The organism is Micromonospora sp. NPDC049203 (assembly GCF_043197215.1).
Taxonomy (GTDB): domain Bacteria; phylum Actinomycetota; class Actinomycetes; order Mycobacteriales; family Micromonosporaceae; genus Micromonospora.
In genome coordinates this window covers 226,421-282,278 of sequence record NZ_JBICSV010000001.1, presented here as the reverse complement: position 1 = coordinate 282,278, position 55,858 = coordinate 226,421, and the positions used below count along the sequence as shown (strand labels likewise).

Here is a 55,858-nt window from a genome sequence, read left to right as displayed (position 1 = left end):
CCCGAGTACGACACGCTCTCCGGCTTGGTGATGCGGGAGCTGGGCCGGGTGCCCGAGGTCGGTGACCTGCTGGAGATCCCGGTCGCCACGGACGGCGACGAGCCGGCCGGCGGCCCCCGGGTGCTGGTCGAGGTGCTGGCGGTGGACCGGCACGTGGCCGACTCGGTGCGGCTGCGGCCCACCGCCGACGTGTCCGGGGAGGGTTCCGCATGAGCCCCGGGTTCGCGTTGTTCTTCTCCGTGGTGCTGCTGGCGCTGAACGGATTCTTCGTGGCCGCCGAGTTCGCGCTCATCGCGTCCAAGCGGTACCGCCTGGAGCAGGCCGCCGCCGGTGGCGGCCGGGCGGCCCGCGCGGCGCTGGACGGCGTCCGCGAGCTGAGCCTGATGCTGGCCGGCGCACAGCTCGGCATCACGCTGTGCACGCTGGGTCTTGGTGCGCTGGCCGAGCCGGCCATCGAGCACCTGCTCAGCCCGTTGCTGCACGCGGTCGGCCTGCCCACCGCGGCCAGCCACGTGGTCGCGCTGGTGTTCGCGTTGTCGCTGGTGACGTTCCTGCACCTGGTGGTCGGCGAGATGGCCCCGAAGTCGTGGGCGATCACCGACGCCGAGCGTTCGGCGATGCTGCTGGCGCTGCCGTTCCGGGCGTTCGCCCGGATCGCCCGGCCGGTGCTGTCGGTGCTCAACGGGCTCGCGAACGCGATGCTGCGGCTGGTCGGCGTGCAGCAGCAGGACCAGCTGGCCCAGGTGCACGGCCCGGACGAGCTGCGCATCCTGCTGGAGCAGTCCCGGGAGCACGGGCTGCTCGGCGCCGAGCAGCACCAGCTGCTGACCAGCATGCTGGAGCTCCAGGGCACCACAGTGGCCCAGGTGATGGAGCCGTTCGACCAGATCGTCACTGTGGGCCGGGGCGAGACCGCCGAGCGGATCGAACACGTCTCGCGCGACAGCGGCCGGTCCCGGCTGGCAGTTGTCGACGCCGGTGGCGAGGTGTGCGGCCTGGTGCACGTACGCGAGGCGGTGCGCGCCGTCACCACCGGCCGTCCGGCGACCGCGGAGGAGCTGATGACCAGCGCCTTCACGCTGCCGGCCGAGGCGTCGGTGACCGAGGCGGTGACCTCCATGCGGGCGCAGCAGGCGCAGCTCGCGCTGGTGAGCAACGGCGGTGGGCCGACCCGGCCCATCGGGTTCGTCGCGCTGGAGGACCTGCTGGAGGAGGTCATCGGCGAGTTCGACGACGAGACCGACCCGGTGCCGCGAGGCCGCCGGATGCGCTGAGCGTCGTGATCCGGGCCGGCGTCCGTTCCGGCCTGGCATGGCCGGGCGGGCAGCGGGAAAGCCCCGGTATGCGGTTGACCGGCGTGTCGCGGGACTCCGCCTGGACCGGGCTGTCGGTGAGCACCACGCTGCCCAACCCGAGCACCCGGCCGGGCCTGCGCCTGCCCGGCCGGGTGACGCTGAGCGCGGGCGGCTCGGACGTGCCGGTGCGGCACATCCGGCTCGGGCTGGTGACCCAGGTCGAACCGGAGGACCCGGAGGCGCCGCGCCGCCTGGTGCAGTTCCGGACGTGGACGATCGCGGGGCGGTTCGTGGTGCCGGCCGGGCGGCGGCGCGCTGTCGACTTCGCCGTGCCGCTGCCGTGGGAGTCGCCGGTGACCACGTACGGCGGGGTGCCGCTGTTGAGCCTGCGTACCGGCCTGCGCACCGAGGTGTCTGTGGATCCGGAGGTGGATCAGGGCGCGATGGTGCCGGTGCTGATCCATCCGCTGCCCGCCCAGGAGCACGTGCTCGCCGCGCTGGACACGCTCGGCTTCGCGATCCGGCAGGCGGGCCTGCGGGAGGGGCGGCTGCCGGGGGTGGAGCAGACGCTGCCGTTCCAGCAGTGGTACGGGTTCTGGGCCGCCCCGCTCTATGCCGGCCCGATGACCGAACTCGAAATGATCATGCTGACCGACTCGGCCGGCATGGAAGTGCTGCTCTGGTTGGACCGGCGGCTCTCCCTGGCCGGGATCACCCACCAGAGCATCAGCCGGTTCCGGGTCTGGCACGCCGGCGCCGACAAACGGGACTGGGTGGCCACAGTGGACGGCTGGCTGCGGCATGCCATCGACAGGCACGCGGCGGCCGCCTCGCACGCCGACTGGTCGGCCACGATTCGCGAGTCGGCGCACGTCAGCCGCCGCCCCGACCGCCCGGTCGCGCCGGGTTACGGGCTCGGGGGTACGGCCGGCGGCGCGGGCATCGGCGGTGGTGGCGGAGGCGGCGACGGCACGTGAGCGTGTGCGCGTGCCTTGTTAAGAAGGGGCCCTTCCTCTACCGGAGGTGTTAATAGGGGCCCCTTCCTTACACCTCAGCCGGCGGCGAGCTTGAGGCTGAAGCCGAGGAACAGCACGGCGACAGCTGTGGTGCCGCTCGCGGCGAGCCGGCGGCGCTGCCGGAACTGGGCCGCCAGGTACGTGCCGGTGAAGATCAGCACGGTCAGGTAGAGCGCGCTGGCGACCTGGGCGATCAGCCCGAGCAGCAGGAACGACAGCGCCGGCCAGGCGTACCCGGGGTCGACGAACTGGATGAAGAACGACACGAAGAACAGGATCGCCTTCGGGTTGAGCAGGCTGATCACCAGCGCCTTCCGGAACGGCTCCCGCTGCCCGGCCGGCTCCACCTCGTCGATCAGGCGCGGCGTGGCCGGGTCGTTGCGGTCGCGCCAGCGCCGCCACGCGCCGCGCAGCATGGCCAGCCCCAGATAACCGAGGTACGCCGCGCCGGCGTACTTGATCACCAGGTAGAGCGGGGGATACGCCTGGAGCAGCGAGGCCACCCCGGCGGCGGAGAGGATCATCAGCACCGCGTCGCCGACGAACACTCCGGCGGCGGCCCGGTAACCGGTGGCCACGCCGCGACGGGCGGCGGTGGCCAGCACGAAGAGCGAGTTCGGGCCGGGCAGCAGCACGATCGCCACGGTGCCCAGCACGTACGTCCAGATGTCGGTGATCCCCAGCACGCCGGACATCATGACGCCGCGCCCGCCGTCGGGCGAAGCCTTTCCCGCAGGCTGACCTGTGCCGTCGGCCACTCCCGCGCGAGCATCGAGTACTGCACGGTGTCCCGCCAGGAGCCGTCGGCGCGCTGCTTGTGCTGCCGCAGCACGCCCTCCCGGCTCGCGCCGAGCCGTTCGATGGCCCGCTGGGAGCGTTCGTTGCGGATGTCGGTGTGCCAGACCACCCGGACCGCGTCCAGCTCGTCGAAGGCCCGGCCGAGCAGCAGCAGCTTCGCCTCGGTGTTCACGCCGGTACGCCACCACGGGCGGCCCAGCCAGGTGTAGCCGATCGCCAGCGAGCGGCGTACCGGGTCGATCTCGTAGTAGGAGGTCGTGCCGACCACCGCGCCGGTGGTGGCGCAGCGCTGCGCCCAGCACACCTGCTCGCCGCGTTCCTGCGCGTCCAGGTAGTCGGTGACGACCCGGCGCATCTCGGCGGCGTCGGCCGGCTGCGTGCCGCCCAGGTGCCGCCACACCTGCGGGTCGGCGGTGGCTGCGTACAGCTCGTCGGCGTGGGCGAGGTCGAGCGGCTCCAGCACCACGTGCTCGCCGCGCAGCGCCGCCGGCTCGTGCCACGGCGACCGGGCCGCCCGCAGGTACGCCGGCACCGGCGCGCTCACCCCCGGCGCCGGTTCGGGGCGGCCCGGCGTGAGCCGCAGCGGCACCACACCGGCCCAGTACGGCAGCGCCTCGTCGGCCGGCTCGTCGTTGACGCCGCCGGTGCGCATCCGTACCGACACCTCGCGCAGCGGCAGCGCCAGCACCGCCGTCTCGGCCAGCTCGCGCCGGTTCGGCGGGCGGCTGTCGGCGGACCGGCCGGCGGCCACCTTCTCCACCAGCGCGGTCATCACCCGCGCCTTCTCGCCGGCGTCCTCGACCAGCCGGGCGGTGCCGTGCGCCACCACCGACCGGTAGTTGGCGCTGTGGTGGAACTGGGAGCGGGCGTAGATCAGCCCGTCGAGGTGGGTGACGGCGACGCAGACCGGGAGACCGGCCTCGCCCCGGGCGGCCAGCAGCGGCCGGCTGCCGGTGGACCCGTGCAGGTAGAGCGTGTCGCCGACGCGCACGTGCAGGGTCGGCAGGATGCGCGGCTCACCGTCAACAGTGAACGACAGCGCGCAGTGGTACGCCTCGTCCAGCAGCGCGTGCGCGGTGGCGCGGTCGTAGTGCATCCGGTCGCGGGTGCGGGTGGCGGTGGTGCGGGCGGTCGGGGGGTACACGTGACATCCCACCTTTGTTCTAGTACAATCACTAAACTGTGGCAGCACATTATCAGATCGTCGGGTCCACCTCCGCCGCGATTTCGGCAAGCGTCGAATCCGGCATCCGCACCGGCGACCTGGCCCCCGGCGACCCCCTGCCCGCCGTCCGCGCGCTCGCCGCCGAGCTGGACGTCAGCCCGGCCACCGTCGCGAAGGCGTACCAGGAACTGCGGCAACGCGGCCTGGTCGCGACCGCCGGCCGGCACGGCACCCGGGTCCGCCCCCGCCCGCCGGTCGCCGCCCGCCGCGCCGCCCTGCTGCCCCCACCGCTGCCCGGCGGCCGTGACCTCTCCGCCGGCCAGCCCGACCCCCGGCTGCTGCCGCCGCTCGGCCCGCACCTCGCCGCGCTCGCCGCCGAGATCGGACCCCCCGGCGGGTACGCGACCGACGCCGTGCTGCCCGACCTGGCCGCCCTGGCCCGGGAGCGGCTCGCCGCCGATCGCGTGCCGGCCGGCGAGCTGACAGTCACCGGCGGGGCGCTCGACGGCATCGAACGGCTGCTCGCCGCCCACCTGCGCCCCGGCGACGCGGTGGCGGTGGAGGACCCGGGCTGGGCCAACCTGCTCGACCTGATCGCGGCGCTCGGCCTGCGTACCGTCGGGGTGCCGGTGGACGACGAGGGCCCCACAGTGGGCGGCGTCCGGGCGGCGCTCGCCGCCGGGGTCCGGGCGCTCGTGGTGACCAGCCGGGCGCAGAACCCGACCGGCGCCGCGGTCTCCGCCGCCCGTGCCGACGCGCTGCGCACGCTGCTCGCCGGCCGGGCCGACCTGCTGCTGATCGAGGACGACCACGCCGCCGAGCTGGCCCGCGTACCCCTGCACCCGCTCGCCGGGGCGACCCCGGCGTGGGCCTTCGTCCGGTCGGTGAGCAAGCCCTACGGGCCCGACCTGCGGCTCGCGGTGCTGACCGGCGACGAGGCCACTGTGGCCCGGGTGGCCGGGCGCGCGCGGGTCGGCGCCGGCTGGGTGTCCACAGTGCTGCAACGCCTGGTCGTGTCGCTCTGGCGCGACCCGGCCACCGCCGGTCTGGTGCGGCGCGCGGCGGACAGCTACGACAGGCGGCGCGACGGGCTGGTCGAGGCGCTGGCCGAGCGCGGGGTGACCGCGTACGGGCGCACCGGGATCAACGTCTGGGTGCCGGTGCCCGACGAGACGGTGGCGGTCACGACCCTGCGCGACGCCGGGTGGGCGCTCGCCCCCGGCGGCCTGTACCGGATCGCCGCCGACCCCGCCGTGCGCGTCTCGGTGAGCGCGCTGGACGAGGCCGACATCCCCGCGCTGGCCGACGCGCTCACCGCCGGAAGGAAGGGCCCCCTCTTAACGCATTCGGTATAGGAAGGGCCCCTTTTTAACACCTCCGGACAGCGCGGCGGGCCGCTCGCGTGCGCGCCGCCGAACGGGGTAGAACGATCGGCATGGCCGAGACCGAGAGCGCACCCGGCGCACAGGAGTTCATCCCGCCGTCGGCTGACACCATCGACGAGCTGCGCGCCGCGGCGGGCGACTGCCGGGGCTGCGAGCTGTACCGGGACGCCACCCAGACCGTCTTCGGCCGCGGCGACGAGCACGCCCGCCTGGTCTTCGTCGGCGAGCAGCCGGGCGACATCGAGGACCAGAAGGGGCTGCCGTTCGTCGGCCCGGCCGGGCGGCTGTTGCGCAAGGCCGTCGACGACGCGGCGCTCGACCCCGCCCAGATCTACCTGACCAACGCCGTCAAGCACTTCCGCTTCGAGCTGCGCGGCCGGCGGCGCATCCACCAGACCCCGGACCGCGTGCACGTCACCGCCTGCCGGCCGTGGCTGGTCGCCGAGTTCGCCCGGCTGCGCCCGGAGATCGTGGTGGTGCTCGGCGCCACCGCCGCCAAGGCGCTGCTCGGCCCGAGCTTCCGGGTGACGAAGCAGCGAGGTGAGCTGCTGCCCTGGCCCGCCGCCGCCCAGCATCCGGAGGACTTCGAGCGCGTGCCGGTCGACCGGACGGGCGCTGTCGCCGACGCCCCGGCGGCCCGGCTGCTCGCCACCATCCACCCGTCGGCGGTGCTGCGCGCCGACAACCAGGACGTGGCCTACGAGGGCCTGGTCGCCGACCTGAAGGTGGCCGCGAAGGCGCTGCGCTGAGTCAGGAGCGCTGCTGCCAGGTGCAGAGGCAGACCCGGTTGCCGTCCGGGTCGGCGAGTACCCAGAAGCTCGGCGCCTCCGCGTCGCTGACCAGCGTGCCGCCGGCCGCCAGCGCGGCGGCGATGCGCGCGTCCACCTCGGCCGGGTCGACCCACACGTCCGGGTGCCACCGCTGCCGGGGCTCGTCCCGGCCGGAGCGCTGGAACCAGACAGTCGGCAGCACGCCGTCCGGGTCGCGTACCTCGTCGTCGTCCGGGCCTCGGCCGCCCGGTGCCTGCCAGGTCAGGACCGCCCGCCAGAACGGCAGCACCGCCGCGTGCGCCGGGGTGTCCAGCGCGAGTTCCAGGCGGGCCAGCCCGGCCGCCGACAGGGTGAGCCCGGCGTCCGCGGCCAGCCCCGAGATGAACCGGGCCAGCCGCAGGTCACGCTGGGTCACGCCGCCCGCGTCGTGCGACCAGAGCCGCACGTCCACGTGGGTGTAGCGCAGGTCCAGATCGGGATGGTGATCGACCCGCTCGGCCTCCGCGCCGACCGCGGCCACCAGCGCCATCCCGGCCGCGAAATCGGGGGTACGGATGCGCGTCTGCAACGCCCCCAGCAGGTACGTCCACCCGTCCAGCCCGGCCTCGGCGACCTGTTTCCCCGTGAGTGTGCTCATCCGGCCATCCTGGCGTGCCGCACGTCCGCCCGCCACCGTCCACAGGGGATTACCGGACGGCGCGCGAGGGTACGGCTCCGGCATGGCGGAACCCCGACCTCGCGTGGCGTTTCTCCGGTTCGGCGCTCCCGGCCCCTACGTGATCTCCATGGCGTTCGCCGGAGTCGCCTGGCTGGCCATCCGGCTCTGGGATCGGGACGAGTCCGTACAGGTAGCGGTGCTCGACGCCGGTCTGCACGGGGTGATCTACGGGCTCATGTTCTTCATGCTGAACTGGTTTCAGAAACCAGGCGCCGCCGAGGCGGAGCGGGCCGCCGCCTGGGCGGTCACCGAGACCGGGCTGCGCCGGGGCGAGCCGCCCGTCGACGAGGCGGGACGCGCGGCGGTGGCGGACAACCTTCCGGTGGTACGCCGGGGAGCGCTGTTCGGGGCCGCCGGTGGCGTCCTGCTGCTCGGCCCGCTGATCGTGCTCGCGATCCGCACCGGGTGGGAATCCGCCGCCGTCGGGTTCGGGATCGTCCTGGTCGCGATCCTGGCCGAGGCCGTCCGCACCGGCCTCCGGGAGCGCCGGCTACGAGCGGCGCTCGCCCCTGTCCGGGGCGGCTGAGCGGTGTCAGACTTGCCGCCATGGAGCAGCATCTCTACGAGCCCGTCCACGACGAGTTCCGCGACCTGTGCCGTCGGTTCCTCGCCCGGGAGGCGGTGCCGCACCACGAGCAGTGGGAGGCCGACGGGATCGTCGACCGGCAGGTGTGGCGGGCCGCCGGCGCGGCCGGGCTGCTCGGCCCGGACGTCGACCCGGAGTACGGCGGCGGCGGGCAGCGCGACTTCCGGTTCAACGCGGTGCTGGACGAGGAGATCGTCGCCGCCGGGTGCACCGGTCTGGGGTTCGGGCTGCACAACGACGTGGTCGCCCCGTACCTGACCGAGCTGACCACCGGCGACCAGCGCAAGCGGTGGTTGCCGGGCTTCTGCTCCGGCGACCTGGTCACCGCCATCGCGATGAGCGAGCCGGGCGCGGGCAGCGACCTGGCGGGCATCCGCACCACCGCGGTCCGCGACGGCGACAGCCTGGTCCTCAACGGGCAGAAGACGTTCATCACGAACGGTGAGATGGCCGACCTGGTGGTCGTGGTGGCCAAGACCGCGCCGGACCAGGGCGCGCACGGGGTGAGCCTGGTCGTGGTGGAGAGCGGCACGCCCGGCTTCAGCCGGGGCCGCCGCCTGGCGAAGGTGGGCCTGAAGGCCAACGACACCGCCGAGCTGTTCTTCGACGACTGCCGGGTGCCGGCGGAAAACCTGATCGGCACCGAGAACCACGGCTTCTACCACCTGATGGCCAACCTGCCCCGGGAGCGGCTGAGCATCGCCGTGGCAGCGGTGGCGGCGTGCGAGAAGCTGCTCGCGCTCACCATCGAGTACGCCCGTTCCCGGGAGGCGTTCGGGCGGCCGATCGGCCGGTTCCAGCACAACCGGTTCCTGCTGGCCGAGCTGGACACCGAGGTCACCATCGCGCGGACGTTCGTCAACCACTGCGTCACCGAGTTCAACGCGGGCCGCCTCTCGGTGACCGACGCGGCGAAGGCCAAGTGGTGGACCACCGAGTTGCAGACGAAGGTCGCCGACCGGTGCGTGCAGTTGCACGGCGGCTACGGCTTCATGGCGGAGTACCCGGTGGCGAAGGCGTGGCTGGACAGCCGGGTGCAGACCATCTACGGCGGCACCACCGAGATCATGAAGGAGATCATCGGCCGGGGTCTCGGCCTGTAGCCGAACCGGGTGCCGGTCGGCCGGACCGGTGCGGGAGGATGGGACACCCATCCCCACCAGGAGCGCAGCATGTCCGTCGACCTGACCGCGCCGGCCCCGCCCCGGCCGGATGTCGCCCGCGTCCAGCGGCGTACCGTCCGGCTGCTGTTCCTCACCCAGATCATCGGCGGCATCGGCGTCACCATCGGCATCTCGGTCGGCGCGCTGCTCGCCGCCCGGGTCGCCGGCACCGCGCTGGCCGGGCTGGCGCAGAGCGCCGGAGTGGTCGGCGGCGCACTGCTGGCCATCCCGGTCACCCGGCTCATGGCCGCGCGCGGCCGGCGGCCGGGGCTGGTCCTCGCGTACCTGGCCGGCGCGGTGGGCGGCGTGCTGGTGGTGGTCGCCACCGTGACCGGCGCGGTGCCGTTGCTCTTCGCCGGCATGCTGCTGTTCGGCGGCGGCACGGCGGCCAACCTCCAGGCCCGCTACACGGCCGTGGACCTGGCCGAGCCGCACCGCCGGGGGCGGCAGCTCTCGATGGTGGTCTGGGCCACCACCATCGGCGCGGTGGCCGCGCCGAACTTCGCCGCGCTCGCCGACGACACCACCCGGGGCTGGGGTCTGCCGGCGCTGTCCGGGCCGTTCGCCTTCAGCGCCGTCGCGTTCACGCTGGCCGCCGTCGTCATCCTGGTCCTGCTCCGGCCGGACCCGCTGCTCACCGCGCGCCGGCTGGCGGTGGCCGAGCCGGTGCCGGACGCCGCGCCCGCGGCCACCCGCCGCGGGGGCATGGTCGCCGCGTGGCGCACGGTACGCCGCAGGCCGGCCGCGCGCCTCGGCATCGCCGCTGTCGCGGTGGGTCACCTGGTGATGGTCGCGGTGATGTCGATGACCCCGGTGCACCTCGGCGAGTGGCACTCCGACGAGGACGTGCTGCCGGTGGTCGGCCTGGTGCTGAGCCTGCACATCGCCGGCATGTACGCGCTGTCGCCGGTGGTGGGGTGGCTCACCGACCGGTTCGGCCGGCGCCCGGTGATCCTCGGCGGGGTGGCGCTGCTGCTGGCCGCGTGCGCGGTCTCCGGCACCGCCGGGCACGACACACCGCTGCTGTCGGTGGGGCTGACGCTGCTCGGGCTGGGCTGGTCGGGCACGATGGTGGCGGGCTCGACGCTGCTGTCGGAGTCGGTGCCGACCGCCGACCGGCCCGGCGTGCAGGGCCTGTCCGACCTGCTCATGGGGCTGGCCGGGGCGGGCGCGGCGGCGGCGAGCGGGTTCGTCATGCGGGCCGTGGGGTACCCGACGCTCACCCTGCTGTCGGCGATCGCCGTGGTGCCGCTGGTGGCGCTGGCGCTGCGCCGTCCCGCCACGGCACCACTCGACGAGGAGGACTGAACACGTGCGGCTGACCGACTTCTGGACGCGGCTGGAGGAGGCGTTCGGGCCCGGCTACGCGGCCAGCATCGCCAGGGACCAGGTGCTGTCCCAGCTCGACGGGCGGACCATCGAGCAGGCCCTCGCCGCCGGTGAGCAAACGCACGTGGTGTGGCGCGCCGTGGTCGCCGCGTATCCCGACCGGGTGCCCGCCCGGCTACGCTGAGCAGCCTTTTCGTCGATCCCGCGTGTCGCTTGCCCAGTCGTACACCTGTTCGGCTATTGTCCACAGCGGGGTGCTCGTCCACAGCTCACGGCCCGTCGGCTGGTTTTCTGTCGGACCCAGCGCCTAGCGTGTCCCGCGTGACGCGAAGCTCAGGAAAGACGCCGGCGAAGGCAGGGGTGGCAACGATGGCAGCAGGGCCTGACCGGGAGAAGGCGCTCGACCTTGCTCTCGCTCAGATCGACAAGCAGTTCGGCAAGGGTTCGGTGATGCGCCTGGGGGAGCGGCCCGTCGTGCAGACGGCCGTCATCCCGACCGGCTCCATCGCGCTCGACGTGGCGCTCGGCGTGGGCGGTCTGCCCCGCGGCCGGGTGGTCGAGATCTACGGTCCGGAGTCCAGCGGTAAGACCACCGTCGCGCTGCACGCGGTCGCAAACGCCCAGCGGGCCGGCGGCATCGCCGCGTTCATCGACGCGGAGCACGCGCTCGACCCGGAGTACGCGCGGGCCCTCGGCGTCGACACCGACGCCCTGCTGGTCTCGCAGCCGGACACCGGCGAGCAGGCGCTGGAGATCGCGGACATGCTGGTCCGCTCCGGCGCTATCGACATCATCGTGATCGACTCGGTGGCGGCCCTGGTGCCGCGCGCCGAGATCGAGGGCGAGATGGGCGACAGCCACGTCGGTCTCCAGGCCCGGCTGATGAGCCAGGCGCTGCGGAAGATCACCGGTGTGCTCAACAACACCGGCACCACCGCGATCTTCATCAACCAGCTCCGCGAGAAGATCGGCGTGATGTTCGGCAGCCCGGAGACCACCACCGGTGGCCGGGCGCTGAAGTTCTACGCCTCGGTCCGGCTCGACGTGCGCCGCATCGAGAGCCTCAAGGACGGCACCGACGTGGTCGGTAACCGCACCCGGGTCAAGGTCGTGAAGAACAAGGTCGCCGCGCCGTTCAAGCAGGCCGAGTTCGACATCATGTACGGCAAGGGCATCTCCCGTGAGGGCTCGCTGATCGACGTCGGCGTGGAGCAGGCGATCATCCGCAAGTCCGGCGCCTGGTACACCTACGACGGTGACCAGCTCGGCCAGGGCAAGGAGAAGGCCCGCGAGTTCCTCCGCGAGAACCCGGACGTGGCGGCCGAGATCGAGAAGAAGATCCTGGAGAAGCTCGGCGTCGGCACCGGTGGTGCGGGCGACGCCGCCGGTGGCCCGGAACTGCCGCCGGTCGACTTCTGATCCGCTGACCCGTGGCAGGACGACGCGCCCGTACGGGCCGGGGCTGGGATGCCGGCCCACCCCGTACGGGCGACGCCACAGGCACGCCCCGGCCCCGCCGGGGGCGCCGTGATCGCGCGGCGGAGCCCGATGCTGGGGAGGCTCCGGCTCCGCCGCGCGACGAGGCCGAACTGGCCCGGGAGATCTGCCTGCGGCAGCTCGCGGTGCGTCCGCGTACCCGGGCCGAGCTGGCCGGCGCGCTGGCCCGTCGCGGCATCTCCGAGGAGGTCGCCGAGCAGGTCCTCGACCGCTACGACGAGGTGGGCATCGTCGACGACGCCGCCTTCGCCCGTGCCTGGGTGAGCAGCCGGCACGCCGGCCGTGGGCTGGCCCGCCGGGCGCTCGCCAACGAGCTGCGCCAGCGCGGCGTCGACGGCGAGGTCGCCGGCGCCGCCCTGGACGGGCTGGACGAGGAGACCGAGGCGGAGACCGCCCGTGCCCTGGTGGAGCGCAAGCTGCGCAGCGCCCGGGGCGAGCCGGACGCGGTGTTCCGCCGCCTGGTCGGGATGCTGGCGCGCAAGGGCTACCCGCCCGGGGTGGCGATCCGGGCGGTGAAGGACGCGCTGGCCGCGCAGAGCGCCGAGGCGGCCGAGTTCGCCGAGCACATCGACGCCGACGCGATGGCCGACGCCGAACACGACCTCGACTCCCGCCGGCTCGACTGACCGACTGGCCGCCCGGGTCGTGGCTTCCGTCCCGAGGAGAGGCACACCAGTGCTGAAGGCGTGTCTCAACGGCACACGACGGCGGGACGAGCACCCCGCCGTGCCGCTCACCCCGGCGGAACTGGCCGCCGACGCGGTGCGCTGCGCGGCCGCCGGGGTGGCGGCGGTGCATGTGCACCCGCGCGACGACACCGGCGCCGAGTCGCTCGGCCCGGCGGTGATCGCCGCAGCCGTCACCGCCATCCGGGCCGCCCGGCCCGGCCTGCCGGTCGGGGTGAGCACCGGCGCCTGGATCGTCCCCGACCCGGCCGAGCGGGTCGCCGCCGTCCGCGCCTGGACGGTGCTGCCCGACTTCGCCTCGGTGAACGCCCACGAACCGGGAGCGGCGGAGGTCGCCGCCGCCCTGGGTGAGCGTGGCGTGATGGTCGAGGCCGGTCTCTGGACCCCGGCGGCTGTCGACGCCTGGCGCCGCTGGTCCGCGCCCACCGGACGGATCCTCGTGGAGTGCGTGGCCGAGCAGGTCGAGACGGCGCTCGCCGACGCCGCGGCGATCCTGGCCGCGCTGCCCGGCGGGCACCCGCCGGTGCTGCTGCACGGCGAGGGCCCCGCCACCTGGCCGGTGTACGCCGAGGCGGTCCGGCGGGGCCTGCACACCCGGATCGGCCTGGAGGACACGTTGCTGCTGCCCGACGGCACCCCTGCTCCCGACAACGCCGCGCTGGTGACCACCGCCCTGACCACCACCGCCCGCTGATTCACCCGGCCAGGGCGGTGATCAAGGAGTTTGTGTCGCTCGGGGGGTCGTGGGTGGACGTCAACTCCTTGATCACCGGGGGTGGGAGGGTGGAGTGGCGGCCTGCGCAGGGGAGTGGATCATGAGCGTGGGAGGGTATGGGCAGGTCGGGAGGTCAAGTCGCGGGAGTGAGGGTGAGGTTTGTCCGGGGGTGTCCGGCATCTGGACACCACTGAGTGACGCGGCAACTTCTCTCCGTCCGGGTGGTTTGATCATGACTCCTTGACCGAACGGCACCTCGCGACCTAGCCTCGCCATACAGGCTCACTTTGCCCGACCAGCGCAGGCTAAGCGCACAACATAGATCTCGTAACAGAACAGCATCACTTTGGCCAGCTACACCGGCCCTTGACGGGCGCTCCGGACCCTTCGGAGCCTCCGACAACTGCAACCGGCCGCCAGCGGTGCCCTCACGGGGACACCGCCGACGGAAAGCTGCCCACAGCCAGCCGCTCCGGTCGGGCGTCCAGAGCCGCAGGCGCGTGTCCTTCACGCGTGCTGCGGCGCCGACGTTCAGGGGGAGGCGGCCATGGCAGGGCGGCACAGGTTCACCGGCGGACTGCCACACGGCCCCTCCGCGACGGGCGACACGCCCCGTACCGCCACCGGGCCCCGGCGGGCGGGCGTGTCCGCGTGCCGGTTCGGAGCGGCCGGATGAGCGCCTTCGACATCGTCCTCCTCGTGGTCGTGCTGCTGCTCGTCGCGGTGGTGGTCGGCGCCGTGCTGTTCGGCGTGCGTACCCTCAAGCGGCTCAGCCTGGCACCCGCGCCGGAGGACCCGGCCTTCATCGCGGAGAAGGACCGGCAGGAGCAGTCCCTCGCGGCGTTGCGGACCGCCGCCGACGAGGTGAACAGCACGATCGACGTGGCGAAGTCCGCCGCCTCCGCGGCCCGGGCCGAGGCGGCCGCCGCCAAGGCCGAGGCGAAGGCCGCCCGGGCCGAGGCGCGGCGGGTGCTCGACGACGCCCGGGCCGAGGCCGACACGGTGCTGGAGCGGGCGCACAAGCAGGCCGAGGCGGACGCCGAGCAGTTGCGTACCGCAGCGCGGCGTAGCGGCGAGCGGGAGGTGGCGGTGCTGGCCGCCACCACCCGGGAGCAGGCGGCCGAGGTGGAACGCCGCGCCGCCCGGATGGACGAGCGGGAGCGGCTGCACACCGAGGAGGTGGAACGGCTCGCCGAGCGCGAGCGGCAGCTCACCGCCGCCACCGCGGCCCTGGCCGTCCGGGAGGCCGCACTGGCCGAGCGGGAGCGGGCGCTGACCGAGGTGGAGGAGCAGCGCCGCCGGGAGCTGGAGCGGGTGGCCGGGCTGACCGCCGACGCGGCCCGCGCCGAGCTGGTCGAGTCGATCGAGGGGCAGGCGAAGCGGGAGGCCGCGCTGCTGGTCCGGGAGATCGAGGCAGACGCCCGGGGCAGCGCCGAGCAGCGCGCCCGCAACATCGTGGTGGACGCCATCCAGCGGGTCGCCAGCGAGCAGACCGCCGAGAGCGTGGTCAGCGTCCTGCACCTGCCCGGCGACGAGATGAAGGGGCGCATCATCGGCCGGGAGGGGCGCAACATCCGCGCCTTCGAGTCGGTCACCGGCGTCAACCTGATCATCGACGACACCCCCGAGGCCGTGCTGCTGTCCTGCTTCGACCCGGTACGCCGGGAGGTCGGCCGGGTCACGCTGGAGAAGCTGGTCCTCGACGGCCGGATCCACCCGCACCGGATCGAGGAGGTGTACGACCTGGCCCGGCAGGAGGTGGAGGAGCTGTGCCACCGGGCCGCCCAGGACGCGCTGGTCGAGGTGGGCATCACCGAGATCCACCCGGAGCTGGTCACCCTGCTGGGCCGGTTGCGCTACCGCACCTCGTACGGGCAGAACGTGCTCAAGCACCTGGTGGAGAGCGCGCACATCGCCGGGGTGATGGCCGCCGAGCTGCGGCTGGACGTGCCGACGATCAAGCGGTGCGCGTTCCTGCACGACATCGGCAAGGCGCTCACCCACGAGGTGGAGGGCAGCCACGCGATCATCGGCGCGGACGTGGCCCGCAAGTACGGCGAGAGCGAGGACGTGGTGCACGCCATCGAGGCGCACCACAACGAGGTGCCGCCGCAGACCATCGAGGCGGTGCTGACCCAGGCGTCGGACGCCTGCTCGGGCGGGCGGCCGGGGGCGCGGCGGGAGAGCCTTGAGGCGTACGTCAAGCGGCTGGAGCGGATCGAGGAGATCGCGGCCGGCAAGCTGGGCGTGGAGAAGGTCTTCGCCATGCAGGCGGGCCGCGAGATCCGGGTGATGGTCAAGCCGGACGACGTGGACGACATCGGCGCGGCGGTGCTGGCGCGGGACGTGGCCAAGCAGATCGAGGAGGAGCTGACCTACCCGGGGCAGATCCGGGTGACAGTGGTGCGCGAGTCGCGGGTCACCGAGATCGCCCGCTGATCCAGCGGCAGGACGGGAAACGGGCGGGTGGGGAAGAACCCCACCCGCCCGTTTCCCGTCCTGCCGCTGGATCAGACCAGCCGCGTGGCGCCGGTCCCACCGTCGGTCTGCGTCGACGCCACCGGCTTGGCGGCGCTGCGCGGCAGCCGGGTCAGCCGCTTCTGCAGCCACCAGGCCAGCACCGACAGCAGGCCGCAGATGCTGATGTAGATGGCCGCGACGATGAGGTACGTCGGCACGTACGGCAGGCCGAAGGCCAGCCGGCCGCCGATCTGCTTGCCCACGAACAGCAGCTCCGGGTACGTGATGATGAAGCCGAGCGCGGTGTCCTTGAGCAGCACGACGAGCTGGCTCACGATCGCCGGGAGCATCGACCGGAACGCCTGCGGCAGCAGGATCAGCCGCAGCACCTGGTTCTTGCGCATGCCCACCGCGTACGCGCCCTCGGACTGCCCGTACGGCACGGCGTTGATGCCGGCGCGGAAGATCTCCGCCAGCACCGAGCCGTTGTAGAGGGTCAGCCCGATGACCAGCGCCCAGAACTTGTCGATCGGCCAGCCGTACTGCAACGGCACGTAGTAGCCGAAGAAGATCAGGATCAGCAGCGGGATCGCGCGGAACAGCTCCACCACGAACGTGGCCGGAGCGCGGAACAACACCTTGTCGCTGAGCCGGGCGCTGGCGAAGAACGCGCCGAACAGCAGCGCCAGCACGGTGGCGACGGCGGCGACCTTCAGCGTCGCCCAGAGGCCGTTGAGTAGTTCCCGCTGCACGGCCGCGTACTGGAACTGCTCCCACTTGCGGGCCTCGAACTGGCCGGTCTGGTCGAACTTGTAGACCACGAAGGCGAGCAGCGCGACGATCGCGGCGATCGAGACGATGCCGAGGATACGGTTGCGCAGCCGGGCCTTCGGGCCGGGGATGTCGTAGAGGACGCTGCTGCTGCTCATCGGGCCACCGCCCACTTGCGCTCGAGGAACCGCTGGAGCACCACCAGCGGGAGGATCAGGATGAGGAAGCCGATCACGATCCAGGTGAGCACGACGAACTGCGGCTCACCCCGTTCCGACATGTACGCCGGGATGGCGCCCGCTTCCAGCACCGAGAAGCCGGCGGCGATCGTGGTGTTCTTCAGCATGGCGATGAGCACGCTCATCATCGGCGGGACCATGGCCCGCAGCGCCTGCGGCAGCACGATCAGCGTGAGCACCTGGCCGAACGTCATGCCCAGCGCCCGCGCGGCCTCGGCCTGCCCGGTGGCCACAGTGTTCACGCCGGAGCGGATCACCTCGCAGATGAACGCCGACGTGTAGGCGATCAGGGCGATGCAGGCGCTGTTGAAGTAGTCGATGTTCACGTCCAGCTTCGGCACCGCGAAGACGAGGAACGCGAACACCAGCGTCAGCGGGGTGTTGCGGACCAGGTTGACGTACGTGGCGCCGAACGCCCGCAGCGCCGGGACCGGGGACACCCGCATCGCGCCGAGCAGTGTGCCGAGGACGAGACTGCCCACGCCGGCGATCAGGAACAACTTGACTGTGTTGTAGAACCCGTCGCGGAACAGGCTCGCGTTGTCCGTCAGGACGCGGAAGAACTCGCCCATACCTCGCTCTCACTCTCTCCAGACGGGACCGGGCGGGGAGGACGACCTCCCCGCCCGGCCCGACGTCGGTGCGGACCGTCAGTACCGCTCGAGCTGCGGCGGGGTGGCCGGCGAGCCGGACTTGCCGAGCGTGCCGTCGTAGATCTTCTTCCAGGTGCCGTCGGTGAACGCGGCCTCGATCTGGTTGTTCACGTAGTCACGCAGCGCCTTGTCGTCCTTGGGCAGGCCGATGCCGTACTTCTCGGTGCTGAACGGCTGGCCGACGACCTTGAGCTCGTCCGGGTTCTGCGCGGCGTAGCCCTTGAGGATGGCGTCGTCGGTGGTCACCGCGTCGACCTTCTTGTCGAGCAGCTGCGAGACGCACTCGGAGTAGGTCTTGAACTCGACGATGTTCTCGCCCTCGGTCAGGCCCTCGTCGCGGATCTTCTGGATCGGCGTGGAGCCGGTGACCGAGCAGACCTTCTTGCCCTTGAGGGTGTCCTTGCCGGTGATCGACGACTCGTCCTTGCGGACCAGCAGGTCCTGGCCGGCGACGAAGTACGGGCCGGCGAAGGAGACGTCGTTCTTGCGCTTGTCGGTGATCGAGTACGTGCCGACGTAGTAGTCGATCTCGCCACCCTTGATGGCGGTCTCCCGGTTGGCGGAGGCGATCTCCTTGTACTCGATCTTCGCCGGGTCGACGCCGAGCGTGCTGGCGACGTACTGGGCGATCTCGATGTCGAAGCCGCAGCGCTTGCCCTGGGCGTCCTTGTAGCCGAGGTTCGGCTGGTCGAACTTGACGCCGATGACGACCTTGCCGGCCGACTTGATCTTCTCGAAGGCCGGGCTGCCGGCGACGTTGGCGTCCGCCTTGGGGGTGAAGGTCACGCCCGAGCTGCTGCAGCTGTCGCCCTGGGCGCCGCCGCTGGCGTTGCCGCCGCCGCTGGGGGCGGGGTCCCCCTCCTTGCCGCAGGCCGCCGCGGACAGGGCGAGCGAAGCCATCATGGCCACCGCCGCCACGCGCTTGAAACGCATACTCATTCTCCTTCTTCGATGGGGCCGACGTGGCGGCTCCACATACGGGCGCTCAGTGAGTGAGGATCTTGGAGAGGAAGTCCTTGGCCCGCTCGCTGCGCGGGTTCGCGAAGAACTCGGCCGGCGGCGCGTCCTCGACCAGCTTGCCGTCGGCCATGAAGATGACCCGGTTGGCCGCGTGCCGGGCGAAGCCCATCTCGTGGGTGACCACGACCATGGTCATGCCCTCGCGGGCCAGCGACGTCATCACGTCCAGCACCTCGCCGACCATCTCCGGGTCCAGGGCGCTTGTCGGCTCGTCGAACAGCATCGCCTTGGGCTGCATCGCCAGCGCGCGGGCGATCGCCGCCCGCTGCTGCTGGCCGCCGGAGAGCTGCGCGGGGTACTTGTCGGCCTGGTTCGCGATGCCGACGCGCTCCAGCAGCGCCAGCCCGCGCTCACGGGCCGCGGCCGGCTTCTCCTTGCGGACCTTGACCGGCCCCAGCGTGACGTTCTCCAGGATGGTCTTGTGCGCGAAGAGGTTGAACGACTGGAACACCATGCCGACCTCGCTGCGCAGCTTGGCCAGGGGCTTGCCCTCGGCCGGCAGCGGCTGGCCGTCGAAGGTGATGGTGCCGTTGTCGATCGGCTCCAGCCGGTTGATGGTGCGGCAGAGCGTCGACTTGCCCGAGCCGGACGGGCCGATGACCACGACCACCTCGCCCCGTTCGACGGAGAGGGACACGTCGTCGAGCACGTGCAGCGGCCCGAACCACTTGTTGACCCCGTCGAGCACGATCAGCGGGTCGCCCGTCGTCACGTCGTCCACCGTCCCTGTCGTCCATGGCGGAATTCGGGTGTCGGTCGACCCCCGGTTGGGCAACTGTAGGCGGCGTGATGTGGCAGAACGCAACTCAGATGGTCACGGAGCGGTAACACCGATCACCGGCGTACCGGCCCGTCCGAATTTCGTCACCGTCGGGTGGGCCGACTGGCGCCGTCGCCGCAGGCGGGAGATCATGAGGCGATGACCGACGCGATCCGGCTGACCGACTACGCCCGCGGTGGCGGCTGCGCCTGCAAGATCCCACCGGGCGAACTGGAGGCGATGGTCGCCGGTCTCGGCGCCACCGGCGGCTCGGCCGACCTGCTGGTCGGCCTGGAGAACGGCGACGACGCCGCGGTGGTCCGGCTGGACGAGCGGACCGGCCTGGTCAGCACCGCCGACTTCTTCACCCCGGTGGTCGACGACGCCTACGACTGGGGGCGCATCGCCGCCGCGAACGCGCTCTCCGACGTGTACGCGATGGGCGGCACCCCGCTTGTCGCGCTCAACCTGCTCTGCTGGCCGCGCGGCGTACTGCCGCCGGAGATGGCCCGCGAGGTGCTGCGCGGCGGTCTGGACGTGGCCCGGGAGGCGGACTGCCACCTGGCCGGCGGGCACAGCGTGGACGACGACGGCCCGAAGTACGGACTGGCGGTCACCGGCGTGGTCCGGCCGGACGAGCTGATCACGCTCGACGCCGGGCGGGCCGGCCTGCCGCTGTCGCTGACCAAGCCGCTCGGGGTGGGCGTGCTCAACACCCGGCACAAGCAGACCGGGCAGCGCTTCCCGGAGGCGGTCGATTCGATGGCCAGCCTCAACCGGGACGCGGCCCGCGCGGCGATCGCCGCGGGCATCCGCTGCGGCACCGACGTGACCGGCTTCGGCCTGCTCGGGCACGCCTCGAAGCTGGCCCGCGCGAGCCGTCTGACGGTGGCGATCGACGCGGCGGCGGTGCCGTACCTGCCGGGTGCGCGGGAGGCGCTGCGCGACGGGTTCGTCAGCGGCGGCACCCGGCGCAACCTGGAATGGGTCACCCCGTGGACCGACTTCGGCGGCGCCGACGAGGGGGAGCGGCTGCTGCTGGCCGACGCGCAGACCTCCGGTGGCCTGCTGGTCGCCGGTGAGGTGCCGGGCGGCACGGTGATCGGTGAGCTGCTGCCGGCCTCGGAGCACCTGATCCGGATCCGCTGAGCCGTCGATTTCGCGGCGTGGCCGGGCCACCGGTGCGGCACCGTACCCGATAAACTGTCATCTTCCAGCTACTCTGGGCAACGTCGCCCGAGGGAATTTTGCCCGGAATGGTCACAGACCGGTAACTTGCGCCCGGCTGAGGGCAAATGCCCTCCACCATCGTCAGTAAGGCCCGATCCGGAGGCCGGTGGAACGAGCGCAGCGAGGAGGCGGCATGACCGAGCTGTGGAACTGGAGAATCGACGGCGGCGAGCCGGTGGAGGTCTACCCGGCGCTGGCCGAGGCGCTCGGCCGGGTGGTGATGCCCATGGCCGTCGCCGACCCGGTCCGGCTCCCCGCGTACGCGGTGGTCTGCGACGTGTGGGAGGCGCCCGGGCTGTACGGCACCGTGGTCGACTGTTACGGCGTGCCCGAGAGCCTGGCCGAGCTGCCCGCGCTCGCGGCGCTGGCCCGGCTGATGGGCCGCAACTGCCTGATGCGTGACGACACGCTAGACGCCGGCCGGCACCTGCTTGTCGCGCCGGACGGCACGATCCGCCCGGTGCACTTCGACGTGGCCGACACCGACGACGGCGAGGTGCTCAGCCACCACCGGCTCTGCACACAGGCCGACCCGCGCTGCCGGGGCTGGTCGCAGTGCCACCGCTCCCGCTGGGCCCCCGACTCGGTCGCCCCGGCGCTCGCCGCCGCCTGAGCGCGGCCACGCCGCCGGGTGAAGGCCGGGCCCGCCGTGCCCGGCCGGCGGCGAGCGGGCGGCGGCCCGGCTCAGCCCCGGGCCGCCGGCTGCGGTCGCGCACCACGAGGCGGCGTCGCGGTGGCGGCGGCCACGGCGTCCACGTCGAACGCGGCGGTGTCGTGCCGCCGCTGGGGTGTGGAACCCGGAGATCTTCCGGACGTACCCGGCTCCGCCTCGTTCGAGCAGACCGGCACCACCCGGATACGCTGTCCGGGTCATGACTACCGCAGCCGCGGGCAGCCCGCGCACCTACCAGGTGCGTACGTACGGCTGCCAGATGAACGTGCACGACTCCGAGCGCATCTCCGGCCTCCTCGAAGACGCCGGGTACGTGCGCGCCGCCGAGGCCGACGATCAGCCCGACGTGGTGGTGTTCAACACCTGCGCGGTCCGGGAGAACGCCGACAACCGGCTCTACGGCAACCTGGGCCATCTGCGCCCCGTGAAGGCGAAGCACCCCGGGATGCAGATCGCGGTCGGCGGCTGCCTGGCACAGAAGGACCGCGGCGACATCGTCCGCAAGGCCCCCTGGGTGGACGTCGTCTTCGGCACGCACAACATCGGCTCGCTGCCGGCGCTGCTGGACCGGGCGCGGCACAACGCCGCCGCCGAGGTGGAGATCCTGGAGGCGCTGGAGGTCTTCCCCTCCACGCTGCCGACCCGGCGCGAGTCGACGTACGCCGGATGGGTCTCCATCTCCGTCGGCTGCAACAACACGTGCACGTTCTGCATCGTGCCGTCCCTGCGCGGCAAGGAGAAGGACCGCCGCCCCGGCGACATCCTCTCCGAGGTCCGCGCGCTGGTCGACTCCGGCGTGCTGGAGGTGACGCTGCTCGGGCAGAACGTCAACTCCTACGGCGTCGAGTTCGGCGACCGGTACGCGTTCGGCAAGCTGCTGCGCGCCTGCGGCGACATCGACGGTCTGGAGCGGGTGCGGTTCACCAGCCCGCACCCGAAGGACTTCACCGACGACGTGATCGCCGCGATGGCCGAGACGCCCAACGTCTGCCACTCGCTGCACATGCCGTTGCAGTCCGGCTCGGACGACGTGCTGCGGGCGATGCGCCGCTCGTACCGCTCGGAGCGTTACCTGGGGATCATCGAGAAGGTGCGGGCGGCGATGCCGGACGCGGCGATCACCACCGACATCATCGTCGGCTTCCCGGGCGAGACCGAGGCCGACTTCGTCCGCACCCTCGACGTGGTCCGGGAGGCGCGGTTCTCCTCGGCGTTCACGTTCCAGTACTCCAAGCGACCCGGCACCCCGGCCGCCACGATGGACGGGCAGCTGCCCAAGCAGGTCGTGCAGGAGCGTTACGAGCGGCTGATCGCCTGCGTCGAGGAGATCACCTGGGCGGAGAACAAGAAGCTGGTCGGGGAGACCGTCGAGGTCCTGGTGGCGGTCGGCGAGGGCCGCAAGGACGAGCGCACCGGCCGGATGTCCGGCCGGGCCCGCGACGGCCGGCTCGTGCACTTCGCCACAGGTGAGCTGGCCGGCCGGATCCGCCCCGGCGACGTCGTGCACACCACTGTCACGTACGCCGCCCCGCACCACCTCAACGCCGACGGAGCCCCGCTGGCGCACCGGCGTACCCCGGCCGGGGACGCGGCCGAGGCGGGACAGGTCCCGCGTACGCCCGGGGTGCTGCTCGGACTGCCGACGATCGGCGCGCCGGCCCCGTCACCGGCCCCCACCGGCGGCTGCGCCGCCCACTGACCGCCCCCGCGTAAGGAAGGGCCCCCTCTTAACACTCAGTGTTAAAAGGGGGCCCTTCCTCTACCACAGGCGTTAATAAGGGGCCCTTCCTTGCACGGTCAGCAAGCGGTGCCGTTGAGCCTGACCGTGGCGGGGGCGGCGGCGGTGCCGTTGGCGGTGAAGCCGACGGTGACCGACGCGCCCGGCGCCAGCGACGACGCCCAGGCCGGCGCGGCGGCGGTCACAGTGGTGCCGGACTGCGTGACAGTGGCGTTCCAGCCACTGGCGAGCGTCACCCCGGACGGCCAGGTCCAGGTGGCCGACCACGGGTTCACCGCGGCGGTGCCGGTGTTCTTCACCGTCAGTTCGCCCTGGAAGCCACCCGCCCAGGAGTTGATCTGCTTGTAGGTGGCGGTGCAGCCGCCGGTCACCGGAGGCGGCGGGGTGGTGGGCGCCGGCGAGGTGTTCGGGGTGCCGGTGGGGGACGGGCTGGTGGTGCCGCCACCGCCGGTCGGCGGGATCAGGTACGGCGTGAGGATGTCCTGCTTCGGCTGGTTGACAGTGGTCCAGTCGTCGTTGGCGATGCCGCCGGTGTCACCTGAGTTCGGGTTCCACGACCAGTACGTGAACGACATGCCGTTGACGCCGGTGCCGGTGTACGCCATCAGGTTCTGGAGCCAGATCTTGTCCTTGGGGTCCTGGAGCGTGGTGCCGAACTCGCCCATCATGATCGGCGCGATGTTCTGCTTGTAGAGGTAGCCCCAGTACTTGTCCCAGATGGCCGGCATGTTCGCCGGGTACGACGGGTCGTCGAACCACGCCTGGCGGTAGACCGAGGTGGCGTACTCGTGCGGCGAGTAGACCAGCCGGTTGGTCACGTTCAGCCGGACCGGGAACTGCCCGGCCTTGGACAGGTTGCCGCCCCACCAGCCGCAGTCCTCGTCGTTGCTGGGGTCGTTGTCCCAGACGTTCGACAGGCCGCCGCTCGGGCAGCTCACTCCCTCCACGAAGATCAGCCAGTTCGGCTGCACGCCGAGGATCGCGTTGCCGGCCCGCTCGGCGGCCAGCCGCCAGTCCCGGGCGGTGTCGCCGCAGCCCCAGCAGGCGCCGGTGGCGGCCGGGTTGGTGCCCTCGGCGTGCGGCTCGTTGTGCAGGTCCGCGCCGATCACAGTGGTGTTGCCGGCGTACCGCTGGGCCAGCGTCTTCCAGTCGTTGATCCAGGTCGCCTCGGAGACCGTCGAGGTGTACCAGAGCGGCGACTGCCCGGCCGACGTCGGCCGGTGCCGGTCCAGGATGACCCGCATCCCCTTGCTGCCCGCGTAGTCGATGACCTTGTCGAGGATCTGCAGCGGGGAGAGCCCGATCAGGTCCGGGTTGACGAAGTCGTTGATGCCGGTCGCTGTCGCGCCGGGCTTGAGCGCGTCGTTCGAGTACGGGATGCGCAGCGTGTTGTAGCCCAGCCGGGCCATGGTGTCGAGCTGGGAACGCCACGGGTTGCTCGACCACAGGCCGTGGAACGTCTTGTTGTCGGTCTCCATCCCGAACCAGTTGATGCCGGTCAGCCGGACTGTCGTGCCCGTACTGTCGACGATCTTGTTGCCGCTGGTGTGCAGGTAACCGGTGCCGGTGCCACCGGCCGCCGCGGCGGCCGGTGCGGTGGAGACGGCGGCGGCGACGAGAACGCCTGCTGCCGCGGTGGCGAGCGCCGTCAGGGCGCCGCCGAGGGCGGTGCGTCGGTGCATGGAAGCTCCACTTCGGATGCCCGCGCCGCGCAGGCGCCGCGGGCGGCAGGACCAGGAGGATCGGCCCGCTCCTCATCGAGTACGCGCGACAGCGCGCGCCGGGCCGGTCACGTGGACGGCCACTCGCGGAAATGCGCACCGGCGATCGTCGACGGCGTCTGTCAGCCGTCGATGCCCTCGTGCCGGTGCCGGAACCTGGCTCCGCCGCTCATTCTGATCAGCGCGCCTCGATGCGTCAACCCGGCGGCGGAAAGCCGGAGAGCCCCCGGCCGACCAGGCCGAGGGCTCCCCTGAGATGTGTGTCCGCCGGCCCGCGGGCCGGGGCGCTCGTGTCAGCCGGCCTGCTCGGCGAGCTGGAGGAACTGACGCTTCGAGGCGAGCGCCTGCTCGGCCTCCTTGATCCGCCGGGCGTCACCGGCGGCCTGGGCCCGGGCCAGCCGGTCCTCCGCCTCGGCGACCTGGGCGCGCATCTGCGCCAGCAGCGGGTTGTCCTCCTTGGAGGTGCGCCGCCACGCCGAGTCCATCACCTCGCGGACCTTGTCGTCCACGGCCCGCAGCCGGCGCTCCAGCCCGGCGGCGGCCTCGCGGGGCACCCGGCCGGCCTCGTGCCACTGCGCCTGGATCTCCCGCAGCTTCGCCTGGGCGCCCTTCGGGTCGCCGTCCACGTCCAGCGCCTCGGCCTCGGCCAGCAGGGCCTGCTTGCGCTCCAGGTTGGCGCGCTGCTCGTTGTCGCGCGCCGAGAAGACCTCGCTGCGGCGGCTGAAGAACTCGTCCTGCGCGGCGCGGAACCGTTCCCAGAGCTTCTGCTCGGCCTCCTTGGCGGCGCGCGGCGCGGCCTTCCACTGGGCCATCAGGTCCTTGAGCTGACCGGCGGTGACACCCCAGTCGGTGGACTCCTTGAGCTTCTCCGCCTCGGCGACCAGCTCCTCCTTGACCGTCTGCGCCTGCTTGCGCTGCTGGTCGAGGGAGGCGAAGTGGGCGCCCCGGCGGCGGGTGAAGGCGTCCCGCGCGGCGGCGAACCGCTTCCACAGCTCACCGTCGGTCTTCTTGTCGACGCCGCGGATGGTCTTCCACTCGTCGAGGATCTCCTTGAGCCGGTCACCGGCGGTCTTCCAGCCGGTCGACTCGGCGGCCAGCTTCTCGGCCTCCTCGACCAGGGTGGTCTTGCGCGCCAGCGCCTCACCCCGGGCGGCCTCGCGGGCGGCCTTGGCCTCGCCGGCCTTCTCCTCGGCGACGGCGGCCAGCTTGTCCAGGCGGGCGGCGAGGGCGTCGATGTCACCGACCACGTGCGCCTCGGCCAGTGACCCACGGATCCGGCGGATCGTGGTCAGGGAGTGGCCGGCGTCAGCCGCGCCCGAGTTGAGCCGGGCCTCGGTCAGATCGACCTCGGTCACCAGGTCGGCGTAGCGCCGGGCGAAGTGGGCGAGCCCTTCCTCCGGTGCCCCTGCCTGCCAGGATCCGACCACCCGCTCGCCCTCGGCGGTCTTGACGTAGACGGTGCCGTCCTCGTCGACCCGTCCGAAGGCAGTCCAGTCGCTCATGTGCCCATCCTCGTTCTCCCGGCGTCGAGGGGAAAGCCCTCGGCCGCCGCCACGGCGCAGCAAACTTTCTCCCGGCATTGTCACAGGTCCGCCCCCGTCCGTGTCGAGCGCCTGTCGCCGACCGTGACCATACGGTGTTGTACGCCCTCGATGACCGGATCGGCGCGGGGACGCACCGGGGGACCCCGATAGGTTGGGGGCGTGCCACTGGTCGCCGCCGCCGTCTGCCCCCACCCGCCGCTCATCGTGCCCGAGCTGGCCGGCGCCGCCGCGCCCGAGCTGGACGACCTGCGCGCCGCTGCCGACGCGGCGGTCGCCCGGCTGCTCGCCGCCGGCCCCGAGGCGATTCTGCTGGTCGGCGGCGGACCCGAGACCGTCCGCTTCACCACCGCCGAGCACGGTTCGCTGCGCCCGTTCGGGCTGGACCGGTACGTGCGGCTCTGGAAGGTCAACTGCGCTGGTGGGACCCGCCTTCCGCTGAGCCTGACCGTCGGCGCCTGGCTGCTGAACCGCTCCGGCACGGAACTGCCCCGGCTGGCCCGGTCGGTGGCGCACGACGCCACACCGGCGGAGTGCGCGGCGTTCGGCGCGAGCCTGGTCGACGACGACGATCCGCGGGTCGCGCTGCTCGTGCTCGGTGACGGGTCCGCCTGCCGGGGCGTCAAGGCGCCGGGGTACGACGACCCGCGCGCCGAGGCGTACGACGAGGGGGTCGCCTCGGCGCTGGCCGGCGCGGACGCCGACGCCCTGCTCGGCCTGGACCCGGGGCTGTCGGCGGAGCTGCGGGTCGCCGGGCGGGCGGCGTGGCAGGTGCTGGCCGGCGCGGTCGGGGCGGCGGGCGGCGACTGGCGCGGCGAGCTGAGCCACCACAGCGCGCCCTACGGCGTCGCCTACTTCGTGGCGAACTGGGAGCGGGCATGACAGTCGTCGCTGTGGTCGGGCCGACGGCAGCCGGGAAGTCGGCGCTGAGCATCGCGCTGGCGCACGCGCTCGATGGCGAGGTGGTGAACGCCGACTCGATGCAGCTCTACCGGGGCATGGACATCGGCACCGCGAAGCTGACACCGGCCGAGCGCGAGGGCGTGCCGCACCACCTGCTGGACATCTGGCCGGTGACCGAGCCGGCCAGCGTCGCCGAATACCAGACGCTGGCCCGCGCGGCGGTCGACGACATCCTGGCCCGGGGCCGGGTGCCGCTGCTGGTGGGCGGCTCCGGGCTGTACGTGCGGGCGGTGCTGGAGCGCTTCGAGTTCCCCGGCACCGACCCGGCGCTGCGGGAGCGGCTGGAGGCGGAACTCGCGGCTGTCGGCTCGCTGCCGCTGCACGCGCGGCTGGCCGAGGCGGACCCGGGCGCGGCGGCGAGCATCCTGCCCACCAACGGGCGGCGGATCGTCAGGGCGCTGGAGGTGATCGAGCTGACCGGCGCCCCGTTCACCGCGTCACTGCCGTCGCCCACGCCGTACTACCCGTCGGTGCAACTCGGCGTGGACCTGGACACCGCGCTGCTGGACGAGCGGATCGCGCTGCGGGTGGACCGGATGTGGGCCGACGGGCTGGTCGACGAGGTGCGGGCGCTGGTCGGCGAGGGGCTGCCCGACGGGCGGACGGCCAGCCGGGCGCTCGGCTACCAGCAGGTGCTGCGGTTCCTGGCCGGCGAGCTGACCGAGACCGAAGCGCACGAGGAGACGATCCGCGCCACCCGCCGGTTCGTCCGGCGGCAGCGCTCCTGGTTCCGGCGTGACCCGCGCGTGCACTGGCTGGACTCGGCCTCACCCGGGTTTCTCGACACTGCCCTGCGGGCGGTCGCCGAGCATCGGCGATGATGGGGGCGTGGAGTTCACAAAGGGTCACGGCACCGGCAACGACTTCGTCATCCTGCCCGACCCGGACGGCACCCTCGACCTGACACCCGGCCTGGTCGCCGCGCTCTGCGACAGGCGGCGCGGGCTGGGCGGCGACGGCGTGCTGCGCGTCCTACGGGCCGCCAAACACCCCGAGGGCGTCGCGCTCGCGGGCGAGGCCGAGTGGTTCATGGACTACTGGAACTCCGACGGCTCGTTCGCCGAGATGTGCGGCAACGGGGCCCGCGTGTTCGTCCGCTACCTGCTGGACCGTTCGCTGGCCGTCGCCCCGCCGGGCGGGACGCTGCCCATCGCCACCCGCGCCGGCCTGGTGCGGGCCCGCGTCGAGGGCGCCGACGTCGCGGTCGAGATGCGCCGCCCCCGGCTGTACGACACGGCCACCGCCACGCTCGACGGGCTGACGGTGCCCGGCACCGCCGTGGACGTCGGCAACCCGCACCTGGTGTGCCCGCTGCCCGCCGCGCTGGAGCTGGCCGCGCTCGACCTCACCCGCGCGCCCGAGGTGGACGCCTCGACGTTCCCGTCAGGGGTGAACGTCGAGTTCACCACGCCGGGCGAGCCGGTCGCCGGCACCGACGGGCACGTGCTGATGCGGGTCTACGAACGCGGCTCGGCCGAGACGCTCTCCTGCGGCACCGGCGCGTGCGCGGTCGGCGCGGTGGCGTTGCGCGACGCCGGCCTGGACACCGGCACGGTGGCGGTGGACGTACCCGGCGGACGCCTCACTGTCACCGTCACGGCCGACTCCTGCTGGCTCTCCGGCCCCGCCGTCCTGGTGGCCACAGGCACCCTGACTCCCGCAGCCCTCCACCCGTAGCCCACCCCCGCCCTCCCGCCCCCGCCCCTCCCCGCCCCCTCCCCGGTGATCAAGGAGTTTGCGGCGGATTCCGGCACTCCGGATGACACAAACTCCTTGATCAACACGGTGACGGGTGGGGCTGGCCGCACGCCGGGTGGCCGAGCCGCTGATGCTGGAGATCTTGGACGATTCGGGCCCCTATGAGGGCCGTTTCCTTCCAAGATCTCGGGCGAATCCGCGTGCGTGGCCGGGAGACGTGGTCGCGTGTGTAGGCGGAGGGTGTGCGCGTGCGCTGGGAGGTCGGAGCGGGTGCCGGGTGGTGTCAGGGGGTGGCGCTGGCGTTGGCGGCGATCTCGGGCAGGTCGGCGGGGCCCGGGTCGGCCGCCGGGGCGGGGGTCGCGGCCGGGTTCTGGGCGGCGGCCCGTACCGCCGCGGCCACGGCCGGGGCGACCCGGGAGTCGAAGACGCTCGGCACGATCACCGTCGGGTTGATCTTGTCTTCGCCGACGACGTCCGCGATGGCCCGCGCGGCGGCGATCGCCATCTCCTCGGTGAACTCCTCGGCGTGCGCGTCGAGCATGCCGCGGAACACGCCGGGGAAGGCGAGCACGTTGTTGATCTGGTTCGGCTGGTCCGAACGGCCGGTGGCGACCACCGCGGCGTACTTGCGGGCCTCCCGCGGGTCCACCTCCGGGTCGGGGTTGGCGAGCGCGAAGACGATCGAGTCCTTCGCCATCGCGGCGACGTCGTCGCCGGTGAGCAGGTTCGGCGCGCTCACGCCGATGAACACGTCCGCGCCGCGTACCGCCCCGGCCAGGTCACCGGAGTAGTTCTCCTTGTTGGTGTTCTCGGCCAGCCACTGCCACGCCGGGTTGAGGTCCGGCAGGTCGCGGTGCAGGGCGCCCCTGCGGTCGTACGCGATGATGTCGCCCACGCCCTGACGCAGCAGCAGCTTCATGATCGCGGTGCCGGCGGCGCCGGCGCCGGAGACCACGACCCGGACGTCCGCGAGCTGCTTGCCCACGACGCGCAGCGCGTTCGTCAGCGCGGCCAGCACGCAGATCGCGGTGCCGTGCTGGTCGTCGTGGAAGACCGGGATGTCCAGGGCCTCGCGCAGCCGGGCCTCGATCTCGAAGCAGCGCGGCGCGGCGATGTCCTCCAGGTTGATCCCGCCGTACGCGGGCGCGATCGCCTTGACGATCGCCACGATCTCGTCGGTGTCCTGGGTGTCGAGCACCACCGGCCAGGCGTCCACCCCGCCGAAGCGCTTGAACAGGGCCGCCTTGCCCTCCATCACCGGCAGCGACGCGGCCGGTCCGAGGTTGCCGAGGCCGAGCACCGCGGTGCCGTCGCTGACCACGGCGACCGTGTTGCGCTTGATGGTGAGCCGGCGGGCGTCGGCCGGGTTCTCCGCGATCGCCATGCAGACCCGGGCCACCCCCGGGGTGTACGCGCGGGACAGCTCGTCACGGGTGCGCAGCGCGACCTTCGGGGTGACCTCGATCTTGCCGCCGAGGTGCAGCAGGAACGTCCGGTCGGAGACCTTGCGCACGTCCACCCCGTCGAGCGCGGTGAGCGCGTCGACCACCTGGTCCGCGTGGCCGGCGTCGGCGGTGTCGCAGGTGAGGTCGACGATCACGTTCGTGGGGTCGGAGTCGACCACGTCCAGCGCGGTGACGATGGCCCCGGCCTCGCCGGCGGCGGTGGTGAGCCGGCCGATGGAGGAGGCGTCGGCGGGTACCGCGATCCGGATGGTGATGGAGAATCCGGCACTCGGCAGTCGTGTGTTTGCCACGAGAAACTCCTCCGTCGGCGCTGAGCGGCTCGACTCGCATTTCTACTCGCCCGCCCTGGTGGACCGGCATCCGCCCCCGCTACCCGTCGGTAGCGTCACGGGCATAACACAGGTGCGCCCGGCGTTGACACATGTCAGGATTGCTGTCACGCGCCGAAAATTCTCGGCGTGGCACATAACGGACAGGAGACGCGGTTTGCGCGAGCAGGAGACCTTCCATCCCTACGAGGACGACGAGCTCGACGCCACCACAGGCGAGTACGAGCTGTCGGAGCGGCAGGCGCTGCGGCGGGTCCCCGGCCTCTCCACCGAACTCACCGACGTCACCGAGGTCGAGTACCGCCAGCTCCGGCTGGAGCGGGTCGTCCTGGTGGGCGTCTGGACCGAGGGCACCCAGACCGACGCCGACAACAGCCTCACCGAGCTGGCGGCGCTGGCCGAGACGGCCGGCTCGCAGGTGCTCGAAGGGCTGATCCAGCGCCGGAACCGGCCCGACCCGGCCACGTACATCGGCCGCGGCAAGGTCGACGACCTGGGCGCGGTGGTGCTGTCCACCGGCGCCGACACGATCATCTGCGACGGTGAGCTGTCGCCGTCCCAGCTGCGCAACCTGGAGCAGCGCACCAAGGTCAAGGTGGTCGACCGGACCGCCCTGATCCTGGACATCTTCGCCCAGCACGCCAAGAGCAAGGAGGGCAAGGCGCAGGTCGAGCTGGCCCAGCTCGAATACCTGCTGCCGCGCCTGCGCGGTTGGGGCGAGACGCTGTCCCGGCAGACCGGTGGTAGCGGCCGCGGCGGTGGCGCCGGCGGCGGCGTGGGCCTGCGCGGTCCCGGTGAGACCAAGCTGGAGACCGACCGGCGGCGCATCCGCCACCGCATCGCGCGGCTGCGCCGCGAGATCAAGAGCATGGCGACGGTACGCCAGACCAAGCGCGCCCGGCGCACCCGTAACGCGGTGCCCGCGGTGGCCATCGCCGGCTACACGAACGCCGGCAAGTCCAGCCTGCTCAACCGCCTGACCGGGGCGGGCGTGCTGGTGGAGAACGCGTTGTTCGCCACGCTGGACCCGACCACCCGCCGGGCCACCACCTCCGACGGGCGGCTCTACACGCTGTCCGACACGGTCGGGTTCGTCCGGCACCTGCCGCACCAGATCGTCGAGGCGTTCCGCTCGACGCTGGAGGAGGTCGCCGACGCCGACCTGGTGGTGCACGTGGTCGACGGCACCCACCCGGACCCGGAGGAGCAGGTCCGGGCGGTCCGCGAGGTGCTTACCGAGGTGGGCGCCGACCGGCTGCCGGAACTACTGGTGGTGAACAAGACCGACGCCACCGACGAGGAGACGATGCTGCGGCTCAAGCGGCTCTGGCCGGACGCGGTCTTCGTCTCCGCCCACAGCGGGCGCGGCGTCGACGAGCTGCGCGAGGTGGTCGAGCGGCGCTTGCCGCGGCCGGCCGTCGAGGTGCGCGCGGTGCTGCCGTACGACCGGGGTGACCTGGTCGCCCGGGCGCACCGGCAGGGTGAGGTGCTCAGCACCGCGCACCTGCCCGAGGGCACGCTGCTGCACGTACGGGTCAGCGAGGGGCTGGCCGCGGAGCTCGCGCCGTACCGGGCGGGTGACCGGCTGACGAGCGACGAGCGGGTGGGCGCCGGGCGGTGAGCCGTCCGGCGTCACCCGCCGGAAACCCGCTCCGTGCGACACTGAGCGTCATGCGGCACGTTGTCTCCTCGGTCACGCTCGCGCTCGGCCTGGTCGGCGCGGTCGTGGCGCCGGCCGGGCCGGCCCCGGCGGCCCCCGCCGCGGCCCCCGTGCTGGCCGCGGCACCCAAGAAGAAGTGCACTGTCGAGGACGGCCGCCTCCGCGAGTTGTCCGGGCTCGTCGCCATCAACGGCGGGTACGTCGTGGTGAACGACAGCTCGGACGACCCCGCCCGCAAGCGGGTCTTCTACCTGGACTCCAAGTGCAAGGTGGACAAGGATGTCCGTTACTCCGGTGACGGCCCGCTCGACACCGAGGACCTGGCGCTCGGGCCGGACGGCAAGACGCTCTGGATCGCCGACACCGGCGACAACATCGACAAGAAGACCCGCCGGGAGCGGGTCGCGGTGTGGACGATGCCGCTGAGCGGCTCGAAGCAGCCGGTGCTGCACCGGCTCACCTATCCGGGCAAGGAGCCGCACGACGCGGAGGCACTGCTCGTCGGCGACGACAACCTGCCGTTGGTGATCACGAAGGAGCTCTCCGGCAAGGCGGAGATCTACACCCCGACGGCGAAGCTGAAGACGAGCGGCAACCCCGAGCCGATCCCGATGAAGAAGGTCGGCGAGGTCACGCTCCCGAAGACCAGCACCGACAACAAGCTCGGCTCGCCGGGGCGGGTGCTGGTCACCGGCGCCGCCCGCTCGCCCGACGGCGGCAAGGTGGTGCTGCGCACGTACGCCGACGCGTTCGAGTTCGACGTCACCGGCGGCGACATCGTCAAGGCGATCACCACCGGCAAGCCCCGGGTCACGCCGCTCGCCGACCCGTTCGGCGAGGCGATCTCCTACACGCCGGACGGGAAGTCGTTCGTCACCGTCTCCGACGGCGGCACGCTCGACGACTCGGACCCGATCGACATCCTCAGCTACACCCCGTCCACCACGGGCGCGGAGGCGCTTCCCAACGGCGGCAAGGCCCCGACCAAACCGGCCGCCAAGCAGTCGTGGCTCGAAGGGCTCTCGCTCGACGAGATCACGTACCTGATCGCGGCGGTCGGGGTGCTCGGCGCGCTCCTGGTCGGCGCGGGCGTCTTCGGCATCCTGCGGGCGCGGCGCAAGCCGGCGCCCCGGGCGCCCGCCGACGAGCCCGAGCGCAGCGGCGAGTTCCCGGTCAACAACGGCTTCCCGTCGGCGGAACGGCCGGAGGCGCCGCGCGGCGGGGTCTACGGCGGTGGTCAGGGCGGCGTCTACGGCGGCGCGCCCAACGGCGACCGTCCGGCGTCCGGCGGCGTCTACGGCGGTGGCCGGCCCGGCGGCGGCGTGTACGGCGGCGGCCCCCAGGACGGCGGTCGCGGCCAGGGTGGCGGCCGTCCTCCGAGCGGTACCCGTCCGCCGGGCGGCGGCGTGTACGGCGGCGGCGGAGCCCCGGCCGGCGGTGGAGGGCGCGGTGGCGGCGTCTACGGCGGAGGAGGCCAGGGCGGACCGGGTGCCGGCCAGGGCGGTCCCGGTCGTGGCGGCCCGGGTGGCGGCGGCCAGGGCAGTCCGGGCCGTGGCGGTCCGGGTGGCGCCTACGGCGGCGGTCCCGGCGGGGCCGGGCATCGCGGACAGCCCAACGGCGGCGGACCGCGCGGCGAGGGCGGCCGGGCCGAACCGCCGCGTCGCGGACCGGATCCGCGTGGCGCGCGGCGCGACGACGGCTACGACGACAGGGGCCGGTACGGCCCGGTGTCCGGCGGCCGGGAGTACCGCGGCGACCGCTACTGAGACGACACGCAGAAGGGGTGACCGGCGGACCGGTCACCCCTTCTGCGTCGCTGTCGCTCAGATGCGGCGCAGCACCGCCACCACGCGGCCCATGATGGTGGCGTCGTCGCCGGGGATCGGGTCGAAGGCCGGGTTCTGCGGCATCAGCCAGACGTGCCCGTCGCGGCGCCGGTAGGTCTTCACCGTCGCCTCGCCGTCGAGCATCGCGGCCACGATGTCGCCGACCTCGGCGTTGGGCTGCTGCCGGACGACCACCCAGTCGCCGTCGCAGATCGCCGCGTCGAGCATCGAGTCGCCCTTGACCTGGAGCATGAAGACCTCGCCCTCGCCGACCAGCTCGCGGGGGAGGGGGAAGATGTCCTCCACGGCCTGCTCAGCCAGGATCGGCCCACCGGCGGCGATGCGACCCAGCATCGGCACGTACGCCGGGGTGGGCCGCTGCGCGCGGGCGGCCTCGTCGTCGGCCTCGCCCGGGGCCCGGACGTCGACGGCGCGCGGCCGGTTCGGGTCGCGGCGCAGGTAGCCCTTCTTCTCCAGCTCCTTGAGCTGGTAGGCGACGCTGGACGGGGAGACCAGCCCGACCGCCTCGCCGATCTCGCGCACGCTCGGCGGGTAGCCGTGCCGCTCGACCCAGGTGCGGATGAACTCCAGGATCCGCCGCTGCCGGGCGGTCAGGTCGACGGTCGCCGGGTCGGGGAAGCTGCTCACCACCGGGGTGACCGGACGCACCGCCGCGGGGGCGGTGCGGCTGCGGGCGGTGCGGGGGCGACGGGTCGCCGGAGGACCCGCCCCGTCGTTCGGCTGCGGGTTCTTCTGCCGGCTGGCCCGGTCCTCGGTCACGTCCGTCCCTCCCTGGTCGGCGCTGGGGTGCCTCGTCGGCTCGTGGTGCGTGTGGTCTGACCGTATAGGTGAGATCGGCCATTTTCAAACATCTGTACGACCTGCTGTCGGCGTGTCGCGCCGAATTCCTGGATTTCCGAACTGGTGTTCTGATAGAAGGGTACGCCGCTCGAACGGATGTTCTATCGCGGCCGCCCGTGACCGGCACGGGAGGCCGTCCGTTGGGCTCCTCGGTGGCGGCGCGCCGGGCGTGATGCGGATGACGCGCCGGACACGCCGACCAACTTGACCTCGCTTGGGGTTCGGCATACGGTCGACCCCTAGATGTAGTAGTCACACGGGCGTAAGTTGCCCACAGGTTGGGTTCCACTACCGAACGCACTCCCGCACCGCGCACTCGGCGACGGTCATCCGACGATGGCTCCGCCGTGTCGACGCGTGCCCGCGAGCCGGTAGGTGTGCCCGCGATCGACGACAGGAGGTCGGGCGAATGCGGTGTCCGTACTGCCGGCACGCCGACTCCCGGGTGGTCGACTCGCGGGAGGCCGACGACGGCCAGCTCATCCGGCGGCGACGGTCGTGCCCGGAGTGCGGCAAGCGGTTCACCACCGTCGAGGAGGCGGTGCTCGCGGTGGTCAAGCGCAGCGGGGTGACCGAGCCGTTCAGCCGTACGAAGATCATCGGTGGGGTGCGCAAGGCGTGCCAGGGGCGGCCGGTCGACGACGACTCGATCGCGCTGCTGGCACAGAAGGTCGAGGAGACCGTGCGGGCCAAGGGGGCGGCCGAGATTCCCAGCCACGAGGTGGGCCTGGCCATCCTCGGCCCGCTGCGCGACCTCGACGAGGTGGCCTACATGCGGTTCGCCAGCGTCTACCGCTCCTTCGACTCGCTCGCCGACTTCGAGCGCGAGATCGAGTCGCTGCGGGCCGCCGCGCGCGCCCGGGAGGGCGCCGGTGCCGGTGCGGCGGACGCCGCCGGCGCGATCAGCTGACATTTTCGGGTTTCTGACAGGTACACGAGGCGCGGTGGGTGACCGTGCCGACGAGGGGGGCGAGGGCGTGACGACCAGCAGGTCACGGAACAAGGCCGGGGCGGGGCTGAAGATCGAGCGCGTCTGGACGACCGAGGGGGTGCATCCTTACGACGAGGTCGCCTGGGAGCGCCGCGACGTCGTCATGACGAACTGGCGGGACGGCTCGATCAACTTCGAGCAGCGCGGGGTGGAGTTCCCCGAGTCCTGGTCGGTGAACGCGGCGAACATCGTGACCACCAAGTACTTCCGGGGCGCGGTGGGGACCCCGGAGCGGGAGTGGTCGCTCAAGCAACTGATCAACCGGGTGGTCGAGACCTACCGCACCGCCGGTGAGGAGTACGGCTACTTCGCCACCCCGGCCGACGCCGAGGTGTTCGCGCACGAGCTGACCTGGATGCTGCTGCACCAGGTGTTCAGCTTCAACTCGCCGGTGTGGTTCAACGTCGGTACGCCGTCGCCGCAGCAGGTCAGTGCCTGCTTCATCCTCTCCGTCGACGACTCGATGGACTCAATCCTCGACTGGTACAAGGAGGAGGGCCGGATCTTCCAGGGCGGCTCGGGCGCCGGGGTCAACCTGTCCCGCATCCGTTCCTCGAAGGAACTGCTCTCCTCCGGCGGCACCGCCTCCGGCCCGGTCAGCTTCATGCGCGGCGCGGACGCCTCCGCCGGCACCATCAAGTCCGGTGGCGCCACCCGGCGTGCGGCCAAGATGGTCATCCTCGACGTGGACCACCCGGACATCGAGGAGTTCGTGGCGACCAAGGCGCGCGAGGAGGACAAGATCCGCGCGCTGCGGGACGCCGGGTTCGACATGGACCTGGGCGGCGCCGACATCGTCAGCGTGCAGTACCAGAACGCCAACAACTCGGTCCGCGTCTCCGACGAGTTCATGTCCGCTGTGGAGAACGGCGGCGGCTTCGACCTGCGCGGCCGGCTCGACGGGCAGACCATCGAGACGATCGACGCCAAGAAGCTGTTCCACACCATCTCCCAGGCCGCGTGGGAGTGCGCCGACCCGGGCCTGCAGTACGACGACACCATCAACGACTGGCACACCTGCCCGGAGACCGGGCGGATCACCGCGTCGAACCCGTGCTCGGAGTACCTGCACCTGGACAACTCCTCGTGCAACCTGGCCTCGCTGAACCTGATGAAGTTCCTCCGCGCCGACGGCGGCTTCGAGGTGGAGAAGTTCGTCAAGTCGGTCGAGTTCGTCATCACCGCGATGGACATCTCGATCTGCTTCGCCGACTTCCCGACCGAGAAGATCGGTGAGACCACCCGCGCCTACCGGCAGCTCGGCATCGGGTACGCCAACCTGGGCGCGCTGCTGATGGCCTCCGGCCTGCCGTACGACTCGGAGCAGGGCCGGGAGGTGTCCGCCGCGATCACCTCGCTGATGACCGGCACCGCCTACCGCCGGTCCGCCGAGCTGGCCGGCATCGTCGGCCCGTACGACGGCTACGCCCGCAACGCCGAGCCGCACAAGCGGGTCATGCGCAAGCACGCCGCCGCCAACGACGCGATCAAGCCGACCGGCACCGTGGCGACCGCCGTGCAGCGCGAGGCGACCAAGCAGTGGACGCTGGGCAACAAGCTGGGTGACAAGCACGGCTGGCGCAACTCGCAGGCCAGCGTGCTCGCCCCGACCGGCACCATCGGCCTGATGATGGACTGCGACACCACCGGTGTCGAGCCGGACCTGGCCCTGGTGAAGTTCAAGAAGCTGGTCGGCGGCGGCTCGATGCAGATCGTGAACCAGACGGTGCCGCGCGCCCTGCGCAGCCTCGGCTACCCCGAGGAGCAGGTCGAGGCGATCGTCGAGCACATCGCCGACCACGGTCACGTGGTGGACGCCCCGGGCCTCAAGCCGGAGCACTACCCGGTCTTCGACTGCGCGATGGGCGAGCGCTCGATCGCGCCGATGGGTCACGTGCGGATGATGGCGGCGGTCCAGCCGTTCATCTCCGGCGCCATCTCCAAGACGGTGAACATGCCGGAGCAGGCCACCGTCGAGGACGTCGAGAAGATCTACTTCGAGGGCTGGAAGCTCGGCCTGAAGGCGCTGGCGATCTACCGGGACAACTGCAAGGTCGGCCAGCCGCTGTCGGCTGCCAAGCCGAGCAAGGGCGCCGTCGAGGCCCAGGCCCCGGCCGCCGCGCCGGAGAAGGTCGTGGAGAAGGTCGTCGAGTACCGCCCGGTGCGCAAGCGGCTGCCGAAGAAGCGCCCGTCGGAGACCATCTCGTTCTCGGTCGGCGGCGCGGAGGGCTACCTCACCGCCTCGTCCTACCCGGACGACGGCCTCGGCGAGGTCTTCCTCAAGATGTCGAAGCAGGGCTCGACCCTGGCCGGCGTGATGGACGCCTTCTCGGTGGCCATCTCCATCGGTCTCCAGTACGGCGTCCCGCTGGAGACGTACGTCAGCAAGTTCACCAACATGCGCTTCGAGCCGGCCGGCATGACCGACGACCCGGACGTGCGCATGGCCGCCTCGGTGATGGACTACATCTTCCGTCGCCTGGCGCTGGACTTCCTGCCGTACGACCGCCGCGCCGAGCTGGGCATCTTCACCGCCAAGGAGCGGGCCGCCCAGCTCGCGGCCGAGGCGGAGGCGGAGGCGAGCGGTGCGGACCTCACCGCGATGGCCGCCTCCGCCCCGGTCGAGGCGCCCGAGCCGAAGACCGGCCCGATCGCCCAGCCGGCGCAGGAGATGGCCGACGCCGCGGCCGTGAAGCCCGCGCCGTCTGTGGGTTCCAGCACCGAACTGCTGGAGGCCGTGATCGGCAAGGCCGCCGACGCGCCGCTCTGCTTCACCTGCGGCACCAAGATGCGGCCCGCCGGTAGCTGCTACGTCTGCGAGGGCTGCGGCTCCACCAGCGGCTGCAGCTGACGAAAGCAACGAGCCCCGGGCGTTGGCGCGCCCGGGGCTCGTGAGCCGGGACGGAGCCCCGACCTGTTTCCTTGCAGAGACAGATCTTCGCTCCTCCCGGCTCGGTCAAGCAAGTTAATCGAGTAGGAGTGGAGAAAATCATGGCTGATAAGCCCAAACCTGTTCATGTCGTCCCTCGCGACGGCGCGTGGGCTGTGGTCCGGGAGGGAAATCAGCGGGCATCGTCGCTGCACCCGACTCAGGCGGAAGCCGAGAGGGCTGGGCGGCCAGTAGCCCGGGCGGACCAGACGGAGTTCTACCTTCACGGCAGAAACGGTCAAATCCGTGAGCGAGACAGCTATGGGAACGATCCGAATCCGCCCCGTGACTCACGCTGACTAGAGGGCCGGGGCGTACGCGAAGGCGTGCGCCCCGCTTGCCATCATTCGTCCTCGCGGCTGGCTTAAGGGCCAGCGATGAAGTGTATGTACCGGCAGGTCCGGGTTAGCGCAGAGTGCGGAGGAACGCCTGCCATGCCTGACACCCGAAGCGTAGAACGGGACCGGCCGCATCCTTGCTGTCGCGGATCAGGATGTTCTCGCTGACGGCGGCAACCTCTACGCACGCGCCGCCGTTGTTGTCGCTGCGACTCGACTTGCGCCACTTGAGGCCGAGGCGATCCGGGCTTGTCACGGCCACCTCCAGTTCCGTCAGCGTGCCAGCTCATCCGCCAGTTGCCGGATGAGCTTGCGCGACTCTACCGGCCCGAGCGCGGCGGCACGGAGCCGGTCCCACAGCCGAGTGTAGGCCCGCACCGCGTCCGGTCGGTCGAGGTAATCCGCGTCCGTGAACGTCTCTACGTAGATCACATCCGAGCCGGCGTCGTCGCCGAAGCGCAGGATGATGAAGTTGAAGGACGCCGTTTCGTAGGTCTGCGCGTCGAAGGGGAAGACCTGGAGCGAGACGTTCGGCTGGTTGCTCACCTCCACGAGGTGGCGGAGTTGGTCGCTCATGGTGTCGACGTCACCGATGTTCCGCCGGAGCGCGGACTCGCTCAGGATGAAGCTCAGCTCTGGGCCGCTTTCCTGGCGCAAGATCGCCTGCCGTTCAAGCCTGATGGCGACCGTCAGGTCCAGATCCTCGTCGTTGGGGCGCGGGTGGGCGGTGGCGTTCATCGCGCGGATGTAGGGCTCGGTCTGGAGGATGCCGGGAACGACCTCCGGTTGGTACCAGCGAATCTCCGACGCGTCGCCCTCTAGGTCGAGGTACTGGCGGAACCAATCGGGTACGGCGTTGCGGTATGTGCTCCACCGCCCTCGCTGGCGCCCGGCACGAGCGAGTTCCCGTAACGGCTCGGCTTCCTCGCCCGTAACGCCGTACAGGTCGAGCAGGAGATGCAGGTCGGTCAGCTTGATGCCCGACTGGCCCAGCTCGATGCGGCTGATCTTGCTCGCTGCGGCATCGATGACTGCTGCCGCCTCGTCCTGCGTCCTGCCGGCGTGCTCCCGAGCCCGCTTGAGCGCGAGTCCGAGCCGCCTGCGCTGGATTGTCGGGTTGACCATCGGCTGATTATCGCCCTCCGCATCGAGATGACGCGACACGCTCGGCAGGGTTCCAAAACAGGAGTCCAACTTTTAGTCTAGTTGGGCTTCCAAAATGGAAGTCTAAATTTGGGAGGGCGGCATGCGTACTCGTGTGTCGTACGAGGAGTACGTGGTGGCGGTCGCGCTGACCCTCGCTCGGCGGCACCGGCCGGTGTGGTCCTGGCGGCGGTGGCGGCGGATCTGCCGCTGCGGTGCGGAACTGCCGTGCCGCGCACGCCATCGCATCCCGATCCGTCGCGGCCACTGGCCGGGAGAGGAGCAGACGTGACGGAGTCGCAGGTCCGGCAGATCCTGTCGGTGCACGTACCCGGCCTCGACGGCTTCTGCACGGGGTGTCGGGCATGGTGGGCGCGCCTGTCTCCGTACCCCTGTCAGCAGGTCGAATGGGCGGCCCGCCGGCAGGCGCGGACCGCCACCCGGCGCTTCCTGGACGGCCTCCGGTGACCACCCACGGGCCGGTTCTTCCGGTGTGGAGCTGCGGTGGGTGTGGCGCTCCGTGGCCCTGCCCGACGCGGCGTCGTGAGCTGCGGGCCGAGTTCGCCGGAGCGCCGGTGTCGTTGGGCTTGTACATGGGGTCTTATCTGGTGTGGGCGGCGGAGGATCTGACCTGGATGCCGGCCGGGGTGTTGCATCAGCGCTTCCTCGGGTGGGTGCGATGAGTGTCATTCGGCCGGGCGACGAACGGTTTCACTACTGCGACGGCTCGCACCGGTGGGTGCCGCTCGATCCTGACTTCGACCAGGAGATCTGGGAGGCCATGGTGCGCGAGCACCAACAGCGGCACCTGGAGGAGATCTCCCGGGGACTTCGTCCCCGTCGGCCGAAACGGCCGTAGGTGCCCACTGTCACATCCCATCGTGTACGCGAGCTGGAATGCTCGGGGGATGAGCACGACCGACATCTATCGGGTCTTCGCCGAGCGGGAGACGCGCGGCGTGTCCCCGGCGTACGAGCGGTTGTCGCGGGCGGTGGCCGGTGACCCGGAGCTGCTCGCCCTGCTCGACACGCTGCCGCCGGCCAAGCGTCAGCCGAACCTGCTGTTCGGGGTGGTGCGGTTGCGCGGCGGGCCGGTGGACGACCCGGCGGCGTTCCGCGCGTACGTGATCGCGCACTGGCCGGATGTCGCGGCGCAGATGCGGGTGCGGGCGACGCAGACGAACGAGGCCGGGCGCTGCGCGGTGCTGCTGCCGGTGCTCGCCGCGTTGCCGCAGCCGCTGGCGTTGCTGGAGGTCGGCGCGTCCGCGGGGCTGTGCCTCTACCCGGACCGGTACGCCTACCGGTACGGCGACCGGCATCTCGGCGGGGGTGAGCCGGTGCTCGACTGTGACCTGACCGGCGTCGAGCCGCCGCGGCGGCGCCCGGAGGTGGTGTGGCGGGCCGGGCTGGACGTGAACCCGCTCGACGTCACCGCCCCGGCCGACGTGGCCTGGCTGGACGCGCTGATCTGGCCGGAACACCGGCACCGCCGGGAGCGGCTGCGCGCCGCGGCGGCGATCGCGGCGGCCGACCCGCCCCTGCTGGTACGCGGTGACCTGGTCGACGACCTGCCGGCGCTGGCGGCGCAGGCCCCGGCCGGGGCGACGCTCGTGGTGTTCCACAGTTCGGTGCTCTACCAGGTGCCGCCGCCACGGCGGGACGCGTTCACCGCGCTGGTCCGGAGCCTGCCGGGCCACTGGATCGCCAACGAGGATCCGTCGGTGCTGCCCCACGCGGCATTGCCCGAGCCACCCGCCGACGGCTTCCACAACGTCCTGGCCCTCGACGGCCACCCCGTGGCCTGGACGACAGGCCACGGCCAGTCCCTCACCTGGTTCCGCTGACCCACCCGTTCTGTCTTCGTTGATCATGAAGTTGACGGCGCGACACGCCGGGCGCGACGGCCGTCAACTTCATGATCAATCAGGTCGGGCGAGCCGGGCAGGCGGCGACTAGGGTCGGCGGGCGTGACCGAACCTGCCTGGCTGGTCGAGACGCGCGCCGCCTACGACACCGTCGCCGAGGACTACGCGCGGCTGCTGCCCGACGTGGTGGAACCACCGCTGGACCGGGCCCTGCTGGCCGCGTTCGCCGAGACGGTCGGGCCGGGCCGGCCCGTGCTGGAGGTGGGGTGCGGCACCGGTCGTGTCACCGACCACCTGCACCGGCTCGGCCTCGACATCAGCGGGGTCGACCTCTCGCCCGGCATGGTGGCGGTGGCCCGGCGGACGTACCCGGACCTGCGCTTCGAGGTCGGCTCGCTGACCGAGCTGACCGTGCCGGACGGGTCGCTGGCCGGGCTGGTCTCCTGGTACTCGGTCATCCACCTGCCACCGGACCTGCTGCCGGAGGTGTTCGCCGGCTTCCACCGGGTGCTCGTCCCGGGCGGCCACCTGCTGCTCGCGGTGAAGGCCGGCGACCGGCTCGACCGCCGGGAGCAGGCATACGGCCACCGGGTCGGGTACGACGTCTACTGGCTGTCGCCGCAGCGGCTGGCCGCGCAGCTCGCGGCGGCCGGGTTCGCGGTGACGGCGACGACGGTCCGCGCGCCGGCCGACGGCGAGCGGCAGCCCCAGGCGTTCCTGCTCGCGCAGCGTCCGGCCGATTGAACCGGACGCTGCGCGAAGCGCGCCGCCGACCTCGCCGGAACGGGTCGGCAGCGGGACGGTCAGGGCCGCCGCGGAGTCACCGAGATCTGCTCGGCGATCGCGACGACCTGGTCGACGGAGAGCCGCAGCGGCGCCTGCAGGTTGACCACCGCTCCGCCGGGCACCTCGGCCTGCAGGAACCAAATACTGTCGGCGCGGATCAGATGGGCTTCCCGGCCGCCCACCGTGACCTTTCGCTCGTCCCGGGCCCCCATCACGTTGCGCAGCAGGTCCGGGTCACGGCGTGCAACGACCTGCACGGTGAGCGTCTCGTCGGAGGAGTCGCCCTGCAGGGTCAGGATGGTGTCGTTCTTGAAGAAGGCGAGCCGCCAACCGCGTGGCGCCAGCCGGACCCGCAGCGGCACCTGCTGCGGCTCGTCGACGAGGTGCTCGGCCAGCCGGAGTAGCGCCGCGTCGTCGGCGAACATGCCGTGGCCGGTCAGCGACACCCACTGACCGGCCCTGCGTTCCCACGACATGTCGAGCCGGCGGGGTCCGCCGGGGTCCGACTCCTCGTAGATTTCGGCCGGGCGGCCTGCGACGGTCACCGGACGCGACGTCGTCGCGATCCGTGCCGGTCGGCTGTCCCAGACGAAGAGGTAGACGTCGTCGGTGGCACCGCGGGACAGGTATACGGCGAGAAACTGGCCCGGAGCGTAGCTGTAGCGAGGTGGGTCCAGCGTCGCCGGCCGCGACCGCAGGGTCAGCGGAAACTCCGGGATCGTCGCAGCCACCAGGGTCAACGGCTCCGCCGATCGGTCGAGCGGACGTACCGCGAGGCCAATGCCCGCCCCGGCCGCCATCGTGGCCCCGGCTGCCACCAGGAGCGTCCGCCGCCGCAGCGGCGGAACGGTCCGGCGTACGGATGCGGCGGCGAACTCGCCGGCGAGGCGGTCCCGCGCGAGGCGGAGCGTCTCGGTGGACGGTTCCGGGGCGTCCGGCCCGTGCGTACGCAGCAGGTCGATCTCGTTCATGTCGGCTCCTCGGGGGCGAGCGCGAGTCGGGTGAGTCGGCGGGCACGGTGCAGGCGGGAGCGGACGGTACCGAGCGGGATGTCGAGCACGGCGGCGATCTGCTCGTACGACAGGTCCGCCCACGCGGTGAGCAGCAACACGTCCCGGTCCCGCCGGTGCAGCGATGCCAGGGCCAGGGCCAGGTCCCGGCGCAGGGCGGCGGCGTCCAGCCGGTCGACCGCGTCCTCGATTACCGGCGCTGCGACCTCGCCGGCGGCGAGCCGGGCCAGCGCGCGGTAGCGGCGTTCCTCGGTCCGCACGTGCCGGCGCACGAGGTTGGTGGCGATCCCGAAGAGCCACGGCCGTACGCCGACGTCCGAGGTGTACGACGCCCTCCGCCGGAATGCGACCAGGAAGGCCTCGGCCAGTAGATCGTCCGCCGGCGCACCGATCCGGCGAGCCAGATAGCGGTGCACGGGGACGGCATGCCGGTCGAACAACGGACCGAACCGCTCCGGCTCGGCGACGGACGCGCGGATCACGTCGTCGTCCGACGGCTCGTCGGGCGGCCCGACCCCAGGAGATTCCCGCTCGTGGGCCTCGGCCCGGCGCATTTTGTTCGTCACACCCGTTCATGCCCGGTCGGCGCGGACCGGTTCACGGCGCAACCGCATCCGCTCCTAGTGTCCCTCCCGAACGGCCGGCGCGACGGGAGGTACCGGCGTGAGCACCCAGGGCGTCGCGCGAGGGTAAGGAGGCTACTCCGTAGACTCCAGCGGTGCGTGACGAGCTGGCGGACCGGCCCCTGACCGAACCGCACCCGTCGCGGCTGTCGCCGGACCACCCGGAGCGGGAACGAATCCTGGCCGCGCACGCCGCCGCACTGGCCGCCGGGGAGGCCGGCTACCTGGACCCGGAGACCGGGCTGTTCGTGCTCAGCGCGGGCTTCCTGGCGAGGCGCGGCACGTGCTGCGGGCGAGGCTGCCGGCACTGTCCGTACGTGGCCGATTAGGGGCTTCCGTCCCCGCTGGGGCACCCCGTACGGTGTCCGACGGAACTCCGGCGGGTCGGACCCGCCGCCGACCGCGGAGGTCTCCCGTGCGCGCCCGAATCTGGCTGGCCGTTCCGGCCGTCCTGCTCGCCGCCGGCTGCGCCGAGGAGGCGCCGACCGGGTCCGGACCGCCCGCTCCGCCCCCGCCGGTCCCGGTGGCGGCGGCGTCCTCGGGCGGGGCGTGCCGGCTGCTCGACTTCGCGGTGATCGCCGAGCACACCGGCGGCACGTTCGATGTGGCGGCGGCCACGGAGCGGGGCGACACCCACACCTGTGTGGTCCGCGCGGCGAGGGCGGTGCTGCCGGAGCTGACGCTGTCGGTGACGGAGACGTCGATCGACGCGGCCACGTTCACCTTGGACGTGCAGCCCAGCGGCGCGGCGAAGATCAGCAAGCTGGGCAAGGCCGCCTACCGGCGCACGCTGCCCAAGACCGCGAAGTCCGGACCGGCCGCCGAGGTCGGCTGGCTGGCCACCGAGGGCCGGCTCGCCACGCTGCGCTGGACCGCCCCGCCCGGCACCGCGAAGGCGGAGGCGGACAAGACGGCCGGCAAGCTGGTCACGCTGGCCAAGGTGATCGACACAAGGCAGCTCTGACCGGAGGTCGCCATAGCAGCTCTGACCGAAGGTCGCCATAGCAGCTCTGACGGGACGTCAGGGCCGCCGGAGAGTCAGCGGGCCGCGACGAACACCCGGGACGCCACCTCGCGGGGCAGCCGGACCCGGTCACCGGAGCGGTCGATCGAGACGGCGTCGCGTTCCTGCGCCACAGTCACCGTCGCGCCCGGGTCGACGCCGGCGGCGTGCAACTGCCGGAGCACGTCCGAGTCGGTCTGCACGCTTTCGCAGATCCGCCGCACCACGACGGTGCCGGACAGGCCGGGGAAGGCCAGGTTGCGCTCACCCTCGACGGCGTCGGCGGGCACCAGGCCCGGGTCACCCAGCTCCTCCAGGCCCGGGATCGGGTTGCCGTACGGCGAGCGGGTCGGGCGGTTGAGCAGGTCGAAAACCCGCTTCTCCACCGCGTCGCTCATCACGTGCTCCCACCGGCAGGCCTCCTCGTGGGCCTCCTCGTAGGGCATCCCGATCACGTTGACCAGCAGCAGCTCGGCCAGCCGGTGCTTGCGCATCACGGACACGGCGGTGTTGCGGCCCTGCGGCGTGAGGGTCAGGTGCCGGTCGCCCTCGACGGTGAGCAGGCCGTCGCGCTCCATGCGGGCGACGGTCTGGCTGACGGTCGGGCCACTCTGCTTCAGCCGCTCGGCGATGCGGGCACGAAGCGGCGGCACCCCCTCCTCCTCGAGTTCGAGGATGGTGCGCAGGTACATCTCGGTGGTGTCAACAAGGTCGTGCTTCACGTCTGCGGCCTCCTGGGCTCCGATGGTACCCGTTACCACCGACCATCGACGCAGGCGAAGCCGGAGGTGATGCGCCGGATGGTGTTGACTGGACCGTATGTCCGCCACCGCAGACCTGCTGGTCGAGCCCGACCGGCTCGTCGCCGAACTCGATCACGCCGACCCGCCGACCCTGCTCGACGTCCGCTGGCGGCTGGCCGGCCCGCCCGGGCGCGACGACTACACCGCCGGCCACCTGCCCGGCGCCGTCTTCATCGACCTGGACACCGAGCTGTGCGGGCCGCCCGGCGCCGCCGGGCGGCACCCGCTTCCGGACCCGGCGGCGTTGCAGGCCGCGCTGCGGGCCGCGGGCGTCCGCGCGGGTCATCCGGTGGTGGTGTACGACGGCGGCGACGGCATGTCCGCCGCCCGCGCCTGGTGGACGCTGCGCTGGGCCGGGCACCGGCAGGTGCGGGTGCTGCACGGCGGCTTCCCCGCCTGGACGGCCGCCGGGCTGCCGGTCGACACGAGCGTGCCCGCTCCGGCGCCCGGCGACGTGACTGTGGCACCCGGCGCGTTGCCGGTGCTCGACGCCGCACAGGCCGCCCGGCTCGCCGCCGCCGAGCCCGGCGTGCTGCTGGACGTACGGGCCGCGCCGCGCTACCGGGGCGAGCACGAGCCGGTCGACCCGGTCGCCGGGCACGTGCCGGGCGCTGTCAACGTGCCCGCCCCGGAGTACGTCACGCAGGGCCGCTTCCCCGACGCCGGGGAACTGCGGGAACGGTTCGCCGCCGCCGGGGTGGACGCGGACGCGCCGGTCGGCGCGTACTGCGGCTCCGGGGTGACCGCCGCGCAGGCGGTGCTCGCGTTGCACCTGGCCGGTCGCCCGGACGCCGCGTTGTACGTCGGCTCGTGGAGCGAGTGGGTGGCCGACCCGGACCGTCCGGTCGCGACCGGTGGCACGTCCGGCCGGTGAGCGCACGTCAGGTGGGCGCACCCGGGCCCACGTGCGACGATGGCCGCATGGCCGACGACACGGTTGTGGTGTGGGACGAGGCGCTCCTCGCCTACGACATGGGCGACCATCCCCTCGACCCGGTCCGGGTCGAGTTGACCATGGCGCTCGCCCGCGAGCTGGGTGTGCTGGACCGGCCCGGCGTGCGGCTGGTCAAGCCCGAGCCGGCCGACGACGCGCTGCTCACCCGCGTCCACGATCCGGCCTACCTGGACGCGGTCCGGTCCGCGCCGCGTGACCCGCTGTTCGCCGGCTTCGGTCTCGGCACTTCGGACAATCCGGTCTTCGACGGGATGCACGAGGCGAGCGCGCTGATCGCCGGCGCCACCACTGCCGCGGTCGAGGCGGTGTGGCGCGGCGAGGCCCGGCGCGCGGTGAGCGTCGCAGGCGGCCTGCACCACGCGATGCCCGCCCGGGCCGCCGGGTTCTGCGTCTACAACGACCCGGCGGTGGCCATCGCCCGGCTGCTCGACCTCGGCGCGCAGCGAATCGCGTACGTGGACGTCGACGTGCACCACGGCGACGGCGTGCAGGAGATCTTCTACCGCGACCCGCGGGTGCTCACGATCAGCCTGCACGAGACGCCGCTCGCGTTGTTCCCCGGCACCGGGTTCCCGGACGAGACCGGCGGACCGGGCGCCGAGGGCACCGCCGTCAACGTGCCGCTGCCGCCCGGGGTCGGCGACGCCGGCTGGCAGCGGGCGTTCCACGCGGTCGTGCCGTCGGTGCTGCGCGCGTACCGGCCGCAGGTGCTCGTCACCCAGTGCGGCGCCGACGGGCACCGCAAGGACCCCCTCGCGGACCTGCACCTCTCCGTGGACGGGCAGGCGGCCACGTACCGCACGCTGCGGGCGCTCGCCGACGAGCTGTGCGACGGCCGCTGGGTCGCCACCGGCGGCGGCGGGTACGCGCTGGTCGAGGTGGTGCCCCGGGCCTGGACGCACCTGCTCGCGGTGGCCACCGGAGAGCCGGTCGACCCGGCCACGCCGACCCCGCCCGGCTGGCGGGACCTGGCCGCGCGGCGGCGTCCCGGGCACGAGGTGCCGTTGCGGATGACCGACGACGTGGACCCGTCGTACCTGCCGTGGCAGCCCAGCGGCGAGCCGAACGCGGTGGACCGGGCCGTCGCGGCCACCCGCAAGGCCGTCTTCCCGCTGCTCGGGCTCGACCCGCACGACCCGCGCGACTGAGCCGGCGGCAGGGGGAGGACCGACCGGTGACCACCGTCGAACAACCGGTGGACGTGCTGCTCAGCGACGGCACGACCGTCCAGCTGCGACCGATCCGACCGGAGGACGCACCCGAGATCGTGGCCATGCACGGCCGCTTCTCGGAGCGCACCCGATACCTGCGCTACTTCTCGCCGTACCCGCGAATCCCGGAACGCGACCTGAAGCGTTTCGTCAACGTCGACCACCGCGACCGGGAGGCGTTCGTGGTGCTCGCCGGCGAGCGGATCGTCGCCGTCGGCCGGTACGAGCGACTCGGCCCCGCCTCGCCGGAGGCCGAGGTGGCGTTCGTGGTCGAGGACGCCTACCAGGGCCGGGGCATCGGCTCGGTGCTGCTGGAACATCTGGCCGACGCGGCCGGGCGCCACGGCATCGTGCACTTCGTCGCCGAGGTGCTCCCGGCCAACGGGACGATGCTGCGGGTCTTCGCCGACTTCGGCTACCAGGTACAGCGCCAGTACGCCGACGGCGTGGTGCACCTGAGCTTCCCGATCGCGCCCACCGAGGCGACCCTCGAGGTGCAGCGCGGCCGGGAGCACCGCACCGAGGCCCGCTCGATCGCCCGGCTGCTCGCGCCACGCGGCATCGCCGTCTACGGCGCCAGCACCACCGGCCAGGGCGTCGGCGCGGCGCTGCTCGGGCACCTCCGCGACGGCGGCTTCGCCGGGGCGATCGTGCCGGTGCACCCGAGCGCGGCGACGGTGGCGGGGCTGCCCGCGTACCCCTCGGCGGCCGACGCCGGTCAGGACGTCGACCTCGCCGTGGTGGCGGTCCCGCCGGACGCGGTGACCGACGTGGTGCGCGACGCCGCCCGCGCGGGCGCGCACGGCCTCGTGGTGATCTCGGCCGGGTTCGCCGAGTCCGGTCCGGCCGGCGCGGCGGCGCAGCGCGCGCTGGTCCGCGCCGCGCACCTGGCCGGCATGCGCGTGGTCGGCCCGAACTGCCTCGGCGTCGCCAACACCGACCCGGCGGTACGCCTCAACGCCACGCTCGCGCCGGTGCTGCCCGCGGCGGGCCGGGTCGGCGTGTTCAGCCAGTCCGGCGCGTTCGGGGTGGCGCTGCTCGCCGAGGCGTCCCGGCGCGGGCTCGGGCTGTCCAGTTTCGTCTCGGCCGGCAACCGGGCCGACGTGTCCGGCAACGACCTGCTCCAGTACTGGCAGGACGACCCGGCCACCGACGTCATCACGCTCTATCTGGAGACGTTCGGCAACCCGCGCAAGTTCGCCCGGCTGGCCCGGCGCATCGGCCGCCGCAAGCCGGTGGTGGCGCTCGCCTCGCTGGCCCGATCGCCGGGCGTGGGGGAGGCGCCGGCGCTGGACGCGGCGGCGGTGAGCGCGCTGTTCGCCCAGTCCGGGGTGATCCGGGTGGACACCGTCTCCGAGCTGCTCGACGTGGGCGTGCTGCTGGCCCACCAGCCGCTGCCGGCCGGGCGGCGGGTGGCGGTGGTGGGCAACTCGTCGGCGCTGACCGGGCTCGCCGCGACCGCGTGCGCCGCCCAGCGGCTGACAGTCGCCGACGGCTACCCGCGGGACGTGGGGCCGAGCGCCGGGGCCGCCGCGTACGCCGCCGCGCTCCGCGACGCGGTGGCCGACGAGCGGGTGGACGCCGTGGTGGCCGTGTTCGCGCCGCCGCTGCCGGGCCAGCTCGCCGATCCGGTGGCCGACTTCGCGGCGGCGCTGCCCGACGCGCGGGTCACCGGCAAACCGGTGGTGGCGACGTTCCTGGCCGGGCTGGTGCCGGCCGGCGTGCCGGCGTACCCGAGCGTGGAGGAGGCGGTACGCGCGCTGGGCCGGGTCACCGCGTACGCGGACTGGCTGCGCCGGCCACCCGGTGTGCTGCCGGAACTGGCCGACGTGGACCGGGCGGCCGGGCACGCCGCGCTGCGCCCGGACGGCGCCGACTCGGCGGCGTTACTGCGCGCGTACGGGATCGACGTGGTGGACTCGGTGCCGGCCCGCTCGGCCGAGGAGGCGGCGGCGGTGGGGGACCGGCTCGGCTGGCCGGTGGCGCTCAAGGCCGCCGCCCCCGGGCTGCGGCACCGCCTCGACCTCGGCGCGGTACGCCTCGACCTGGCCGACGCCGCCGCGCTGCGCCGCGCGTACGCGGAGATGGCCCCGGTGTTCGGCGCGGAGGTGCTGGTGCAGCCGATGGTCGCGCCGGGCGTGGCGTGCGTGGTGGAGCTGGTGGAGGATCCGGCGTTCGGGCCGGTGGTCGGGTTCGGGCTGGGTGGCGTGGCGACCGAGCTGCTCGGCGACCGGGCGTGGCGTGCGGTGCCGCTGACCGACCGGGACGCCGCCGAGCTGGTCGACGAGCCCCGGGCGGCGCCGCTGTTGCGTGGGCACCGGGGCGCGGCGCCGGTGGACCGGGCGGCCCTGGTCGACCTGCTGGTGCGGGTCGGCCGGCTCGCCGACGAGCAGCCCCGGGTACGGTCGCTCACGCTCAACCCGGTGCTGGCCCGGCCGGACGGCATCTCGGTGCTGCACGCCACTGTGCGCACCGGCGTGGAGGCCGCCCGCCCGGACACCGGCCCGCGCCGGTTGTAAGGAAGGGCCCCTTATTAACGCCTCCGGTAGAGGAAGGGCCCCTTCTTAACAGCGCCCGCCCGGGCGACCCGCAGCGCCCGCCCGGGCGACCCGCAGCGCCCGCCCGCGGGCGCCGCAGCGCTCAGCCGCGGGCGGAGATCTGCTGCACCGACCACCCGTTGCCGTCGGGGTCGCGGAAGAAGACGAAGCCGACGTTGTCCAGCGGGTGCGGCACCGGGTGCGGGTTCTGGCCCATCACCTGGATCTCGCTCACCTCGACGCCCCGCTCGACCAGTTCGGCGCGCGCCTGCTCCAGGTCGGCCACGACGAGTTGCAGGCCCTTGAGTGAGCCCGGCGGCATCTCCGGTACGACGCCTCGGCCGAAGACGATCGAGCAGCCGGAGCCCGGGGGAGTGAGTTGCACGATCCGCCCCATTCCGCCGAGATCGGTGTCGTGGTCGACGGCGAAGCCGAGCCGTTGCGCGTAGAACTCCTTGGCCCGGTCCACGTCGGAGACCGGTACGACCACCACTTCCAGCGTCCAGTTCATCGTCTCAGGGTGGTGGGGCGTGGCCGGCGTATCAAGCGCGACAGGCCCCGGCGAACCGCCGGGGCCTGTCGGGGTAGGGGTGGCTCAGCAGGCGTACGCCTCCAGCCGGTTCGCCCGCTCCGGGTCGCGCAGCTTCAGCAACGTCACCTTCTCGATCTGCCGGATCCGCTCCCGGGACAGGCCGAACTCGCGGCCGACCTCGTCCAGCGTGCGCTGCCGGCCGTCGTCCAGGCCGAAGCGCAGCCGGATCACCGCCTGCTCCCGCTGGGACAGCGTGGCCAGCACGATGCGGACCTCGTTGCGCAGCTCGCCGTTGGTGGCGGCGTCGCCGGGCTCGGTGCGCGGGTCGACGGCGGCGACGAAGTCGCCGAGCGCGCTCTCGCCGTCCTCGCCGACGGCCTGGTCCAGGCTGACCGGCTCCCGGTCGTAGGAGATCAGCTCGATCACCTGGAACTCGGGGATCTCCAGCGCCTTGGCCACCTCGCTGACCGTGGGCTCGCGGCCCAGCGACACCGACAGCTCCCGGCGTACCCGGACCATCCGGTTGACCTGCTCGACCATGTGCACGGGGATGCGGATGGTGCGGGCCTGGTCGGCCATGGCGCGGGTGATGGCCTGGCGGATCCACCAGGTGGCGTAGGTGGAGAACTTGTAGCCCTTTGTGTAGTCGAACTTCTCGACGGCGCGGATGAGGCCGAGGTTGCCTTCCTGGATGAGGTCGAGGAAGGCCATGCCGCGACCGGTGTAGCGCTTGGCGATGCTCACCACCAGCCGCAGGTTGGCCTCCAGCAGGTGGTCCTTGGCGGCGCGGCCCTCGGCCGCGATCAGCGCCAGGTCCGCGCGCAGCTCGGCGGAGACGGGGGTGCAGGGGCCAGCTTCTCCTCGGCGAAGAGGCCGGCCTCGATCCGCTTGCTCAGCTCGACCTCCTGCGCCGCGGTGAGCAGCTTCGTGCGGCCGATGCCGTTCAGGTACGCCCGGACCAGGTCGGTGGAGACGCCGCGCTCGTCGGTGGCGTCGAGGTCCGTGAGGGTGACGTCCATGTCCTGGTGCTCGATCATCTGCTGGGTCATCTCTGTTCTCCCCGTGTCCGACGTGCCTACCGGTCCCGTGCCGCCCACGCGGTGGTGGCCGATGACAGACAGCTTGGCGGTCGGGGCGTGAGACGGGAGTGAGGCGATCGGGGACCCGACAGGAATCCACGTGGGAATCCGGCATTCCCTTGCCCGGCGCGGTTACCGTGCCACCGACCGGCCGTCGGGGCCGGCCCGGCACTGACGATCGGAGAACGTGGTGGTCTTCAAGCGGCTCATGCAGGCGATGGGTGTGGGCGGACCGTCGGTGGAGACGGTGCTGGCCAACCCGAACTGCCGCCCGGGCGGCGTTCTGGAGGGCCGGATTCAGGTGGTCGGCGGTGACCACCCGGTGGACGTGAGCTACATCGCACTCGGCCTGGTCACGCGGGTCGAGGTGGAGAGCTCCGACAGCGAGTACGACGTCAACCAGGAGTTCGGCCGGGCCCAGATGACGGGTGCGTTCCGGCTGGAGCCGGGGCAGCGTCACGACGTGCCGTTCCGCTTCCAGGTGCCCTGGGAGACCCCGCTGACCGACCTGTACGGCCAGCACCTGCACGGCATGACCATGGGTCTGCGTACCGAGCTGGAGGTGGCGCGGGCGATGGACAAGGGTGACCTGGACCCGGTGGCGGTGCACCCGCTGCCGGCCCACGAGCGGCTGCTGGAGGCGCTGCTGCGGCTGGGCTTCCGCTTCGCCCGTGCCGACGTCGAGCGCGGACACATCTACGGCCTGCACCAGCAGTTGCCGTTCTACCAGGAGATCGAGTTCTACCCGGCGCCGCAGTACGCGGGCGCGATGAACCAGCTGGAGGTCACCTTCGTGACCGATCCGCGCCAGGTCCACGTGGTGCTGGAGCTGGACAAGCGGGGCGGCCTGTTCACCGAGGGCCGCGACGCGTTCGGCCGGTTCACCGTGGATCACGCGACCGCGGACCACACGGACTGGGCCGCCCAGCTCGACGGCTGGTTGCGGCAGTCGCTGTCCCGCCGGGGCCTGTTCTTCTAGAGGTCGAGCACGAGGGTCCGGGGACCGACGTTGACGCTCTCCACCAGCATGTGGGCGCGGAACCGGCCGGTCTCCACCTTCGCGCCCCGGGACCGCAGCTGCTCGACCACGGCGTCCACCAGGGGTTCGGCCACCTCGGCGGGAGCGGCGGCGGTCCAGCTCGGCCGCCGGCCCTTGCGGGCGTCGCCGTAGAGCGTGAACTGGCTGACCACGAGCAGCGGCGCCCCGACGTCCGCGGCGCTGCGCTCGTCGTCGAGGATGCGCAGCTCGTGCAGCTTGCGGGCCATCGTGGCGGCCACCTGCGGGGTGTCGGTGTGGGTGACGCCGAGCAGCACCAGCAGCCCGTCGGTGATCTCACCGGTCACCTCGTCGTCGACAGTCACCCGGGCCCGGCCGACGGTCTGCACCACGGCCCGCATCAGTCGGTCACCGGCTCGACGATGCCGCGCTCGACCAGGTGCGCCACGATGGGCCCGGCCGCCTCGGCCAGCTCGTCCGGGGTCACGTCGTGCGCGGCGGCGAGCAGGGCGAGCTGGTCGCGCAGCGGCAGCCGGCCGTCGGCGCCGCCGACCAGGGCGAGCACCAGCGGGTCGATCTCCTCCGACCAGCGCAGCCCGCGCGGCATGGCCAGGACCTGCCGGTCCACCGCCCAGCCCTCGTCGCCCATGGTGGCCTCCTGCCGCAGCTGGAGCCCTTCGGCGGCGCGGTAACGGGCGGCCAGCAGACCCTGGGCGCCCTGGGCGCGCAGCCAGTCCTGCCTGGTGAACCACTCGCCGATCCGGTCGCCGAGCGGCGGCTCGACCCGCTGGCGCAGGTCCTCCACCCGGACGATCGGCTGGTCGTGGCCGGAGCGGCGCAGCGAGACGATGCCGAAGCCGATCGCCTCCACCTTGTGCGCGTCGAACCAGTCCAGCCACGCCGCCATCCGCTGCGGGTCCGCGCTCTCGCCGACGTCGGTGAGCCAGAGGTTCACGTACGCCATCGGGTCGGCCACCTCGCGCTGGATCACCCAGGCGTCCAGGCCGGTGCCGGCGAACCAGCCGGTGACCCGCTCGGCCCAGTCCTCGCCGGTGACGTGCACCCAGTTCGCCAGGTACTGCATGGTGCCGCCCTCGGTGAGCAGGTCCGGCGCGGCAGCGGCCAGCTCCGCGCCGATCGCGTCGCCGACCCGGCCGGAGTCGCGGTAGACGTGCGTGGTGGTGCCCGGGCCGACCACGAACGGCGGGTTGCTGACCACCAGGTCGAAGCGGCGCCCGGCCACCGGGGCGACCATGTCGCCGCGCAGCAGCTCCCAGTCCTGCCCGTTGAGGGCGGCGGTGGTCGCGGCGAACCGCAGTGCCCGCTCGGAGACGTCGGTGGCGGTGACCCGGCGCGCGTGGGTGCCCAGGTGCAGCGCCTGGACGCCGGAGCCGGTGCCGAGGTCGAGCGCGGTGTCCACGGTCGGGCGGACGGTGGCCGAGATCAGCGTCTGGGTGGCGCCGCCGATGCCCAGCACGTGCTCGGCGTGCAGCGGCCGTCCGGGCCGGGCGCTGGCGGGCACGTCGGCGAGCACCCACCAGTCGTCCCCGTACGGCTCCAGGTCCACCCCGGCGCGCAGGCCGTCGCCGTGCCGTTCGACGATGCCCCCGGCCAGCGCCTCGTCCACGGTCAGCGGGGCCAGCGCGGCGGCCACCACCGCCTCCGGCTCGGTCTGGTCGCAGATGAAGACCCGGATCAGCGTGGCCAGCCGGTCCCGGTCCTCGGTGGCGCGCAGCGCGGCCCGGTAGTCGTTGCGGGCCACCGCGCCGGTGCCCTGCGGGCCCAGGCGGTCGGCGATCCCGTTGGCGGTGAAGCGGGCAAGCGTCAGCGCGGTGCGCAGCGCGTCGACCCCGGCGGGGGAGAGCAGCATGTCGTGACGGTCCACGTGCTCATCCTGCCTCGGGCATCGTCCGGCGTGGCGCGCACCCGCCGATCCATAACGTGAACCGTATCTATCGGCAACTATCTCTTTCATGTTTGTCGATCTCTGGTTAGCATTCCTGCCAACATCCGTCGATGGGGTGATCCGGCCACAAACCGGGCTGCCCCGGTAGGGAGCCAGACGATGCCCGACGTGTCCCTTCCCCGGCGCCGCGCGCTGCGTGCGCTCGCCGTCACGGCCGCCGCCGCGGCCTTCGCCGCCGCCGCCTCCACGCCCGCTCTCGCCGCGCCCACCGGGGAGATCCGGTACGCCGGTGCCGCCGACGCCGTCAGCGGCAGCTACGTGGTCGTGCTCAAGGGCGACGCGGTCGGCACCGCGAACACCCTCGCCGCCCGTACCGCGGTGCCGGACCGGGCCGCCGGCCTGGCCAAGCGCTACGGCG

General features: G+C 72.7%; 55 protein-coding genes and 2 pseudogenes (2 of these 57 cut by a window edge). 36 read left to right on the top strand and 21 right to left on the bottom strand.

The features are described from left to right. The 3 genes from ACGFIA_RS01295 to ACGFIA_RS01285 form a co-directional block, all read left to right on the top strand. Positions 1-213, top strand: the final stretch of a protein-coding gene (locus tag ACGFIA_RS01295; RefSeq protein WP_357467400.1) for a hemolysin family protein. The gene continues 1,143 nt to the left of window position 1, outside the view; 213 of the gene's 1,356 nt are visible here — the last part of the coding sequence; its start codon lies beyond the left edge, outside the window; the stop codon is at positions 211-213. After that, positions 210-1,274 carry a hemolysin family protein gene (locus ACGFIA_RS01290; protein WP_357467404.1) on the top strand — a complete coding sequence of 355 codons (1,065 nt, stop codon included), beginning with the start codon at positions 210-212 and terminating at the stop codon, positions 1,272-1,274. Before ACGFIA_RS01295 ends, ACGFIA_RS01290 begins: the two co-directional genes overlap by 4 nt. A 68-nt stretch (positions 1,275-1,342) precedes the next feature. Beyond that, entirely contained in the window at positions 1,343-2,272 is a 930-nt protein-coding gene (locus ACGFIA_RS01285) for a sporulation protein (protein WP_357467407.1), read from the top strand. Between the two features lie 74 nt (positions 2,273-2,346). Here the strand turns inward: ACGFIA_RS01285 and leuE are convergent, their stop codons facing one another. Next, positions 2,347-3,009 (bottom strand): leucine efflux protein LeuE, encoded by a 663-nt coding sequence (leuE, locus tag ACGFIA_RS01280; RefSeq protein ID WP_357382549.1) that lies wholly within the window; start codon positions 3,007-3,009, stop codon positions 2,347-2,349. After that, positions 3,006-4,253 (bottom strand): bifunctional pyridoxamine 5'-phosphate oxidase family protein/GNAT family N-acetyltransferase, encoded by a 1,248-nt coding sequence (locus tag ACGFIA_RS01275; protein WP_393257821.1) that lies wholly within the window; start codon positions 4,251-4,253, stop codon positions 3,006-3,008. The genes leuE and ACGFIA_RS01275 overlap by 4 nt, the downstream gene beginning before the upstream one ends. Before the next feature lie 38 nt (positions 4,254-4,291). Here ACGFIA_RS01275 and ACGFIA_RS01270 point away from each other — a divergent pair, with 38 nt between their 5' ends. Together ACGFIA_RS01270 and ACGFIA_RS01265 are read left to right on the top strand one after the other, a co-directional pair. Further along, positions 4,292-5,629, top strand: a complete 1,338-nt coding sequence (locus ACGFIA_RS01270) for an aminotransferase class I/II-fold pyridoxal phosphate-dependent enzyme (protein ID WP_357382553.1) — start codon at positions 4,292-4,294, stop codon at positions 5,627-5,629. An 80-nt stretch (positions 5,630-5,709) separates the two neighbouring features. Further along, positions 5,710-6,408 carry a UdgX family uracil-DNA binding protein gene (locus ACGFIA_RS01265; protein ID WP_357382555.1) on the top strand — a complete coding sequence of 233 codons (699 nt, stop codon included), beginning with the start codon at positions 5,710-5,712 and terminating at the stop codon, positions 6,406-6,408. Between the two features lies 1 nt (position 6,409). Here the strand turns inward: ACGFIA_RS01265 and ACGFIA_RS01260 are convergent, their stop codons facing one another. Beyond that, positions 6,410-7,066: a 4a-hydroxytetrahydrobiopterin dehydratase gene (locus ACGFIA_RS01260; protein WP_357382557.1), complete on the bottom strand. Its 657-nt coding sequence runs from the start codon at positions 7,064-7,066 to the stop codon at positions 6,410-6,412. 82 nt (positions 7,067-7,148) lie between these two features. Here ACGFIA_RS01260 and ACGFIA_RS01255 point away from each other — a divergent pair, with 82 nt between their 5' ends. The 8 genes and pseudogenes from ACGFIA_RS01255 (at position 7,149) to rny (ending at position 15,562) form a co-directional block, all read left to right on the top strand. Continuing rightward, positions 7,149-7,673 carry a hypothetical protein gene (locus tag ACGFIA_RS01255; RefSeq protein WP_357382559.1) on the top strand — a complete coding sequence of 175 codons (525 nt, stop codon included), beginning with the start codon at positions 7,149-7,151 and terminating at the stop codon, positions 7,671-7,673. Positions 7,674-7,693: 20 nt separating this feature from the next. After that, complete coding sequence (locus tag ACGFIA_RS01250; protein WP_357382561.1) at positions 7,694-8,836, top strand: acyl-CoA dehydrogenase family protein; 1,143 nt, start codon at positions 7,694-7,696, stop codon at positions 8,834-8,836. 69 nt (positions 8,837-8,905) lie between these two features. Continuing rightward, positions 8,906-10,218: pseudogene (locus tag ACGFIA_RS01245) on the top strand (MFS transporter). After that, a complete protein-coding gene (locus tag ACGFIA_RS01240; protein WP_073830228.1) occupies positions 10,209-10,409 on the top strand; it encodes a DUF3046 domain-containing protein in 201 nt (66 codons plus the stop codon). The pseudogene ACGFIA_RS01245 and the gene ACGFIA_RS01240 overlap by 10 nt, the downstream one beginning before the upstream one ends. Before the next feature lie 185 nt (positions 10,410-10,594). Next, the gene (gene recA, locus ACGFIA_RS01235) at positions 10,595-11,644 is read left to right on the top strand and encodes a recombinase RecA (RefSeq protein WP_013284729.1); all 1,050 of its coding nucleotides are present in this window, start codon (positions 10,595-10,597) and stop codon (positions 11,642-11,644) included. Positions 11,645-11,655: 11 nt separating this feature from the next. Further along, entirely contained in the window at positions 11,656-12,348 is a 693-nt protein-coding gene (locus ACGFIA_RS01230; protein ID WP_357382566.1) for a regulatory protein RecX, read from the top strand. 49 nt (positions 12,349-12,397) lie between these two features. Then, the gene (locus ACGFIA_RS01225; protein ID WP_357382568.1) at positions 12,398-13,102 is read left to right on the top strand and encodes a 3-keto-5-aminohexanoate cleavage protein; all 705 of its coding nucleotides are present in this window, start codon (positions 12,398-12,400) and stop codon (positions 13,100-13,102) included. A 693-nt stretch (positions 13,103-13,795) separates the two neighbouring features. Continuing rightward, positions 13,796-15,562, top strand: a complete 1,767-nt coding sequence (gene rny, locus ACGFIA_RS01220; RefSeq protein WP_357382570.1) for a ribonuclease Y — start codon at positions 13,796-13,798, stop codon at positions 15,560-15,562. Between the two features lie 71 nt (positions 15,563-15,633). On the opposite strand, the gene ACGFIA_RS01215 is transcribed toward rny, so the two are convergent. The 4 genes from ACGFIA_RS01215 to ACGFIA_RS01200 all read right to left on the bottom strand — a co-directional run bounded on the left by ACGFIA_RS01215 (position 15,634) and on the right by ACGFIA_RS01200 (position 18,987). After that, on the bottom strand, positions 15,634-16,512 hold the full coding sequence (locus ACGFIA_RS01215) for an amino acid ABC transporter permease (RefSeq protein ID WP_393257811.1): 879 nt from the start codon (positions 16,510-16,512) through the stop codon (positions 15,634-15,636). Then, complete coding sequence (locus ACGFIA_RS01210; protein ID WP_357382574.1) at positions 16,509-17,165, bottom strand: amino acid ABC transporter permease; 657 nt, start codon at positions 17,163-17,165, stop codon at positions 16,509-16,511. Before ACGFIA_RS01210 ends, ACGFIA_RS01215 begins: the two co-directional genes overlap by 4 nt. 78 nt (positions 17,166-17,243) lie before the next feature. Further along, positions 17,244-18,179, bottom strand: a complete 936-nt coding sequence (locus ACGFIA_RS01205; protein WP_357476162.1) for a glutamate ABC transporter substrate-binding protein — start codon at positions 18,177-18,179, stop codon at positions 17,244-17,246. Positions 18,180-18,231: 52 nt separating this feature from the next. Further along, positions 18,232-18,987 (bottom strand): amino acid ABC transporter ATP-binding protein, encoded by a 756-nt coding sequence (locus tag ACGFIA_RS01200; protein ID WP_357382577.1) that lies wholly within the window; start codon positions 18,985-18,987, stop codon positions 18,232-18,234. Between the two features lie 198 nt (positions 18,988-19,185). Here ACGFIA_RS01200 and selD point away from each other — a divergent pair, with 198 nt between their 5' ends. Further along, positions 19,186-20,175, top strand: a complete 990-nt coding sequence (gene selD, locus ACGFIA_RS01195) for a selenide, water dikinase SelD (protein ID WP_393257805.1) — start codon at positions 19,186-19,188, stop codon at positions 20,173-20,175. 214 nt (positions 20,176-20,389) lie between these two features. Then, a complete protein-coding gene (locus tag ACGFIA_RS01190) occupies positions 20,390-20,869 on the top strand; it encodes a hypothetical protein (RefSeq protein ID WP_357382581.1) in 480 nt (159 codons plus the stop codon). 71 nt (positions 20,870-20,940) lie between these two features. On the opposite strand, the gene ACGFIA_RS01185 is transcribed toward ACGFIA_RS01190, so the two are convergent. Beyond that, on the bottom strand, positions 20,941-21,108 hold the full coding sequence (locus ACGFIA_RS01185; RefSeq protein ID WP_393257801.1) for a hypothetical protein: 168 nt from the start codon (positions 21,106-21,108) through the stop codon (positions 20,941-20,943). A 20-nt stretch (positions 21,109-21,128) separates the two neighbouring features. Between ACGFIA_RS01185 and miaB the strand changes: the two genes are divergently transcribed. After that, positions 21,129-22,628 carry a tRNA (N6-isopentenyl adenosine(37)-C2)-methylthiotransferase MiaB gene (gene miaB / locus ACGFIA_RS01180; protein WP_357382583.1) on the top strand — a complete coding sequence of 500 codons (1,500 nt, stop codon included), beginning with the start codon at positions 21,129-21,131 and terminating at the stop codon, positions 22,626-22,628. Between the two features lie 98 nt (positions 22,629-22,726). Here the strand turns inward: miaB and ACGFIA_RS01175 are convergent, their stop codons facing one another. Beyond that, positions 22,727-24,349, bottom strand: coding sequence for a cellulase family glycosylhydrolase (locus tag ACGFIA_RS01175; RefSeq protein ID WP_393257797.1), 1,623 nt, complete (start codon positions 24,347-24,349; stop codon positions 22,727-22,729). 332 nt (positions 24,350-24,681) lie between these two features. Beyond that, positions 24,682-25,890: a DUF349 domain-containing protein gene (locus ACGFIA_RS01170; protein ID WP_357382587.1), complete on the bottom strand. Its 1,209-nt coding sequence runs from the start codon at positions 25,888-25,890 to the stop codon at positions 24,682-24,684. Positions 25,891-26,091: 201 nt separating this feature from the next. Between ACGFIA_RS01170 and ACGFIA_RS01165 the strand changes: the two genes are divergently transcribed. From ACGFIA_RS01165 to dapF, 3 genes are read left to right on the top strand one after another with little or no spacing between them, the layout of a single operon-like run. Further along, positions 26,092-26,811, top strand: a complete 720-nt coding sequence (locus ACGFIA_RS01165; RefSeq protein WP_357382589.1) for a hypothetical protein — start codon at positions 26,092-26,094, stop codon at positions 26,809-26,811. Continuing rightward, the gene (miaA, locus tag ACGFIA_RS01160) at positions 26,808-27,713 is read left to right on the top strand and encodes a tRNA (adenosine(37)-N6)-dimethylallyltransferase MiaA (protein WP_357382591.1); all 906 of its coding nucleotides are present in this window, start codon (positions 26,808-26,810) and stop codon (positions 27,711-27,713) included. Before ACGFIA_RS01165 ends, miaA begins: the two co-directional genes overlap by 4 nt. 7 nt (positions 27,714-27,720) lie before the next feature. Then, positions 27,721-28,569: a diaminopimelate epimerase gene (gene dapF / locus ACGFIA_RS01155; protein ID WP_393257792.1), complete on the top strand. Its 849-nt coding sequence runs from the start codon at positions 27,721-27,723 to the stop codon at positions 28,567-28,569. A 304-nt stretch (positions 28,570-28,873) separates the two neighbouring features. On the opposite strand, the gene ACGFIA_RS01150 is transcribed toward dapF, so the two are convergent. Continuing rightward, a complete protein-coding gene (locus tag ACGFIA_RS01150; RefSeq protein ID WP_357382595.1) occupies positions 28,874-30,346 on the bottom strand; it encodes an NAD-dependent malic enzyme in 1,473 nt (490 codons plus the stop codon). 196 nt (positions 30,347-30,542) lie between these two features. Here ACGFIA_RS01150 and hflX point away from each other — a divergent pair, with 196 nt between their 5' ends. Together hflX and ACGFIA_RS01140 are read left to right on the top strand one after the other, a co-directional pair. Further along, the gene (hflX, locus tag ACGFIA_RS01145) at positions 30,543-32,006 is read left to right on the top strand and encodes a GTPase HflX (RefSeq protein WP_357382597.1); all 1,464 of its coding nucleotides are present in this window, start codon (positions 30,543-30,545) and stop codon (positions 32,004-32,006) included. A gap of 50 nt (positions 32,007-32,056) precedes the next feature. Continuing rightward, entirely contained in the window at positions 32,057-33,811 is a 1,755-nt protein-coding gene (locus ACGFIA_RS01140) for a hypothetical protein (RefSeq protein WP_357382599.1), read from the top strand. 57 nt (positions 33,812-33,868) lie between these two features. On the opposite strand, the gene lexA is transcribed toward ACGFIA_RS01140, so the two are convergent. Beyond that, on the bottom strand, positions 33,869-34,651 hold the full coding sequence (lexA, locus tag ACGFIA_RS01135; RefSeq protein WP_357382601.1) for a transcriptional repressor LexA: 783 nt from the start codon (positions 34,649-34,651) through the stop codon (positions 33,869-33,871). A 490-nt stretch (positions 34,652-35,141) separates the two neighbouring features. Here lexA and nrdR point away from each other — a divergent pair, with 490 nt between their 5' ends. The 3 genes from nrdR (at position 35,142) to ACGFIA_RS01120 (ending at position 38,951) form a co-directional block, all read left to right on the top strand. Then, positions 35,142-35,642: a transcriptional regulator NrdR gene (nrdR, locus tag ACGFIA_RS01130; RefSeq protein WP_269701244.1), complete on the top strand. Its 501-nt coding sequence runs from the start codon at positions 35,142-35,144 to the stop codon at positions 35,640-35,642. 34 nt (positions 35,643-35,676) lie between these two features. Then, positions 35,677-38,574, top strand: a complete 2,898-nt coding sequence (locus ACGFIA_RS01125) for a vitamin B12-dependent ribonucleotide reductase (RefSeq protein WP_269701242.1) — start codon at positions 35,677-35,679, stop codon at positions 38,572-38,574. 140 nt (positions 38,575-38,714) lie between these two features. Continuing rightward, positions 38,715-38,951 carry a DUF2188 domain-containing protein gene (locus ACGFIA_RS01120; protein ID WP_357382604.1) on the top strand — a complete coding sequence of 79 codons (237 nt, stop codon included), beginning with the start codon at positions 38,715-38,717 and terminating at the stop codon, positions 38,949-38,951. A gap of 106 nt (positions 38,952-39,057) precedes the next feature. Here ACGFIA_RS01120 and ACGFIA_RS01115 read toward each other — a convergent pair whose 3' ends face one another. Together ACGFIA_RS01115 and ACGFIA_RS01110 are read right to left on the bottom strand one after the other, a co-directional pair. Beyond that, positions 39,058-39,246 carry a DUF397 domain-containing protein gene (locus ACGFIA_RS01115; RefSeq protein ID WP_357382606.1) on the bottom strand — a complete coding sequence of 63 codons (189 nt, stop codon included), beginning with the start codon at positions 39,244-39,246 and terminating at the stop codon, positions 39,058-39,060. Between the two features lie 17 nt (positions 39,247-39,263). Continuing rightward, complete coding sequence (locus ACGFIA_RS01110; protein ID WP_357382608.1) at positions 39,264-40,154, bottom strand: DUF5753 domain-containing protein; 891 nt, start codon at positions 40,152-40,154, stop codon at positions 39,264-39,266. A gap of 82 nt (positions 40,155-40,236) precedes the next feature. On the opposite strand from ACGFIA_RS01110, the gene ACGFIA_RS01105 reads away from it, so the two are divergent. The 5 genes from ACGFIA_RS01105 (at position 40,237) to ACGFIA_RS01085 (ending at position 42,742) form a co-directional block, all read left to right on the top strand. Beyond that, a complete protein-coding gene (locus ACGFIA_RS01105) occupies positions 40,237-40,425 on the top strand; it encodes a hypothetical protein (RefSeq protein WP_357382610.1) in 189 nt (62 codons plus the stop codon). Then, a complete protein-coding gene (locus ACGFIA_RS01100) occupies positions 40,422-40,601 on the top strand; it encodes a hypothetical protein (RefSeq protein ID WP_013284757.1) in 180 nt (59 codons plus the stop codon). The genes ACGFIA_RS01105 and ACGFIA_RS01100 overlap by 4 nt, the downstream gene beginning before the upstream one ends. A gap of 211 nt (positions 40,602-40,812) precedes the next feature. Further along, entirely contained in the window at positions 40,813-40,992 is a 180-nt protein-coding gene (locus ACGFIA_RS01095) for a hypothetical protein (protein ID WP_357382612.1), read from the top strand. A gap of 49 nt (positions 40,993-41,041) precedes the next feature. Then, on the top strand, positions 41,042-41,977 hold the full coding sequence (locus ACGFIA_RS01090) for a DUF2332 domain-containing protein (protein WP_357382614.1): 936 nt from the start codon (positions 41,042-41,044) through the stop codon (positions 41,975-41,977). A 123-nt stretch (positions 41,978-42,100) separates the two neighbouring features. Then, positions 42,101-42,742, top strand: coding sequence for a class I SAM-dependent methyltransferase (locus ACGFIA_RS01085; protein WP_357382616.1), 642 nt, complete (start codon positions 42,101-42,103; stop codon positions 42,740-42,742). 59 nt (positions 42,743-42,801) lie between these two features. Here the strand turns inward: ACGFIA_RS01085 and ACGFIA_RS01080 are convergent, their stop codons facing one another. Beyond that, on the bottom strand, positions 42,802-43,755 hold the full coding sequence (locus ACGFIA_RS01080) for a hypothetical protein (protein WP_357382618.1): 954 nt from the start codon (positions 43,753-43,755) through the stop codon (positions 42,802-42,804). Beyond that, positions 43,752-44,348: an RNA polymerase sigma factor gene (locus ACGFIA_RS01075; protein WP_357382776.1), complete on the bottom strand. Its 597-nt coding sequence runs from the start codon at positions 44,346-44,348 to the stop codon at positions 43,752-43,754. Before ACGFIA_RS01075 ends, ACGFIA_RS01080 begins: the two co-directional genes overlap by 4 nt. Before the next feature lie 164 nt (positions 44,349-44,512). Between ACGFIA_RS01075 and ACGFIA_RS01070 the strand changes: the two genes are divergently transcribed. Together ACGFIA_RS01070 and ACGFIA_RS01065 are read left to right on the top strand one after the other, a co-directional pair. Continuing rightward, positions 44,513-44,746 carry a DUF5522 domain-containing protein gene (locus tag ACGFIA_RS01070; protein ID WP_357382620.1) on the top strand — a complete coding sequence of 78 codons (234 nt, stop codon included), beginning with the start codon at positions 44,513-44,515 and terminating at the stop codon, positions 44,744-44,746. 86 nt (positions 44,747-44,832) lie between these two features. Then, a complete protein-coding gene (locus tag ACGFIA_RS01065) occupies positions 44,833-45,381 on the top strand; it encodes a hypothetical protein (RefSeq protein WP_357382622.1) in 549 nt (182 codons plus the stop codon). Between the two features lie 74 nt (positions 45,382-45,455). Here the strand turns inward: ACGFIA_RS01065 and ACGFIA_RS01060 are convergent, their stop codons facing one another. Further along, positions 45,456-46,142, bottom strand: a complete 687-nt coding sequence (locus ACGFIA_RS01060) for a metal-dependent transcriptional regulator (protein WP_269701234.1) — start codon at positions 46,140-46,142, stop codon at positions 45,456-45,458. A 97-nt stretch (positions 46,143-46,239) separates the two neighbouring features. On the opposite strand from ACGFIA_RS01060, the gene ACGFIA_RS01055 reads away from it, so the two are divergent. From ACGFIA_RS01055 to ACGFIA_RS01045, 3 genes are read left to right on the top strand one after another with little or no spacing between them, the layout of a single operon-like run. Next, positions 46,240-47,097 carry a sulfurtransferase gene (locus tag ACGFIA_RS01055; RefSeq protein WP_357382624.1) on the top strand — a complete coding sequence of 286 codons (858 nt, stop codon included), beginning with the start codon at positions 46,240-46,242 and terminating at the stop codon, positions 47,095-47,097. A 47-nt stretch (positions 47,098-47,144) separates the two neighbouring features. Then, positions 47,145-48,326 (top strand): acetoin utilization protein AcuC, encoded by a 1,182-nt coding sequence (locus ACGFIA_RS01050; protein WP_357382626.1) that lies wholly within the window; start codon positions 47,145-47,147, stop codon positions 48,324-48,326. A 26-nt stretch (positions 48,327-48,352) separates the two neighbouring features. Further along, a complete protein-coding gene (locus tag ACGFIA_RS01045) occupies positions 48,353-50,908 on the top strand; it encodes a GNAT family N-acetyltransferase (RefSeq protein WP_357467432.1) in 2,556 nt (851 codons plus the stop codon). Between the two features lie 121 nt (positions 50,909-51,029). On the opposite strand, the gene ACGFIA_RS01040 is transcribed toward ACGFIA_RS01045, so the two are convergent. Next, on the bottom strand, positions 51,030-51,437 hold the full coding sequence (locus tag ACGFIA_RS01040; RefSeq protein ID WP_357382630.1) for a VOC family protein: 408 nt from the start codon (positions 51,435-51,437) through the stop codon (positions 51,030-51,032). 84 nt (positions 51,438-51,521) lie between these two features. Beyond that, positions 51,522-52,507: pseudogene (sigB, locus tag ACGFIA_RS01035) on the bottom strand (RNA polymerase sigma factor SigB). Positions 52,508-52,727: 220 nt separating this feature from the next. Here sigB and ACGFIA_RS01030 point away from each other — a divergent pair. After that, positions 52,728-53,516 carry a sporulation protein gene (locus ACGFIA_RS01030; protein WP_357382778.1) on the top strand — a complete coding sequence of 263 codons (789 nt, stop codon included), beginning with the start codon at positions 52,728-52,730 and terminating at the stop codon, positions 53,514-53,516. On the opposite strand, the gene dtd is transcribed toward ACGFIA_RS01030, so the two are convergent. Continuing rightward, positions 53,513-53,935, bottom strand: a complete 423-nt coding sequence (gene dtd, locus ACGFIA_RS01025; protein WP_357476133.1) for a D-aminoacyl-tRNA deacylase — start codon at positions 53,933-53,935, stop codon at positions 53,513-53,515. The genes ACGFIA_RS01030 and dtd overlap by 4 nt on opposite strands. Beyond that, positions 53,935-55,419 carry a methyltransferase gene (locus ACGFIA_RS01020; protein WP_357476131.1) on the bottom strand — a complete coding sequence of 495 codons (1,485 nt, stop codon included), beginning with the start codon at positions 55,417-55,419 and terminating at the stop codon, positions 53,935-53,937. The genes dtd and ACGFIA_RS01020 overlap by 1 nt, the downstream gene beginning before the upstream one ends. A gap of 180 nt (positions 55,420-55,599) precedes the next feature. Between ACGFIA_RS01020 and ACGFIA_RS01015 the strand changes: the two genes are divergently transcribed. Then, positions 55,600-55,858, top strand: the 5' portion of a protein-coding gene (locus ACGFIA_RS01015; RefSeq protein ID WP_357382636.1) for a S8 family peptidase. 962 nt of this gene lie beyond the right edge of the window; only the first 259 of its 1,221 coding nucleotides appear in the window; it begins with the start codon at positions 55,600-55,602; its stop codon lies off the right edge, out of view.

Coding starts and splice junctions, on each gene's coding strand:
- ACGFIA_RS01290 (WP_357467404.1), top strand. CDS start 210: ATGAGCCCCGGGTTCGCGTTGTTCTTCTCCGTGGTGCTGCTGGCGCTG.
- ACGFIA_RS01285 (WP_357467407.1), top strand. CDS start 1,343: ATGCGGTTGACCGGCGTGTCGCGGGACTCCGCCTGGACCGGGCTGTCG.
- leuE (WP_357382549.1), bottom strand. CDS start 3,009: ATGATGTCCGGCGTGCTGGGGATCACCGACATCTGGACGTACGTGCTG.
- ACGFIA_RS01265 (WP_357382555.1), top strand. CDS start 5,710: ATGGCCGAGACCGAGAGCGCACCCGGCGCACAGGAGTTCATCCCGCCG.
- ACGFIA_RS01260 (WP_357382557.1), bottom strand. CDS start 7,066: ATGAGCACACTCACGGGGAAACAGGTCGCCGAGGCCGGGCTGGACGGG.
- ACGFIA_RS01255 (WP_357382559.1), top strand. CDS start 7,149: ATGGCGGAACCCCGACCTCGCGTGGCGTTTCTCCGGTTCGGCGCTCCC.
- ACGFIA_RS01250 (WP_357382561.1), top strand. CDS start 7,694: ATGGAGCAGCATCTCTACGAGCCCGTCCACGACGAGTTCCGCGACCTG.
- recA (WP_013284729.1), top strand. CDS start 10,595: ATGGCAGCAGGGCCTGACCGGGAGAAGGCGCTCGACCTTGCTCTCGCT.
- rny (WP_357382570.1), top strand. CDS start 13,796: ATGAGCGCCTTCGACATCGTCCTCCTCGTGGTCGTGCTGCTGCTCGTC.
- ACGFIA_RS01215 (WP_393257811.1), bottom strand. CDS start 16,512: ATGAGCAGCAGCAGCGTCCTCTACGACATCCCCGGCCCGAAGGCCCGG.
- ACGFIA_RS01210 (WP_357382574.1), bottom strand. CDS start 17,165: ATGGGCGAGTTCTTCCGCGTCCTGACGGACAACGCGAGCCTGTTCCGC.
- ACGFIA_RS01205 (WP_357476162.1), bottom strand. CDS start 18,179: ATGCGTTTCAAGCGCGTGGCGGCGGTGGCCATGATGGCTTCGCTCGCC.
- selD (WP_393257805.1), top strand. CDS start 19,186: ATGACCGACGCGATCCGGCTGACCGACTACGCCCGCGGTGGCGGCTGC.
- ACGFIA_RS01190 (WP_357382581.1), top strand. CDS start 20,390: ATGACCGAGCTGTGGAACTGGAGAATCGACGGCGGCGAGCCGGTGGAG.
- miaB (WP_357382583.1), top strand. CDS start 21,129: ATGACTACCGCAGCCGCGGGCAGCCCGCGCACCTACCAGGTGCGTACG.
- ACGFIA_RS01175 (WP_393257797.1), bottom strand. CDS start 24,349: ATGCACCGACGCACCGCCCTCGGCGGCGCCCTGACGGCGCTCGCCACC.
- ACGFIA_RS01170 (WP_357382587.1), bottom strand. CDS start 25,890: ATGAGCGACTGGACTGCCTTCGGACGGGTCGACGAGGACGGCACCGTC.
- miaA (WP_357382591.1), top strand. CDS start 26,808: ATGACAGTCGTCGCTGTGGTCGGGCCGACGGCAGCCGGGAAGTCGGCG.
- ACGFIA_RS01140 (WP_357382599.1), top strand. CDS start 32,057: ATGCGGCACGTTGTCTCCTCGGTCACGCTCGCGCTCGGCCTGGTCGGC.
- nrdR (WP_269701244.1), top strand. CDS start 35,142: ATGCGGTGTCCGTACTGCCGGCACGCCGACTCCCGGGTGGTCGACTCG.
- ACGFIA_RS01120 (WP_357382604.1), top strand. CDS start 38,715: ATGGCTGATAAGCCCAAACCTGTTCATGTCGTCCCTCGCGACGGCGCG.
- ACGFIA_RS01105 (WP_357382610.1), top strand. CDS start 40,237: ATGCGTACTCGTGTGTCGTACGAGGAGTACGTGGTGGCGGTCGCGCTG.
- ACGFIA_RS01095 (WP_357382612.1), top strand. CDS start 40,813: ATGAGTGTCATTCGGCCGGGCGACGAACGGTTTCACTACTGCGACGGC.
- ACGFIA_RS01090 (WP_357382614.1), top strand. CDS start 41,042: ATGAGCACGACCGACATCTATCGGGTCTTCGCCGAGCGGGAGACGCGC.
- ACGFIA_RS01080 (WP_357382618.1), bottom strand. CDS start 43,755: ATGAACGAGATCGACCTGCTGCGTACGCACGGGCCGGACGCCCCGGAA.
- ACGFIA_RS01075 (WP_357382776.1), bottom strand. CDS start 44,348: ATGCGCCGGGCCGAGGCCCACGAGCGGGAATCTCCTGGGGTCGGGCCG.
- ACGFIA_RS01055 (WP_357382624.1), top strand. CDS start 46,240: ATGTCCGCCACCGCAGACCTGCTGGTCGAGCCCGACCGGCTCGTCGCC.
- ACGFIA_RS01050 (WP_357382626.1), top strand. CDS start 47,145: ATGGCCGACGACACGGTTGTGGTGTGGGACGAGGCGCTCCTCGCCTAC.
- ACGFIA_RS01040 (WP_357382630.1), bottom strand. CDS start 51,437: ATGAACTGGACGCTGGAAGTGGTGGTCGTACCGGTCTCCGACGTGGAC.
- dtd (WP_357476133.1), bottom strand. CDS start 53,935: ATGCGGGCCGTGGTGCAGACCGTCGGCCGGGCCCGGGTGACTGTCGAC.